The sequence below is a fragment of the Extensimonas perlucida genome (assembly GCF_007655255.1).
Classification (GTDB): domain Bacteria; phylum Pseudomonadota; class Gammaproteobacteria; order Burkholderiales; family Burkholderiaceae_C; genus Extensimonas; species Extensimonas perlucida.
Map to the genome: position 1 here is coordinate 22,082 of NZ_VMYE01000017.1, position 49,169 is coordinate 71,250.

General features: G+C 67.6%; 41 protein-coding genes and 4 pseudogenes. 14 read left to right on the forward strand and 31 right to left on the reverse strand.

Features of this window, described 5'->3' with window-relative positions; translation table 11 throughout:
• The 10 genes and pseudogenes from FK527_RS12960 to FK527_RS13010 form a co-directional block, all read right to left on the reverse strand.
• Positions 1–402, reverse strand: a pseudogene (locus FK527_RS12960) (glycine--tRNA ligase subunit beta); the annotation flags it as partial.
• A gap of 20 nt (positions 403–422) precedes the next feature.
• Positions 423–896: a type II toxin-antitoxin system VapC family toxin gene (locus FK527_RS12965; protein WP_144734626.1), complete on the reverse strand. Its 474-nt coding sequence runs from the start codon at positions 894–896 to the stop codon at positions 423–425.
• 58 nt (positions 897–954) lie between these two features.
• A complete protein-coding gene (locus tag FK527_RS12970; RefSeq protein ID WP_222116154.1) occupies positions 955–1,251 on the reverse strand; it encodes an AbrB/MazE/SpoVT family DNA-binding domain-containing protein in 297 nt (98 codons plus the stop codon).
• A gap of 90 nt (positions 1,252–1,341) precedes the next feature.
• Positions 1,342–2,247: a glycine--tRNA ligase subunit alpha gene (glyQ, locus tag FK527_RS12975; RefSeq protein ID WP_144734628.1), complete on the reverse strand. Its 906-nt coding sequence runs from the start codon at positions 2,245–2,247 to the stop codon at positions 1,342–1,344.
• A 76-nt stretch (positions 2,248–2,323) separates the two neighbouring features.
• The gene (gene fabB, locus FK527_RS12980) at positions 2,324–3,550 is read right to left on the reverse strand and encodes a beta-ketoacyl-ACP synthase I (protein ID WP_144734630.1); all 1,227 of its coding nucleotides are present in this window, start codon (positions 3,548–3,550) and stop codon (positions 2,324–2,326) included.
• 11 nt (positions 3,551–3,561) lie between these two features.
• Positions 3,562–4,092: a 3-hydroxyacyl-[acyl-carrier-protein] dehydratase FabA gene (fabA, locus tag FK527_RS12985; protein ID WP_144734632.1), complete on the reverse strand. Its 531-nt coding sequence runs from the start codon at positions 4,090–4,092 to the stop codon at positions 3,562–3,564.
• 83 nt (positions 4,093–4,175) lie between these two features.
• Complete coding sequence (lnt, locus tag FK527_RS12990; protein ID WP_144734634.1) at positions 4,176–5,822, reverse strand: apolipoprotein N-acyltransferase; 1,647 nt, start codon at positions 5,820–5,822, stop codon at positions 4,176–4,178.
• Positions 5,822–6,856: a CorC family transporter gene (locus FK527_RS17595; RefSeq protein WP_246072801.1), complete on the reverse strand. Its 1,035-nt coding sequence runs from the start codon at positions 6,854–6,856 to the stop codon at positions 5,822–5,824. Before FK527_RS17595 ends, lnt begins: the two co-directional genes overlap by 1 nt.
• Positions 6,857–6,972: 116 nt before the next feature.
• The gene (locus tag FK527_RS13005; protein ID WP_144734636.1) at positions 6,973–7,701 is read right to left on the reverse strand and encodes a GNAT family N-acetyltransferase; all 729 of its coding nucleotides are present in this window, start codon (positions 7,699–7,701) and stop codon (positions 6,973–6,975) included.
• A gap of 164 nt (positions 7,702–7,865) precedes the next feature.
• On the reverse strand, positions 7,866–8,822 hold the full coding sequence (locus tag FK527_RS13010) for an esterase/lipase family protein (RefSeq protein WP_144734638.1): 957 nt from the start codon (positions 8,820–8,822) through the stop codon (positions 7,866–7,868).
• Positions 8,823–9,042: 220 nt separating this feature from the next.
• Here FK527_RS13010 and FK527_RS13015 point away from each other — a divergent pair, with 220 nt between their 5' ends.
• Positions 9,043–9,969 (forward strand): MBL fold metallo-hydrolase, encoded by a 927-nt coding sequence (locus FK527_RS13015; protein ID WP_144734640.1) that lies wholly within the window; start codon positions 9,043–9,045, stop codon positions 9,967–9,969.
• Positions 9,970–10,035: 66 nt separating this feature from the next.
• Here the strand turns inward: FK527_RS13015 and FK527_RS13020 are convergent, their stop codons facing one another.
• On the reverse strand, positions 10,036–12,027 hold the full coding sequence (locus tag FK527_RS13020) for a lytic transglycosylase domain-containing protein (protein ID WP_144734642.1): 1,992 nt from the start codon (positions 12,025–12,027) through the stop codon (positions 10,036–10,038).
• A gap of 16 nt (positions 12,028–12,043) precedes the next feature.
• On the opposite strand from FK527_RS13020, the gene FK527_RS13025 reads away from it, so the two are divergent.
• Complete coding sequence (locus FK527_RS13025) at positions 12,044–12,616, forward strand: 5-formyltetrahydrofolate cyclo-ligase (RefSeq protein ID WP_144734645.1); 573 nt, start codon at positions 12,044–12,046, stop codon at positions 12,614–12,616.
• Here FK527_RS13025 and FK527_RS13030 read toward each other — a convergent pair.
• Complete coding sequence (locus FK527_RS13030) at positions 12,585–13,469, reverse strand: methylated-DNA--[protein]-cysteine S-methyltransferase (protein WP_144734648.1); 885 nt, start codon at positions 13,467–13,469, stop codon at positions 12,585–12,587. The genes FK527_RS13025 and FK527_RS13030 overlap by 32 nt on opposite strands.
• Positions 13,459–14,112 (reverse strand): DMT family transporter, encoded by a 654-nt coding sequence (locus tag FK527_RS13035; protein WP_144734650.1) that lies wholly within the window; start codon positions 14,110–14,112, stop codon positions 13,459–13,461. The genes FK527_RS13030 and FK527_RS13035 overlap by 11 nt, the downstream gene beginning before the upstream one ends.
• Between FK527_RS13035 and FK527_RS13040 the strand changes: the two are divergent.
• The 7 genes and pseudogenes from FK527_RS13040 to FK527_RS13070 all read left to right on the forward strand — a co-directional run.
• Positions 14,111–14,272, forward strand: a pseudogene (locus FK527_RS13040) (thioredoxin domain-containing protein); the annotation flags it as partial. The gene FK527_RS13035 and the pseudogene FK527_RS13040 overlap by 2 nt on opposite strands.
• A 272-nt stretch (positions 14,273–14,544) precedes the next feature.
• A pseudogene (locus FK527_RS13045) lies at positions 14,545–15,063 on the forward strand (glutathione S-transferase C-terminal domain-containing protein); the annotation flags it as partial.
• Positions 15,064–15,111: 48 nt separating this feature from the next.
• Positions 15,112–16,344 carry a multifunctional CCA addition/repair protein gene (locus FK527_RS13050; RefSeq protein ID WP_144734656.1) on the forward strand — a complete coding sequence of 411 codons (1,233 nt, stop codon included), beginning with the start codon at positions 15,112–15,114 and terminating at the stop codon, positions 16,342–16,344.
• A gap of 10 nt (positions 16,345–16,354) precedes the next feature.
• Positions 16,355–17,392, forward strand: coding sequence for a microcin C ABC transporter permease YejB (locus FK527_RS13055; protein ID WP_144734659.1), 1,038 nt, complete (start codon positions 16,355–16,357; stop codon positions 17,390–17,392).
• A 67-nt stretch (positions 17,393–17,459) separates the two neighbouring features.
• The gene (locus tag FK527_RS13060; RefSeq protein WP_144734662.1) at positions 17,460–17,699 is read left to right on the forward strand and encodes a hypothetical protein; all 240 of its coding nucleotides are present in this window, start codon (positions 17,460–17,462) and stop codon (positions 17,697–17,699) included.
• Complete coding sequence (locus FK527_RS13065) at positions 17,692–18,801, forward strand: ABC transporter permease (RefSeq protein WP_144734665.1); 1,110 nt, start codon at positions 17,692–17,694, stop codon at positions 18,799–18,801. Before FK527_RS13060 ends, FK527_RS13065 begins: the two co-directional genes overlap by 8 nt.
• A complete protein-coding gene (locus FK527_RS13070; protein WP_144734668.1) occupies positions 18,798–20,462 on the forward strand; it encodes an ABC transporter ATP-binding protein in 1,665 nt (554 codons plus the stop codon). The genes FK527_RS13065 and FK527_RS13070 overlap by 4 nt, the downstream gene beginning before the upstream one ends.
• A gap of 178 nt (positions 20,463–20,640) precedes the next feature.
• Here the strand turns inward: FK527_RS13070 and FK527_RS13075 are convergent, their stop codons facing one another.
• The 13 genes from FK527_RS13075 to FK527_RS13135 all read right to left on the reverse strand — a co-directional run bounded on the left by FK527_RS13075 (position 20,641) and on the right by FK527_RS13135 (position 37,828).
• On the reverse strand, positions 20,641–21,258 hold the full coding sequence (locus FK527_RS13075; RefSeq protein ID WP_144734672.1) for a copper-binding protein: 618 nt from the start codon (positions 21,256–21,258) through the stop codon (positions 20,641–20,643).
• A 256-nt stretch (positions 21,259–21,514) separates the two neighbouring features.
• Positions 21,515–25,810, reverse strand: a complete 4,296-nt coding sequence (locus FK527_RS13080) for an Eco57I restriction-modification methylase domain-containing protein (RefSeq protein ID WP_144734675.1) — start codon at positions 25,808–25,810, stop codon at positions 21,515–21,517.
• Between the two features lie 228 nt (positions 25,811–26,038).
• Positions 26,039–30,097, reverse strand: a complete 4,059-nt coding sequence (locus FK527_RS13085; protein ID WP_246072803.1) for a DEAD/DEAH box helicase — start codon at positions 30,095–30,097, stop codon at positions 26,039–26,041.
• A gap of 73 nt (positions 30,098–30,170) precedes the next feature.
• On the reverse strand, positions 30,171–30,461 hold the full coding sequence (locus tag FK527_RS13090) for a type II toxin-antitoxin system RelE/ParE family toxin (protein WP_144734678.1): 291 nt from the start codon (positions 30,459–30,461) through the stop codon (positions 30,171–30,173).
• Complete coding sequence (locus tag FK527_RS13095; RefSeq protein WP_246072805.1) at positions 30,449–30,736, reverse strand: CopG family ribbon-helix-helix protein; 288 nt, start codon at positions 30,734–30,736, stop codon at positions 30,449–30,451. Before FK527_RS13095 ends, FK527_RS13090 begins: the two co-directional genes overlap by 13 nt.
• A 168-nt stretch (positions 30,737–30,904) precedes the next feature.
• Positions 30,905–31,279, reverse strand: a complete 375-nt coding sequence (locus FK527_RS13100; protein ID WP_246072807.1) for a thioredoxin family protein — start codon at positions 31,277–31,279, stop codon at positions 30,905–30,907.
• A gap of 82 nt (positions 31,280–31,361) precedes the next feature.
• Complete coding sequence (locus tag FK527_RS13105; RefSeq protein WP_144734684.1) at positions 31,362–32,762, reverse strand: cytochrome c; 1,401 nt, start codon at positions 32,760–32,762, stop codon at positions 31,362–31,364.
• The gene (locus tag FK527_RS13110) at positions 32,759–33,454 is read right to left on the reverse strand and encodes a c-type cytochrome (protein ID WP_246072809.1); all 696 of its coding nucleotides are present in this window, start codon (positions 33,452–33,454) and stop codon (positions 32,759–32,761) included. The genes FK527_RS13105 and FK527_RS13110 overlap by 4 nt, the downstream gene beginning before the upstream one ends.
• 252 nt (positions 33,455–33,706) lie before the next feature.
• A complete protein-coding gene (gene arsH / locus FK527_RS13115; RefSeq protein ID WP_144734746.1) occupies positions 33,707–34,438 on the reverse strand; it encodes an arsenical resistance protein ArsH in 732 nt (243 codons plus the stop codon).
• Positions 34,439–34,484: 46 nt separating this feature from the next.
• A complete protein-coding gene (gene arsB / locus FK527_RS13120) occupies positions 34,485–35,564 on the reverse strand; it encodes an ACR3 family arsenite efflux transporter (RefSeq protein ID WP_144734690.1) in 1,080 nt (359 codons plus the stop codon).
• Entirely contained in the window at positions 35,561–36,079 is a 519-nt protein-coding gene (locus FK527_RS13125) for an arsenate reductase ArsC (RefSeq protein WP_144734693.1), read from the reverse strand. Before FK527_RS13125 ends, arsB begins: the two co-directional genes overlap by 4 nt.
• A 144-nt stretch (positions 36,080–36,223) precedes the next feature.
• A complete protein-coding gene (locus FK527_RS13130) occupies positions 36,224–36,580 on the reverse strand; it encodes an ArsR/SmtB family transcription factor (protein WP_144734696.1) in 357 nt (118 codons plus the stop codon).
• A 171-nt stretch (positions 36,581–36,751) separates the two neighbouring features.
• Positions 36,752–37,828, reverse strand: a complete 1,077-nt coding sequence (locus FK527_RS13135; protein WP_144734699.1) for a glycosyltransferase family 4 protein — start codon at positions 37,826–37,828, stop codon at positions 36,752–36,754.
• Positions 37,829–37,972: 144 nt separating this feature from the next.
• On the opposite strand from FK527_RS13135, the gene FK527_RS13140 reads away from it, so the two are divergent.
• On the forward strand, positions 37,973–39,337 hold the full coding sequence (locus FK527_RS13140; protein ID WP_144734702.1) for a TrpB-like pyridoxal phosphate-dependent enzyme: 1,365 nt from the start codon (positions 37,973–37,975) through the stop codon (positions 39,335–39,337).
• A 444-nt stretch (positions 39,338–39,781) separates the two neighbouring features.
• On the opposite strand, the gene FK527_RS13145 is transcribed toward FK527_RS13140, so the two are convergent.
• The 4 genes from FK527_RS13145 to FK527_RS13160 form a co-directional block, all read right to left on the reverse strand.
• On the reverse strand, positions 39,782–40,519 hold the full coding sequence (locus tag FK527_RS13145; protein ID WP_144734749.1) for a sulfite exporter TauE/SafE family protein: 738 nt from the start codon (positions 40,517–40,519) through the stop codon (positions 39,782–39,784).
• Between the two features lie 177 nt (positions 40,520–40,696).
• Positions 40,697–42,505 carry a ClcB-like voltage-gated chloride channel protein gene (locus FK527_RS13150; protein WP_144734705.1) on the reverse strand — a complete coding sequence of 603 codons (1,809 nt, stop codon included), beginning with the start codon at positions 42,503–42,505 and terminating at the stop codon, positions 40,697–40,699.
• 40 nt (positions 42,506–42,545) lie between these two features.
• A complete protein-coding gene (locus FK527_RS13155; RefSeq protein ID WP_144734708.1) occupies positions 42,546–43,274 on the reverse strand; it encodes a glutamine amidotransferase in 729 nt (242 codons plus the stop codon).
• A 94-nt stretch (positions 43,275–43,368) separates the two neighbouring features.
• Entirely contained in the window at positions 43,369–45,165 is a 1,797-nt protein-coding gene (locus FK527_RS13160; RefSeq protein WP_144734711.1) for an extracellular solute-binding protein, read from the reverse strand.
• 49 nt (positions 45,166–45,214) lie between these two features.
• Here FK527_RS13160 and fabI point away from each other — a divergent pair, with 49 nt between their 5' ends.
• The 3 genes from fabI (at position 45,215) to FK527_RS13175 (ending at position 47,831) form a co-directional block, all read left to right on the forward strand.
• Positions 45,215–46,006, forward strand: coding sequence for an enoyl-ACP reductase FabI (gene fabI, locus FK527_RS13165; protein WP_144734715.1), 792 nt, complete (start codon positions 45,215–45,217; stop codon positions 46,004–46,006).
• Positions 46,007–46,123: 117 nt separating this feature from the next.
• Positions 46,124–46,717 carry an IMPACT family protein gene (locus FK527_RS13170; RefSeq protein WP_144734718.1) on the forward strand — a complete coding sequence of 198 codons (594 nt, stop codon included), beginning with the start codon at positions 46,124–46,126 and terminating at the stop codon, positions 46,715–46,717.
• 106 nt (positions 46,718–46,823) lie between these two features.
• A complete protein-coding gene (locus FK527_RS13175) occupies positions 46,824–47,831 on the forward strand; it encodes a D-2-hydroxyacid dehydrogenase family protein (protein ID WP_144734721.1) in 1,008 nt (335 codons plus the stop codon).
• Between the two features lie 32 nt (positions 47,832–47,863).
• Here FK527_RS13175 and FK527_RS13180 read toward each other — a convergent pair whose 3' ends face one another.
• Entirely contained in the window at positions 47,864–48,079 is a 216-nt protein-coding gene (locus FK527_RS13180) for a type II toxin-antitoxin system HicB family antitoxin (protein ID WP_144734723.1), read from the reverse strand.
• A 409-nt stretch (positions 48,080–48,488) separates the two neighbouring features.
• Between FK527_RS13180 and FK527_RS13185 the strand changes: the two are divergent.
• Positions 48,489–49,169, forward strand: a pseudogene (locus FK527_RS13185) (integrase); the annotation flags it as partial.

Below are 49,169 nucleotides of genomic sequence, written 5' to 3' on the forward strand. Positions count from 1 at the left end.
CCGGGGCCCGAACCCCCGCGGCGGGGCCTGCCGGGCCCCCGCGCGCCCCCCGCGCCCCCCCACGGCCGCGAGCGCCGCGTCGCTGCCTATGTCCACGCCCAAGCCCTGCAACTTTTTGCGCAGTGCGGGCGTGGGCTGGCCTTGCGCGTCCAGCCCCACGGCCACGGGCATGAGCTTTTGGCGCACGGCCTGGTCGGCGGCCTTGGCGGCCACGTCGGTGATGTGCGCAGCCAGGCGGCGCGGCGAGGCGTAGGCCGTAACTTTGGCATCGGCCCCGGCCAGTCCCTGCGCACGCAGCTGCTCGGCAAGCACGCCGGCGAAAGCGTCGCCCAGTTTCTTCAGCGCTTTGGGCGGCAGTTCTTCGACGAACAATTCCACCAGCAGATTCGCGTTGGCGTTCATTCCATTCCTATGACAAAAAATCAACGATTCGAAAGGGTCACGATGCGAAAGCCCAGCCGCTGCGCGCTCGCCCGCATCGCGGTATCCAGCGTGGCCACGGCCTTGCAGCCGTGGCGCTGCGCCACCGCGAGGTGCAGCGCGTCGCCGCCACGCAGGCCGCTCGCCGCATCGGCCACCCAGTCGGCGGCTTGCAGAAAGTCGGCTTCGATCACGTTCAGGCGGTGCACGGCCGCCATCAGGTCGGCAAAGCGTTCCCCCGCATGGCGCGCCTGCCCCTGCGACAAGGCTTTTTTGCGCACCTGGATGCTCAGCGCGCTCGCAAATTCGGTCTCGGCCCACCAGGCTGTGCCCAGGTGTGTCAGGTCTTGCGCCTCCAGCCACGCCACGGCGGGCGCGCTCTCGGCCTGGCGAAAGCCGTAGGCGCACCATACGCTGGTGTCGACATAGGTGGCGTCCCAGCGGCGCGGCGGGTGGTGCAGGGTCGTGACAGGCATGAAAGACTTGAGCAGGCTTGCGGTCGTGGGTTTTCAAAAGCGCGCGTCAATGGCGTTGTCAATAACGCTCATTGGCGCGCACTTCCTCGATCACCGACTCGGTCAGCGGCATGCTGGCCAGATGTTCGCGGATGCGCGCGATCAGCTCCTCTTTGCTGAGCTTGGGCCGCTGGCGCCGAGCCGAAAGCTGCCAGGCGCCGCCCGGCGTGGCTTCGGGCGGCTGCAGGTGCAAGGTGTCACCCTCGCGCACGCCAAGTTCACGCGCAAGCGCTGCGGGCAGGCGCACCGCAAGGCTGTTGCCCCAGCGGCTCACGGTCAGGTCCAGGCCCTCGGTGGGCAGGTCATTCGCTCCCATGGTCGGCTCCTTTCTCAGCGCAAACGTAGATACTCGTATCTACATTGTAGTGGCCGCACGCTTCATCGCCCCGACCCATGGCCCCGACCCTCAGGCGGCCTTGGGCGCGAGCTGCGCCACCCATTCACGCGGCGCCATCGGAAAGCCCAGGCGTTCGCGGCTGTCGTAGTAGCTCTGTGCCACGGCACGCGCAAGGTTGCGGATACGGCCTATGTAGGCCGCGCGCTCGGTCACGCTGATCGCGCCGCGCGCGTCCAGCAAATTGAAAGTGTGCGCGGCCTTGAGCACCTGTTCGTAGGCGGGCAGCGCGAGCTGCTGCGCCATCAGGTATTGGGCCTGCTTTTCGTGCGCATCGAAGGCCGTGAACAAAAAGGCCGCGTCGCTGTGCTCGAAGTTGTAGGCCGACTGCTCTTTCTCGTTTTGCAGGAACACGTCGCCGTAACTCAGCCCTTCGGTCCACTGCAGGTCATACACGTTGTCCACGCCTTGCAGGTACATCGCCAGGCGCTCCAGACCGTAGGTGATTTCGCCCGTGATCGGGCGGCAGTCCAGGCCGCCGACCTGCTGGAAGTAGGTGAATTGCGTGACCTCCATGCCGTTGAGCCACACCTCCCAGCCCAGGCCCCAGGCGCCCAGCGTGGGGTTTTCCCAATCGTCTTCGACGAAGCGGATGTCGTTTTTCTTCAGATCGAACCCCAGTGCCTCGAGCGAGCCGAGGTAGAGCTCGAGGATGTTGCTCGGCGCGGGTTTGAGCACGACCTGGTATTGGTAGTAGTGCTGCAGGCGGTTGGGGTTTTCGCCGTAGCGGCCGTCCTTGGGGCGGCGGCTGGGCTGCACGTAGGCGGCCTTCCATGGTTCGGGGCCGATAGCTCTTAAAAATGTAGCTGTATGCGACGTACCTGCGCCGACTTCCATGTCATAAGGCTGCAAGAGTGCACAGCCCTGGGCATCCCAGTAGCGCTGCAGGGTGAGGATGATTTGCTGAAAGGTGAGCATGGCGTGGAGCGCGCGGCAGGCGCGCCGCGCAGCAAAAAATGAATGGAAGAAGGATGCCCGGGCCTTTTTCGCGTCCTCAAGCGCCGTCCCAGCGGCGTAGCACCAGGCAAGCGTTGGTGCCGCCGAAGCCGAAGCTGTTGGACAAGGCGGTGCGGATAGCCGCGTCGCGCGTTTCGCGCACGAGCGGCATGCCCTCGGCCGCAGGATCGGGCGTCTCGACGTTGATCGAACCCGCGATGAAACCCTGCTGCAGCATCAAGAGACAGTAGATGGCCTCCTGCACGCCGGTTGCACCGAGCGAGTGGCCCGTGAGCGACTTGGTCGAGGAAAACGGCGGGATCGCATCGCCGAACACCGTGCGGATCGCGCGCAGCTCGGGGACGTCGCCCACGGGCGTGGACGTGCCGTGCGTGTTGATGTAATCGATAGGCTCGGTGAGGCCCGCAATCGCCTGGCGCATGCAGGCCACGGCGCCGTCGCCCGATGGCGCAACCATGTCCACGCCGTCCGAGGTGGCACCAAAACCCACCACTTCGCCGAGGATGGTGGCGCCGCGCGCCTGCGCGTGCGCGAGGCTCTCGAGCACCACGGCACCGCCGCCGCCCGCAAGCACAAAACCGTCACGGTGCAGGTCGTAGGGGCGCGAGGCCTTTTCAGGCGTGGCGTTGTAGGCACTGGACATGGCACCCATGGCGTCGAACAGCATGCCCATGCCCCAGCTGAGCTCCTCGCCGCCGCCCGCGAACATCACATCCTGCAGGCCGAAGGCGATCTGCTGCGCGGCCACGCCTATGCAATGCGCCGAGGTGCTACAGGCCGAGGTGATCGAATAGTTGACGCCCTTGATGCCAAAGTTCGTGGACAGGCACGCCGACACGGTGGAGCTCATGCAGCGCGTGACCTGGTACGGCCCCACGCGCCGTATGCCCTTGCTGCGCAAAATGTCGGCCGCCTCGATCTGGTTGGCCGGCGAGCCGCCGCCTGAGCCCATGATGAGCCCCGTGCGCGGGTGCGAGACTTCGGCCGGCGTGAGGCCCGCCTGCGCGATCGCCTGTGCCAGCGCGATATGCGCGTAGGCCGCGGCGTCGCCCATGAAACGCAGCTGCTTGCGCTCGATGTGCGCCTCGAGGTCGATCTGCGGCACGCCCGCGACCTGGCTGCGCAAGCCCATTTCGGCAAACTCGGGCATGGCGCGAATGCCCGAACGCCCCGCGCGCAGCGCCGCCGTGACGCTGGCGCTGTCGTTGCCTATGCAAGAGACGATGCCGGTGCCGGTGATGACTACGCGTTGCTTGCTGCTCATGCGATTCCTCCTTAACTGCCCTGCGCTGTGCCGCTGAGCCCCTTGTTTTGCTGGAACAGCCCCACGCGCAGGTCGTTGGCAACATAAATTTCCTGGCCATCGACGGACATGCGCGCGTCGCCTATGGCCATCACGAGTTTGCGCTTGATCACGCGCTTGATGTCGATGTCGTAGCGCACGAGCTTGGCCTCGGGCCCGACCTCGCCGGTGAACTTGACCTCGCCCGCACCGAGCGCGCGCCCGCGGCCCGGCAGACGCAGCCAGGTCAGATAAAAGCCTATCAGTTGCCACATGGCGTCCAGTCCCAGGCAGCCAGGCATGACCGGGTCGCCCTGAAAATGGCAGGCGAAAAACCACAGGTCGGGGCGCACGTCGAGCTCGGCACGGATCTTTCCCAGCCCATGCGCACCGCCATCGTCGTCGATGTGCGTGATGCGATCGAACATCAGCATGGGCGGCAGCGGCAGACGGCCGCTGTCGGGACCGAACAACCTGCCTTCTGCCGAGGCGATCAGTTGCTCGTAGGAAAAGGAATCTACCATGTCAAACGTGCTCCAAAATGGGGCAAAAAAGGGTTGCGCCCCGGCCGTGCGTACAGCGCGCGGGCTGCGCGTAAAAACCGCGATTATCCGGTCAAGAGACGTCGCTGCTGCCGCCACCACCGCAACCAGGTCAAGAAAACCACCCCAAAAGCCGCGAGCCACAGCGGCGCCAGGCCCCAGCGCGCGGCCCAGCGCGCGTAGGGCGTGCGCTGGTCGCCGCCCTGCGCCGCGTCCGTGCCACGGCCCTGCACCGTGCCGTAGAGCACGCCGCGCGTGAGGCGCGGCAGCTGGTGCGTGACCGTGCCGCGGTAGTCGATGATGGCGGTGGCGCCGGTGTTCGTCGCGCGCACCATGGGGCGCTCGAACTCGAGCGCGCGCATGCGGCTGATCTGCAAATGCTGGTCTATGGCCAGCGTGTCGCCGAACCACGCGATGTTGCTGAGGTTGACGAACACCGTGGGCGCCCGCGTCGCGTCGGCAAAGCGCGCGGCGAGCTCCTCGCCGAACAAATCCTCGTAGCAGATGTTGGGCGCAAAGCGCTGTCCGGCCCAGGCAAACGATGGCTGACCCACGCCACCGCGGCTGAAGTCGCCCAGCGGGATGTTCATCATCTCGGTGAACCAACGAAAAAACGGCGGGATGAATTCGCCAAAGGGCACCAGGTGGTGTTTGTCGTAGCGGTAGGGTTTGGCCTGCCCCGGCGCAAAGCCCAGCGCGGAATTGGTGTAGCCGATGTCGGCATCGCCCAGCGGAATGCCGAGCAAGCCCGCCTGCGCGCCCTGCGTGAAATGCGCCGCGATGGTTTCCAGATAGCCGGGAATGAGCTGCTGCGGCAGCAGCGGAATCGCCGTCTCGGGCGCCACCACGAGCGCCGCTTGGGTCTGCAGCAGCGCCTCGCCATACCAGCGCAGGGCCAGCGCTACGCCCGTGCCCGGTTGGAATTTTTCGTCCTGCGGGATGTTGCCCTGCAGCAGCGCGAGGCTCACGCGCCCGGGCGCTTTTGCGCCATCTTTTGGGATGGCCTGCTCGGCGCGCGTGCAGCCTGGCAGGCCGGTGAGGTCGCCCAATGCGCAAGCGCGCTGCCCATGCGCCGCGGCAAGCAACACCGCCGCCGCAGCCACGAGCAGCCAGGTGCGCGCGCGGCGCAAGTCCTGCAGGCGCAGCTGCGCCAGCCCCATCGCGAGCGCCGCCGCCACCGCGCCTATGCCATAGACGCCGACCCAGCGCGCGAGTGCGGCCAGCGGCCCCTCGACATGCGCGTAGCCGCCCGCGCCCCACGGAAAGCCCGTCCACCAGGTGCCGCGCGCGAGTTCCGCAAGCAGCCAGCACGCAGCAAAAAAAAGAGCGGCCCACGCTTTATGGACGGGCGCAAACGCGCGAAAAAGCCCTGAAACCACGGCATAGTAGGCACCGAGAAACAGCGCGAGCCCCAGCACCGCCGCCACGGCCAGCGGCGCCGCCAGGCCAGCGTAGGTGTGCATGGAGATGAACAGCCACCAGAAAGTCGCCGTGAGCCAGGCCGTCGCAAACACCCAGCCCAGCAGCGCGGCGCGCTGCCACGACACGGGCTGGCACAGCAGGCGCGCGAACACCGCAAGCGACACGATCTGCAGCCACCATTGCGGCGCGCCGCTGCCGGGCCAGGCGAGCGCCATGGCCTGCGCGACGCCAGCCACCGCGGCGATGAAAAGCGGTGCCAGCGCACCGCGCCAGGACAAAACCGCGCCCATCAGCCAGCAGCGCCGGCGCTGCGCGCGACCTTGAACCAGCGCACCGCGCCCCCTTTGGTGTGCAGGACCATGAAGTCCAGGCCCGCGAGCTGCAGTTGCTCGCCGCGCTTGGGCACGTGGCCCATCTCGTGCGCGACCAAGCCGCCAATGGTGGCGAACTGCTCTTCGGCCTCGTCGCCCTGCAGTGGCGCGTCGAAGACCTCACGAATGCGCTCCACGGGCGTGTCGCCGCTCACGCGGTACGTGCCGTCGGCCAGGGCGAAGATGTCGCCCTCTTCTTCAGGGATGTCGAACTCGTCCTCGATCTCGCCGACGATCTGCTCGAGCACGTCCTCGATGGTGATGAGGCCCGCGACGCGGCCAAACTCGTCGATCACCACGGCCATGTGGTTGCGGTTGCCGCGAAACTCACGCAACAGGTCATCGAGCGCCTTGCTCTCGGGCACAAACACCGCCGGCCGCAGCAGCGCGCGCACGCCTAGGAGCCTGTCGGGCTTTGGAATCGTCGGCTGCGAATGTGCCGCAGCGGCCCATTTTTTACCGTTTTCTTGCCCCATAGCACCACTATGGGGCGGCGAATCCGGCAAAAACTGGCCTCGCTGGGGCGCATTCTCGCTTTCGACGCCCAAAGTCCGACAGGCTCCGAGGTCCGGAGTGCGCTGCAGCTTGAGCAGGTCTTTGGCCATCAGCGTGCCGATGATGTTTTCACGCTCGCCCTGGTACACGGGAAAACGCGAATGCCCGGTCTGGATGACGAAGTCCAGCAGTGCGTCGTAGGGCATGTCGATATCGATCACGTCCATGCGCGGCGCCGCCACCATGGCGTCGCCCGCCGTCATGTCGGCCAGGCCGATGATGCGCTCGAGCATCACGCGGGCATCGGCCTTGATGAGATCATTGTCCTCCGCTTCGGCCAGGACTTCGATGAGCTCCTGCGTCGAATCCGGTCCGGGGTGGATGAACTCGGCGACTTTTTGCAGGAAGCTGCGCTTGTCTTCCTTTTCGGGCGGGCGTGTAGGGTGTGGGTCGGACACTGTCTTGGCGTGCAGGACATGCGGTAGTGGTGCTAGCCGAGAGGATAGCGGATCGGCGTGACGCCGCGCCAAATATCCGCCTGCACCCACCCGCGGCACGCGGTAGGGTCTCTGCCCTATTGCGCCGACTTGTGGCGCGCCTCGCGCACGCCCTGGCGGATTTCTTGCAGACCGCCCAGCAAATCCCAGAAATGCTTGGCCTGCCGCTTGAACTGGTAGTCGAGTTCGGCGTACTGCTGCTCCACCAGTTCGGCCATGCGTGTGTCGAAGCTGCCCGGCGGTATCTGCAAAAAGGCCTCGGACTCGGAGCCTTCGTAGCGCACCACGGCCCCGGCCTTGCGCGCGATCTTGAGCATGGGCACGTTCTCGGTGAGGGCGTGGATGAACATCATGTTCACGCCCTCGTTGCGCGCGTGCATCACGGCGCGCTCGAACAGGCGTGCCCCCAGGCCCTTGCCGCGCGCCTGCTTGAGCACGGACACGCCAAACTCGGCGCAGTGCTTGTATTCGGGGTGCTCGCTGAATGCCAGGTGTGCCATGGCGATGAGTTCCAGACGCCGGTTGAAGATGCCGAACACTTCGTCGCGGTCGAAATTGATCGAATCGACATAGCGCCCGATCTGCTCGTCGGTCGCAGCGTAGCCGAAGCGCAGATAACGATCGCGCGGATCGAGTTGCAACAGGTGGGTGCGGATGCGCTCGCGGTGCGAAGGGCCCAGCGCGCGTATGGGCACCATCACGGGCAGGCGATGGGCCTCTTGCCGCGGCGCTGCGCTTTTGGCAGCAAGCGCGCCATTTTCACCGGCGCCCGCCGTGGTTTGATGTGGGTCTTTGGTAGCGATCATGGTTTCAATCCTAGGGTTTACCCTAATGCCCAGCATTATCTGCCCGCGTTTGCTGCACTGCAACAAATTTGTGGTACCGCACCAACTGTAGAAGATGCCCTCCCTCTTGGGAGTAAGTAATAGCCCTTATGGTCGCCACTCGCTATTTCCCCTATCTCCCGTCGTCAGGCGGCAAGTTCCTCGAGTTCCTCCAGACAGGCTTGCACCAGCGGCGCATGAAAGGCCATCTGCAGATGCGCCACCCCCGGCACCAGGCGGTTGTCGGCGCCGGGCAGCGTAGCCGTGCTGGCCGGGAACACGACGCTGTCGCAATTGGAATACCAGCAGGTAAAAAGCGCGGCGCGGCCTGCGGGCTCGTGTTGCCGCAATGCCGCGAGCCAACGATTGCCGATGCGCATCTGTGCCCCGTTGTGTGCACGGGTGAAGAAGGCGCTCCAGGCCCCGCCGTGCGGCGAGCCCAGCGTGATGATGCGGTGCACGCGGCGCTCGGCCGCATCTGCGCCTGCGGCGCCCGTTTTTTCATCCCTTTTGCCGCCATAGGCACGCAGCCACGCGCGCGCCGCAAGGCCACCCATGCTGTGGCCAATGATGACGGGCGGCATTCCCGTGGCCGCCGCCACGCGGCGCACCGCGGCGTCTATGGCCGCCGCATAGTCGTCGATGGAGCCGAATGCGGGCTCGAGTGTCGGCGCCACGTAGGCATGGCCGCGTGCACGCAGCAGGCGCATCCAGGGCAGCCAGAAGCCGCGGTTGCACAAAAAGCCGTGCAGCAGCACCACGCCGCGACGCGTGGCTTGCCCCTGGGGCGGCGGCTCGGGCAGCCAGTCGGGTTCTGCATGTTCGCAAAAGGGTTGGCGCCAGCCAAATACCACGCAGGCGTGCAACGCCTCGGCGCCCCAGGCGTGCAGCAGTTGGGCGAGGCGCGGGCGCGGCACGGGCTCATGGCGATTTGCACGCCACATGAAGACGAAAGGCAAGGCCTGCACGAGCCCGTACACCACCCAGGCCAGGGCCCAGCCCGCGAGCGCATGGGCAGGCGAGCGCGGCCACTGCCAGGCCAGCCAGGCGATGAGTGCCAGCCAGGAACCGAAAACCACCGCGCGCTGCCAGCGTGCATTCATGTCCACTCCTTTGGGTCATTGCCCCTCACGTCTTTGCCACGAAAACAGGCTGTACGCACCTGGCAGAAAATTGGCAAAATCGGGCAACCTTACCAAACAATCGTTCGCTCAGGAAACCTGCGCAGAGTCCGCTGCCCTTATCCCGTCCCTGCGCCGTCCCTGCGCCGTCCCTGCGCCATCCTTGCGCCGCCCCTTTGCTGCACACAGAATCTGTACCACCATGGCATCTGCAACACCCACGCTCCCCCCTGACATGGCCCTGTTCGAGCGCGGCTGGCTTTCTGCCAACAGCATCGTTTTCCAAGGCCACCACGGCACGGCCATCGTCGACACCGGCTACCACAGCCACGGCGCACAGACCGTGGAGCTGGTGCGCGCCGCGCTCGGCGGCCGGCCGCTCGAACGCATCCTCAACACGCACTTGCACAGCGACCACTGCGGCGGCAACGCGGCCCTGCAAAGCGCCTGGCCCGAGGCGCAAACGGCGATCCCGCCGGGCCTCGCGGCCCACGTGCGCGACTGGGACCCTTATGCGCTGAGCTACACGCCCACGGGGCAGGAATGCCCGCGCTTTGAGATCGACGGCGTCTTGCAGCCGGGCAGCGAAATCCCGCTCGGCGACCGGCTCTGGCAGGTGCACGCCGCGCCCGGTCACGATCCGCACGCCGTGCTGCTGTTCGAGCCGCAGGAGCGCCTCTTGATCTCTGCCGACGCACTGTGGGCGAACGGCTTTGGCGTGGTGTTCCCCGAGCTCGAAGGCGAGAGCGCGTTTGCCGAGGTTGGCGCCACCTTCGACGTGATCGAATCGCTGCAGCCGCGCCTGGTGCTGCCGGGCCACGGGCCCATGTTCAGCGACGTGGCGCGCGCGCTCGACGTGGCGCGCCGGCGCCTCGAGGGCTTCGTGCAAGACCCGCGCAAGCACGCGCTCTATGCGGCCAAGGTCTTGCTCAAATACAAGCTGCTCGAATGGCAGCAAACCACGCTCGGCTACGTCTGCAGCTGGGGCGAGGGCACGCCGTACTTCTGCATGCTGCACGAAAACTATTTCGCCGATCAGAGCCGCCACGCCTGGCTCGAAAGCCTGGCCGACGAACTCGTGCGCTCGGGCGCGGCGCGGCGCGAGGGCGAGGTGCTGCTCAACGCCTGAACCTCTGCGCAAGGGTGCACATGTGCAGGGGTACGAACACCGCAGCGCCCTAGCCGCCCCTGCGCCTCACGGCAAGTCGGCATTCGCCGGCACCTGCACATCGCTGCGCGGCCCGACCTGGCCCAGACGGGCCTTGAGCGACTGCGGCTGGCCCGTGAGCACTGCCGCGTAATTGGTGGTGTTGGCGAGCACTTTCTTCACGTAGTCGCGCGTTTCGGTAAATGGCACGTTCTCGGCCCAGATGGCGCCTTCGAGCACAGGGCCGTTGCGCCAGTTGCGCGGGCGGCCCGGGCCGGCGTTGTAGGCGGCTGCGGCGAGCGGCATGGAGCCCTCGAAACCATCGAGCACGAGCTTGAGGTAGGCCGTGCCCAGCGTGACGTTGCTGTCGCGGTCCGCCAGTTGGTCGGGCGTGAAGCCGCTCAGGCCGATTTTGCGCGCCGTCCAGCGCGCCGTCGCGGGCATGATCTGCATCAAGCCCGCGGCGCCCACGCCCGAGCGCGCATCGAGGATGAAGCGGCTCTCCTGCCGGATCAGGCCATAGACGTAGGCCGGATCGAGCCCTATGGCCTGGCTGCGCGCCACCACGAGTGACTGCAGCGGCAGGGGGAAGCGCTGACGGTAGTCCATTACGCTGCGTGTGCGCTCGCTGGTGTTGATGCAGCGGTCCCACACCTCGCGCTCGCAGGCCAAGTCGGCCGCCGCGAGCAGTTCGCGCTCGCCCATGCCACCGCTCGTGTGCAGATTGGTGGCGTAATTCCACTCGCGCACGCCCTCGCTGCGCAGGCCAAGCGCGATCGCGTACAGGCTGCGCTGCAAGGCCGCGTTGGCGCGTGCGGCGGCTTTTTCTTCCTCAGTGAGCGGCGCGGGCGCAGGCGGCACGGTGACGCGCTGGCCCAGCTCCTCGAGCGCGAGCTGCTCGTAAAAGCCTTGCGGGCCGGCGATGCTCTCGAGCAGCTGGCGTGCCTGGGCGCGCTCGGCGTCGCTCACGTGACGCTGCGCGAGCAGCGCGCGCGCCTTCCAATACACCCAGGTGCTGTCGCGGCGTGCGTCCTCGCTCATCGCGTCTATGGCCTGGCGCACGGTTTTCCATTGTCCGGCGCGCAACGCGGCGCGCGCTTGCCAGGCCAGCATGTCGTCGGTCAAATCCCGCTCGCGCGTGACGTTGGCAAAGTAGTCGAGCGCCTCGGGCGCCAGGCGCAGCGCGGCCTGTTTGCCGATCGCACCCCAGACCCAGTTGCGTTCCTCGGGCGAGAGCTGGCCCGCCCACTTGGCGTCGAGCAGGCGCGCGGCGTTGTCCACGTCGCTGGCGGCAAGGCGGATCAGCGCGAGCGATACGAGCTCCCGGCGCAGCCTGCCGCGCGTGGTGGCAAACGACAGCAGGTATTTGCTCGGCGCCTCGAACATGCTGCGCGCCTCGGGCAGGGCCTCGGGCGCGACGATTTCCACGGCGTTGCGCGCCGCGCGCGGCTTGTTCGCCTCCACGGCCAGACGCGCCTTGCGCCAGACGTCGAGCGCGCTGATCTTGCCGTCGGCGTAAAAGCGGCTCGCGGCCTGCGTGCAGCCGTCGTCGGCCTCGCGCAGCGCATACCAGCGGCGGCGCAGCTCGTCGGCGGCGCGCGCGTCGGCGCGGCCTTCAACCTCGTCGATCAGTAGCGCGTAGCAGCGCACCTCATGGTCGTCGCCCATGCGGTAGCCGGGCAGAAGTGCCGCAAACTGCGCCCATTCGCGCCGCTGCCCCAAAAGCAGCAACCAGTCATTGCGCAGGCGGTCTTCCTGGTAGGTGCCGGCGTAGCGCTGTAAAAAGTCCTGCACCTCCTGCGCGCCGGCTTCGTCGAGGCGCGCGCGCAGCGCCCAATACGCGGCCCAGGGTTCGAGCGCGTGGCCGCGCACCGCGGGCAAAAGCTGCTGCAGTTTTTGCTTATCGCCTTTGCGAAAGGCCTGCTGCATCTCGAGGATGGTGTCGTCGCCAGGGTTTGGCACCTGTGGCTGCGCAAACGCCAGTGGTGCGCTCACGGCCAGCACGGCGGCAAGCGATGTCAAAATCTTCGACCATTGCATGGGAGAGGATTATCCGATGGACAAAACAGCCCTGCGGCGCGCCCTGGTAGCGCAGCGCCTGAACCTGCCCGACCGCGCGGAGCGCGTGCGTGCCCTGCAGCAGGTGCTGCGCATCTGGCTGCTCGGCCGCCCCGACACCGTGATCGGCGCGTACTGGCCCATCAAGGGCGAGTTCGACCCGCTGCCCGCGCTGCACCGCTGGAAGGAAGACGGCGAGCTGCAAAGCCAGCCCGTGCGCCGGCGCATCGGCCTGCCCGTGATCGACAAGACGCACAAGACGCTGAGCTTTCACGCCTGGTACCCCGGCTGCCCCATGGAAGAAGACGCCTACGGCATTCCCAAGCCCAAGGACACCGAGCTGATCGTGCCCACGCTGCTGCTCGTGCCGTGCGTGGGCTACGGGCCGGGCGGCTACCGCCTGGGCTACGGCGGCGGCTTTTACGACCGCACGCTGGCTGCGCTGCAGCCGCGCCCCACCACCGTGGGCCTGGGCTTTGCGCCGGGCTTCATCGACGACTTCGAGCCCGAGCCGCACGACCAGCCGCTCGACGCGATCCTCAACGACCATGGGGTGGTGTGGCCGGTGTAGATCGCTCGCCTCCTCTGCCCGCCTCCCACGCCAGCATCGCCAGCTTGCGCTCGGCGCCCCAGCGGTAGTTGCCTGCTGCGCCGTTTGCGCGGATCACGCGGTGGCACGGAATCAAAAAACCGATCTGATTGGCTGCCAGCGCATGGCCCACGGCGCGCTGGGCGTGAGCAAAGCCGGCATGCTGGGCCAGTTGCTGGTACGAAATCACCTGGGCGAATTCGGTGTAAATCAGCGCCTCCCACACCTTGATCTGGAAATTGGTGCCACGCAACACCAGGTGCACGCGCCCTTTGGTGGGCGTGGCAGGGAAGACTTGATGCAGCAGATTCTGTGCGCCCGGATCATCCCGCTCCAAGTTGGCCCTCGGCCAGCAAGTGGCCAGCTCCGCCGCCATGGCTTCGTGGCTTGCGATCGAAAACGCGAAATGGCAAACCCCGCGCCGCGTCCAGCCAACCATGACCTCGCCAAAAGGGGATGCGGCAAAGCCGAAGGCTATGTTCACCCCCGCTCCTGCAGCCTTGACTTCGGCGGGCGTCATGGCTTCACAGCTCACCATCAAGTCATGCAGGCGGCTGACGCTGCTCAACCCCACGTTTTCCGTGACCGACAAGGCGTCGCGCGATGCCAGCAACTGCTGCTTGGCGTATTCCTTGGTCAGATACTGCAGAAAACGCTTGGGCGATATGCCCGCCCACTGCGCAAAAACCCTTTGCAGGTGAAAGGCGCTGACATGCACGGCCGCGGCAATTTCTTCGAGCGAAGGCTGCTGCGTGGCGTGGCCTCTGATGAAGGCGATGGCACGCGCCACGAGTGCATATTGCCGGCTTTGCTCGGCGGATTCATCAAGCGGCATCGGGCTTCCTTTGCGGAAATACGGTGGAAATGGAAAAACCCGTCACCAAAGCCGTTCCCCACAACACCGACACACCGCCCACCAGGGTGTGCCAACCCACATGCTCGCCCAGAAAGGTCACGCCCCAGAGGATGCCGAACACCGGGATGAGAAAAGTCACGGTCAAGGCAGGCGCGGCGCCAAGATCGGCGATCAGGCGAAAGTAAAGCAAATAAGCCACTCCGCTGCACACCACCCCAAGGGCCACGACCGACAGCGTGACGTGCAGCGGCGGCACGCCGGGCAGCGCGGGCGCATGCCAGGCGAACGGCGCCAGCAGCAGGGTGGCCGCCCACATGCTGCCGTGGGCGTTGGCAAAAGGCTCTACCGACCTGGCCATCTTCGTGTACGTGGTGGCGATGCCATACGGCATGAACAGAAACGAAGCGCCCCAAATGGCCGACAGAAGCAGCAGACGGGCGAGGCTGGCGGTGTTCATGGCATTGCTATGGGATAGAAGAAGGCGCCACGATAGCGGACGCATGCCCCTGCATCCATCCGATTCTTGCGCACTTGCAAGCGCGGGCCGCTTTGCCATCGGCTCGCCGCACAATGCAGAATCGGTGTTGGCTTTCGCGACACCCACTTCCAAGGAACCCGCCATGCCCAAGCTCTACATCGGCAACAAAAACTACTCCTCGTGGTCCATGCGCCCCTGGGTGCTGATGCGCCAGGCGGGCATCGCCTTCGAGGAAGTGAAGGTCCGTTTCGACAGTTTTGCATCCGACTCGCAATTCAAGCGCAGCCTGCAGGGCATCAGCCCCAAGAACCTGTTCATGATCTTTTCATGGGGTACGTTGCCCCGCAAAGGCAGTGGATGCAAGGCGCCCACCGCAAACCGCACTGATGTGCGGCGAGGATGGGCAACGCCGCAGACGCTGCCTTTGCGGGGCAACCCGAAGGGCATGGCAGCAAACGGCCACGCTCGTCGTTGCCCGCCTTGCCCAGGCCGCCAGCATGGGCTGCGGCAGGCGCCTAGACCGTGGCCGTTTGCTGCCATGCGTACCCCATGAAAAGATCATGAACAGGTTCTAATGGCAAGGTGCCCGTGCTGGTCGATGGCCCGCTCGTGGTGTGGGACTCTCTGGCCATCGCCGAGACCTTGGCCGAACAGTACCCGGACAAGCAGCTCTGGCCACGAGACCCTGCCGCCCGCGCGCAGGGCCGCAGCGCCTGCGCCGAGATGCACAGCGGCTTTACCGCGCTGCGCAGCCACTGCCCGATGAACATCGAAGCCCGCCTACCAGACATCGGCGCCATCGTCTGGCGCGACCAGGCCACCGTGCGTGCCGACGTGCAACGTCTGGCAGAGCTCTGGAGCGCCTTGCTGCAGGCATCGGGCGGCCCGCTGCTGCTGGGCCGCTTCAGCATCGCAGACGCGTATTTCGCACCCGTGTGCATGCGCCTCATCACCTACGGCCTGCCCGTGCCGCCGCACATTGCCGCCTACGTCGAGCGCGTGCGTGCCCTGCCCGGCGTGCAGGACTGGATTGCCGACGCGCTGGCGGAGCAGGACTTCCGCGCATTCGAGGAACCCTATCGGCTGCAGCGCTGAGAACCGCGCTGCTCCGCCGCCCGGCAGCGCCGCCACTACACTTGCCCCATGCAAATCTACATGGTGGGCGGCGCGGTGCGCGATCAGTTGCTGGGCCGGCCCGTGAACGACCACGATTGGGTGGTGGTGGGCGCCACGCCCGAGCAGATGACGGCGCTGGGCTACCTGCCCGTGGGGCGCGACTTTCCGGTGTTTTTGCACCCACAAACGCGCGAGGAATACGCGCTGGCGCGCACCGAGCGCAAGAGCGGGCGCGGCTACCGTGGCTTCGTGGTGCAGGCTTCGCCCGATGTGACGCTGGAGCAAGACCTGGCGCGGCGCGACTTGACTATCAATTCGATAGCTATAAGCGCTGATCCAGCAAGCGCTGGAGCCATTATTGACCCTTATGGCGGGGTACAAGACTTGCAACGCCGCGTGCTGCGCCACGTGAGCGAGGCCTTTCACGAAGACCCGGTGCGCATCCTGCGCGTGGCGCGCTTTGCGGCGCGCTTTACCGACTTCAGCGTGGCGCCCGAGACCATGCAGCTGATGCGCGAGATGGTCGCGCACGGTGAGGCCGACCACCTCGTGCCAGAGCGCGTGTGGCAGGAGCTCGCGCGCGGGCTCATGGAGGACAAGCCCTCGCGCATGTTCGAGGTGCTGCGCGAATGCGGCGCGCTGCGCGTGCTGCTGCCCGAGGTGGACCGGCTCTGGGGTGTGCCGCAGCCGCCGCAGCACCACCCCGAGGTGGACACCGGCGTGCACCTGCTGCTGGTGCTGGACATGGCCGCGCGCCTGCAAGCGCCGCTCACGGTGCGCTTTGCCTGCCTCACGCACGACCTGGGCAAGGGCAGCACGCCGCCCGACATTCTGCCGCGCCACATCGGCCACGAGCAGCGCAGCGTGCAGCTGCTCAAAGGCCTGTGCGCGCGCTGGCGTGTGCCCAACGACTGCCGTGAACTCGCCGAAGTGGTGGCGCGCGAGCACGGCAACATCCACCGCAGCGGCGACCTGGGCGCGGCGGCGCTCGTGCGCCTGCTCGAGCGCTGCGACGCGATCCGCAAGCCCCAGCGCTTCGAAGAGATATTGCTCGCCTGCGAATGCGACGTGCGCGGCCGCCTGGGCTGCGAAGATGCGCCCTACCCGCAGGCCGCGCGGCTGCGTGCGGCGCTCGCGGCAGTGCAATCGGTGGCTACCAGCGAAATAGCCGCCCACGCCCAGAGCAAGGGCCTTAGCGGCGAAAAAATCGGCGAACTGATCCACGCCGCGCGCGTAGATGCCGTAGCAAAGGCGCTCTGAGAACCTGTTCATGACCACCTACATCCTCAAACGCCTGCTGTTGATGTTGCCCACGCTGCTGGGCGTGCTGCTGCTGACCTTTGTGGTGATCCAGTTCGTGCCCGGCGGGCCGGTGGAGCAGTACCTGGCCGAGGCCAAGGCCGGGCTGGGACACGGTGGCGAGGGCGCGGGGCTCAGCTACCGCGGCGCGCAAGGGGTCGATCCCGAGCGCATCGCGCAGATCAAAGCCTTGTACGGCTTCGACAAGCCCGCGCACTTGCGCTTTTGGCAGATGCTGCAGCAGTTTGCGCGCTTCGACCTGGGGCGCAGCTTTTTCCAGAACAAGGACGTGTGGCAGCTCATCGCCGAAAAGCTGCCCGTCTCGGTGAGCCTGGGGCTGTGGACGTTTTTCATCAGCTACCTCGTGGCCGTGCCGCTGGGCGTAGCCAAGGCGGTGCGCGCGGGCTCGCGCTTCGACCTGCTGACCACGCTGCTCGTGCTCGTGGGCTATGCGATCCCCGGCTTCGTGCTCGGCGTGGCGCTGCTCGTGATCTTTGGCGGCCAGCTGCAGTGGTTTCCGCTGCGCGGGCTGACCTCGCCGAACTGGGACGAGCTCTCGTGGGGCGCGCGCATCGTCGATTACCTCTGGCACATCACGCTGCCCGTCACGGCCATGGTGCTGGGCAGCTTTGCCGTGACGACCATGCTCACGAAAAACGCCTTTCTCGAAGAAATCCGCAAGCAATACGTGCTCACCGCGCGCGCCAAGGGCCTGAGCGAGCGCCAGGTGCTGTGGCGGCATGTGTTTCGCAACGCCTTGATCCCCATCGTCACGGGCTTTCCGGCAGCCTTCATCGGCGCGTTTTTCACCGGCTCGCTGCTCATCGAAACGCTGTTTTCGCTCGACGGGCTGGGCCTGCTCAGCTACGAAAGCGTGATCCGGCGCGACTACCCCGTGGTGCTGGGTACGCTGTACCTTTTCACGCTGATCGGGCTGTTCACCAAGCTCGTGAGCGACTTGTGCTACGTGTGGGTGGACCCGCGCGTGAAGTTCGACGGGGGGCAGTGACGGCAGGATGGGCGTGGGCGACGTGCTGTCACACAATGCAAGCCATTGACGAATCAGGAGCAGGATCATGCGCGTGAATGCAGGTTTCGAGGGCGAAGCCGAACAGCAGCTCAACTTCCTGGCCGAGGCTAAGGGCCTGGGCGTGAGCGAGGTGTTGCGCACCAGCGTGCAGCGCTATGACGAGCAGCTGCGCGCGCAGCGCAACGGCCTCGCGCATTTTTCGGCCTTCATCGGGCGCGGGCACAGTGGACACAGCGACATCGCCTGCAGCTACAAGATCCATCTGGCCGCAGGCAGCCATGGCTGAATTTGCAACGAACGCCGTGGGCGGCCCTGACCCCGTCACCGCCGACGCAGGGCTGCTCCCCGCGATCGACCCCACGCCGGGCTGGTCGCCCGCGTACCGCGCGTGGCGGCGCTTTCGGCGCAACCGTCTCGGCTACGGCAGCCTGATCGTCTTTTGCGCGCTGGTGCTGCTGAGCCTGGCTGCGGAGCTCATCAGCAACGACCGGCCGCTGCTCGTGCGCTATGAAGGCCAGCTCTACTTTCCCATGCTGCGCGACTACCCTGAAAAGGTCTTCGGCGGCGACTTCGAAACCCCCACCGACTACCTCGACCCTTTCATCCGCGAGCGCCTCGCGCAAGGCGGCAACTGGGCGATCTACACGCTCAATCCCTACGGCGCGAACACCATCAACTACTTTGCCAAGTACCCCAACCCCGCGCCGCCCACGCGCGACAACTGGCTGGGCACCGACGACCGCGGGCGCGACCTGCTCGCGCAGCTGATCTACGGCTTTCGCGTGAGCGTGCTGTTCGCGCTCGTGCTCACCTTTACGGGCGTGCTGCTGGGCGTGCTCACGGGGGCCATGCAAGGCTTTTTCGGCGGCAAGGTGGACTTGGCCTTTCAGCGCTTCATCGAAATCTGGAGCTCCATGCCCGAGCTGTATTTGCTCATCATCTTCAGCGCGGTGTTTGCGCCCAGCGTGGCGCTGCTGCTCGTGCTGCTGTCGCTGTTTGGCTGGATGGGGCTGTCGGACTACGTGCGCGCCGAATTCTTGCGCAACCGCCAGCTCGACTACGTGAAAGCCGCGCGCGCGCTCGGCGTGGGCAACTGGCAGATCATCTGGCGCCACATCCTGCCCAACAGCCTCACGCCCGTGGTGACCTTTCTGCCCTTTCGCATGAGTGCGGCGATTCTGTCGCTGACCTCGCTCGACTTCCTCGGCCTGGGCGTGCCGCCGGGCACACCCAGCCTGGGCGAACTGCTGAGCCAGGGCAAGAACAACATCGATGCGTGGTGGATCTCGCTCTTCACCTTTGGCGTGCTCGTGCTCACGCTGCTGCTCCTGACCTTCATGGGCGACGCGCTGCGCGACGCGCTCGACCCGCGCAAGGCCGACCGATGAACAGCGCCACGAGCACCCCGGCCACGCCGACGACCTCCGCGACGCCGCTGCTCGAAGTGCAGGACCTGTGCGTGCGCTTTGGCAGCAAAGAGGTGGTGCGCCACGTGAGTTTTACCGTTGCGCCCGGCGAAAAGCTCGCGCTCGTGGGCGAGTCGGGCTCGGGCAAGACGCTCACTGCGCTGAGCCTGCTGCGCCTCGCGGGCGAGGCCACCATCAGCGGCCAGGCCAGGCTGCGCGGGCGCGACCTGCTCGCGATGAGCGAGCGCGAGCTGTGCGCCGTGCGCGGCGGCGAAGTGGCCATGGTGTTCCAGGAGCCGATGACGGCGCTGAACCCGCTCATGACCGTGGGCCGGCAGATCGCCGAGGTTTTGCAGCTAAAGAAGGCGCTCACGCCCGCACAGTCTGCGCAAGCAGCTATCGAATTATTAGCAAAAACCGGCATCCCCGAGCCCGCACGGCGCGCCGGCGCCTACCCGCACCAGCTCAGCGGCGGCCAGCGCCAGCGCGCCATGATCGCCATGGCGCTCGCGAGCGAGCCCGCGCTGCTGCTCGCCGACGAGCCCACCACGGCGCTCGACGTGACGCTGCGCCGGCAAATCCTCGACCTGCTCGCCGACCTGCAGCGCCAGACCGGCATGGCCGTGCTGCTCATCACGCACGACCTGAACCTCGTGCGCCGCTTTGCCGACCGCGTGGCCGTGCTCGAGCATGGCGTGCTGGTCGAGCAAGGCCCCGTGGCCGAACTCTTTCGCGCGCCGCAGCACCCCTACACGCACCGCCTGCTCGCCAGCCGCCCGCAGCGCGACGTGGTGGAAGCCCCTCCGCCGCCCGGCTCTACTGCCAACATCCTGCCGGTGCTGCAGACGCAAGACCTGGGCGTGAGCTACCCCGTGCCGCTGCCGGGCTGGCGCGGCTGGTTCAGGCAAGGGCGCTTCGAGGCCGTGCGCGGCGCCACGCTGCAGCTGCTGCCGGGGCGCACGCTGGGCGTGGTGGGCGAGTCGGGCTCGGGCAAGTCCACGCTCGCGCAGGCCATCCTCGGCCTGCTGCCGCACACGGGCGACTTGCAGATCGCGGGGAAGCGCTGGCAGCCGCCGGCCACACGCAATGTGCCCGCCAACCAGGCGCTGCGTCGGCGCGTGCAGGTGGTGTTCCAGGACCCGTTCTCGTCGCTTTCGCCGCGCCTCACGGTAGAGGAGATCGTCGGCGAAGGGCTGCGCGTGCACGCCCCCGCGCTCGACGCAGCCGCGCGGCGCCAGCGCGTGCAGACCGCGCTCGCCGAAGTCGGCCTGACGGCGGCGCAATACCCCGGCCTGCTCGCGCGCTACCCGCACGAATTCTCAGGCGGCCAGCGCCAGCGCATCGCAATTGCGCGCGCGCTGATCGTGCAGCCGCACATCCTCGTGCTCGACGAGCCCACGAGCGCGCTCGACGTCACCATCCAGCAGCAGGTGCTGCGCCTGCTGCAGCGCCTGCAGCGCGAAAAGGGCCTGAGCTACCTGCTCATCACGCACGACGTGGAAGTGGTACGCGCCATGGCACACGAGGTGATCGTGATGAAAGACGGCGCCGTGCTCGAATCCGGCCCCGCGCTGCAAGTGCTGCAGGCGCCGCGGCATCCGTACACGCAAAGGCTGGTGGAAGCGGCGGCGCTCGCGGATTGAGCCACGGCGCGGGCGTGCGGATGCACTGGCGATTTGCTCTTTTGCTTCGCTCTTTTTTCTGAAGCAAAAATGAGTGATGAAAAAAAGCGCCTTGTGCTTTTTCAGAAAGCACAAGGCGCTATATTTTTTGAGCAAAAAACCCCGGAATTCCCCTCCGAAGGTAACGTCGCAGCGCGGCTCAGTGCGGCTCGGCACCAGGCTCGACGACGATGGCCACCGAGCGCGTGATGCGGGCCTTGACCTGGTCGCCAACCTTGACTTTTTCGAGGCGCGCCGGATCGCTCACATGCACGTCGTACAGGCGGTCGTTGGCGTCGTGCAGGGTGACGACGCTGTGCTCGCGGTCCACGGCCTCGACGTTGGCGACCACGGTGATGCTCTGGCGTGCGAGGCCGCCGGGCTGGCCTTCTGCCAGGGAACGCTCGCCCACGCGCTCGACGCGCTCACGCACGCCCGAGCCGTTCTGGGCCAGCTCCAGTGCGACGCTGACACGGTAGCGCACGTGCACCATGTCACCGCGCTGGATTTTTTCGAGGTTTTGCACCTCGGGGCCGACCTGGTAGATCGAATACCCGCCGTTGGGCCGCTTGATCACGACCTGGCGCGCATCGGCATCGACATCGACCACCAGACCGGTGCCGCTGACGGTGACGTTGTTCAGGGCGCTGCCCTCGACCTGATGGTGCCGGTACGCCGCATGGGGCTTTTGCGCCAGCGCGGCGGGCGCGGCCAAGCCGAACGCGGCCGCCAGGGCCAGCGCCGGCAAGAGCGGAAAGGTGCGGGTTTGCGTCTTCATCGTTCACTCCTTTGCAGTGGAAAAGAAAGGCCGGGTGCGGCAAGCGGCGTGCAAAGCTGTGCTCGATCTTGGGCCGGCGTATGGGCAGCATCTGTACCCCCGAGCTGAAACAGAGCATACCCTGCAAAAGCTGCAGCACGCAGCCCGCATGCCACCTATGCGACGCGACCTGCTTTGCCTGCGTCCCTGCGCCGAGGAGAAGTTCTCATAACAATAGCATCTTATGCTTATGGGGAAAGCGCAAAAGGCCACTTTCTCAGCTCTGCAGCAGCGGCAAAAGCGCCAGGATGTCCTGCCGCGTGCGGTAGTGGCCGAAGGCTTTTTCGTCCTGCTCGCGCACGATGGGGAAGGTATCCAGGATGTAGGCCGCGTCGTCGGCAGCCAGGCCGTAGAGGTGAAAAAAGAGCACGTCGAGCGCCGCGAGGCGTGCGCGGCGCTGGGCCTCGTCCCAGACGATGGGCGCGAGCGGCTGGCCGGCGGCGTCCACGTAGCCGAGGTCGCGCGCAAACGGGGCCAGGTCGTGCGCGGTGTAGCTGAGGGCCAGCACCTGCGGCACGACGAAGTCGGCCACCGTGGGCTGCGGGTGGTGGCCGTTCATGAGCCCAGCGGCACGCATCGCGGCGGCAAACGCGGCCGGCAGCGGGGCGTCGAAGCGCTCGGGGGCGATGACGGGGAGTTGTTCGAGGATGAACCAGTTGACGCTTGTGCTTTGGACTTTCTGGCGCGTGACGAAGTCAAATGCCAAGGAGTTCATGGTTGCAAGCAAAAGCGCCGCTATGCGGGGATAGTCGGTCTCCGCACTCGACTCTGGAAGAAGCAGTGGTAGCTTGTTGCCAGCTGCCACACCGGGAATGATGGCGGCGATCATCGTGCGCGCATCGGTGGCACGGGCAATGTCACGAAAACCCAGCGCCCATTCGCGGCGCTGGGCCTGCGGAATATCGCTGAAACGCACCCAATACTGCGGCGCCGGGTAGTAATCCGGCTGCTGCTTGGCTTCGGTTTGCGTGCGCGCGGACAGGGTGGCGACCTTGAGGTTGTCTTCGTTCACGTCCACGCTGGCGGCGCGGTGGTCGTAGTGGTAAATCATGCGCCCCACGTACAGCGGCAGCGCCCATTCATCCCCCTTGCGCCAGCGGTTCAGCGGCGCGCTGTGCCAGCCGGCGGCGCGCAGCTCCTCGGGTTTGAGGAACTTGCCGGAGTCGTTGGTCATGTCGAACATGCGCATGTAGCGCACCGGCCAGGCGCGCTGCTCGGGCTGCGCGCCGTGCGCGTGGCGCACCAGCACGGGGTGCTGGGCATAGAGGCGCAGGGTGATGTCGGCGTCGCGCCGGTGGCGAAAGATCGGGGCCGCGCCGGTGTTGGGGTTGACGCGCGCAAAGTCTTGGGCGGTGAGCTGCAGCGTGCGCTCGGGCTCGGTGTCGAGCTCTTGCAGGCTGTGCAGGTAAAACGCGCAGCGCGTGTGCGCAAAGCGCCGCTGCGGCCCGCCGAACAGCAGCACGCAGAATTTGAAGCGCGCGTCCACGTCGGGGAAAAAGACTTTGCGGTTCTCGAAGTCGAACAGCGCACCCAGCCGGCCGCTGCGGCTCAGGCCGCTGAAAAAGGGCGCCGCGCCCTTGTCGGCGGCGATGCCGCTGGGCGTGACCAGCGCCACGATGCCGCCCGGCGCGGCCAGGGTTTGCGCGCGCTCGACGAACAGGCTGTAGAGGTTCAGGTCGCCGCCGCCCAGCAGCGGGTAGTCGCCGCTGCCGAGCTTGCCGTTGCCCAGCACGCGCGCCTGCGTTTCGGCGCGGGCGCTGGCCTCCTGGTACTGCTGCCACAAGTCCACATGCGCGTGCGCGCCGCTCGCGCTCGGCGACTGCGGCGCGTGTTTGAGCGCCTCTATCATGCGGCGGCGGTCGGCCGCACGCGGCTGCGCGGCGATGGCGCGGTCGCGCTCGGCAAACCATTCGACCTCCTGCAGCTTGATGCGGTCCCACGGCGGGTTGCCCAGCACCAGGTCGAAGCCGCCGCGCCCGCCCGGCCCGAACACGGTGGGGAAGCTCGTCCACCAGTGGAAGAAGGTCTCGCGCGCGGCCAGCGCCCGCGCTTCGCGCATGAGGGCGTTGGCGGCCTGGGTGTCGGGGTCGCTGGGGTCGTCGCCGTCCAGCTTGCCGCGCAGCAGGGTTTCGGGCAGGTTGACCTGCGGCGCGAGCAGGCGGCGCAGCGCGGCCAGGCGCTCGGGCTGGTCTTTGAGCAAACGCGCGAGCTGCGCGGGCTGCTCCACCGGCCAGCCGGGGATGAGCCAGCGCAGCGCGCGCCAGAAGTCGAGCACGGCGTGCACGGGCGCAAGCTGCGCCTGCGCCTCTTGCGCCAGGCGCTGCGACTGGTGCACTTCGCTGATGTCGGCGTCGGTCAGGTCGGCCACCTGCGCGAGCGCCTGCGCGGCGAGCTGCAGGCGCTGCAGCTCGCCCTGCTGGAACAGCGTGCCCAGCCGCTGCAGGCCAAGCTCGACGGCGTCGAAGCGTTCGCCGTGCAGGCTGTCGCCGGTTTGCAGGTGGTGGTCGAGGAAAGACAGTGGCGCGCCCACGGTGAAGGTGTGCAGCCACAGCGCGGTCTTGGCCAGCTCCACGGCCATGGGGTTCTTGTCCACGCCGAAGATGCACTTTTTGAGGATCATGCGGCGCACGATGTGCCGGTCGTCGAGCTGCGTTTCATCGAGCGCCCAGCCGTGCGTGGCGGCGTTGGCGCGGATGCTGCGGCGGATGTGCGCCAGGCGCGCGAGCACGGGGCTTTGCCACGGGCGGCCCTGCTCCACCAGGTGCGCCGACCAGGGCTGCGCGGCGATGCGCAGGCTTGCGGCGGCGCTGGCTTCGAGCGCGCGGTCGGCCAGGTCATCGACCAGCGCGACCAGAAAGTGCCCGCTGCCCATGGCCGGGTCACAAATCTTGCACTCGAGCAGCGCGCTGGCCGGGTCGAGCTGGTCGAGCAGCTCCCATTCGGCGGGATTTAGGGCGCTTTTTTTGCTCCACTTTTGCAATTGCTCTTCGAGCGCCTGCATGCGCTCGGCGGCCAAAAGGCCCACGGATTCGCGCAGCACCAGGTGCACCAGCTCGTCGTGCGTGTAGTAGCTGCCCGAGACCTTGCGCGCAAAGCTCGCGGGCAGCGCCACGAGGCGGTCGGGCGCGGGCTTGTCCTTGTCGCTGCCCTGCGCCGGCACCTCGTGCACCAGGGTGTATTCGAGCAGGCGCTCGTAGATGCCGCCCAGGTGCGCCACCGACAGGTCGCGGTAGTTGATCCAGCCCTTGAGCACTTCTTCGGCGCGGCGCGAGAGCGCGTCGATGATGGGCGCCATGACCTTGTCGGGCACCTTGGTGCGCTCGAGCAGCGGCGCACGCGCGCGGTGGAACAGGCCGCCGTTGTACGCGGGCATGCCTATGAGGTCGTCGCCCTGGTCGATGAGCTCGAACACGCCTTTGAGGCGCAGCCATATCTGGCACACGGTGCCCGAGAAGGCCGCGCCCGCGTCCACGCGGTCGCGCACCTCTTCGCGGATGCGGCGCACGCTGTAGTCGTGGTAGCGCGCATCGCGCACGGGCAGCAGGTGGCGGTCTTCGGCGTAGAACAGAAACAGCAGCCGGTACAGCAGCACCAGCGTGGCCTCGCGCACTTCGTCGAGGTAGGCGCGCGTGAACTGGCGCGGCGCAAGCAGGCCACGGCCCACGGGCTGCGTCTGCGCGTGCAGGTCGGCGCGCGTGAGCGCGTCGGCCAGTTGCGCGAAGATGTCGTGGAACACGCGCGCGCCCAGGTCTTGCGCGACTTTTTCTTCGTACAGGCGCGCCTCGTCGAGCGCCAAGGCGTGCAGGCTGCGGCCCGCGTCGTCCCAGGGCTGCGGCAAAAAGGCGCTGCGCTGGAAAAACAGCACGAAGAGCCGCAGTGCGTGCTCGGGCGCGGGGTCGTCGGGGTGCGGCGGCACGCCGGGCACGCCGGGCACACCCAACGCGGCGGCAAGGTTGACCTCGAAAAACTCCTCCGAGCGCGAGCGCGCGTTTTGCCAATACAGCCGCCACACGGCGCCGTTGGTGAGGATGCCCCACTGCACCGCGCGCTCGCTGACCACGTCGGCGCGGCTCAGGTAGCGCAGCATTTGCGACGAGGGAGCGTCGGGCTCCAGCAGCATGTCGCCGCGGTCGAGCGGGCGCAGCCAGCGCTTGGCCTCGAGCACGGCGATGCCGTGGCGGTAACGGCGCTCGTCGCGCGCCTCGGCCAGCGCGGCGGCCTTGTGCGCGGGGTCGGCAAACAGCAGGCTGTCGGGCACGTCCTCGCGCCGCTTGCCAGAGAGGTTGACCTGCGGCAAAAAAGCATCGCCCCAGCCGAGCGCGACCAGCACCTTGTGGATCAGCTCCTGCTCGGTCTGCGCCTCGTTGAGCGTGGTGCCGGCGTCCAGCCCCGCGTAAATGCCTTGCAGCGCCGCGCGCAAGGCTGGCCAGCGATGGTCGTCCAGCGCCTGCCAAGCGGGCGTCTCGGCGCAGCCGCGCAGCAAAAAATCCTGGGTGAACAACTGGCCTTGCATGGGGGTGGGTGGGGTGCGGGTGGATGCTGCGGTACAGGCGGTACAGGCGGTACGGGTAGGCTGGGTTGCAACCCAGCCTACGCCACGGAACGCGGCAAGTGTAATGGTGCGCCCGGCGCGCGGTGGCGGCAACCCATACTATCGTTTGCGAAGCTGCTCATGCAGGTGTGGTGCGGGCAAACGCGGGAAATGAGCATTTACCCTCGCATCGTCTCGCGCACCCGGCGCCTACTCCAGCGGCCGCAGCAGCTCGGCCAGATCGTCCTCGGTGAAGAGCGGCTCCTTGCGCGCGCTGGCGCCGCTGTACATGCTGTTCGCGAGCTCGGCCTTGCGCTCTTGCAGCGCGAGGATGCGCTCTTCGATGGTGCCCTGCGCGACGAGCTTGAGCACCCACACGCTTTGCGTCTGGCCGATGCGGTGCGCGCGGTCGGTGGCCTGGGCTTCGACGGCGGGGTTCCACCACGGGTCGTAGTGGATCACGGTGTCGGCCTGCGGCAGGTTCAGCCCCACGCCGCCGGCCTTGAGGCTGATGAGAAAGAGCGGCACTTCACCGCTCGTAAAGCGTTCAATCACTTCATCGCGCTTGCGCGTCTGCCCCGTGAGCTTGGCCCACTGCAGCTTGTGCTTTTGCAGTTCCTGCTCGATCAGCGTGAGCATGCTGGTGAACTGCGAAAACAGCAGAATGCGCCGTCCTTCGGCGAGCATTTCGGGCAAGAGCTCCATGAGCTGCTCGAGCTTGGCCGAGGTCTTGACCTTTTTCGCGGCGTCGAGCGGCACGAGGCGCGGGTCGCAGCACACCTGGCGCAGCTTGAGCAGCGCGTCGAGGATGGTGATCTGCGACTTGGCCAGGCCCTTGGCCGCGAGCGCATCGCGCACGGTTTTTTCCATGCCCAGGCGGATGGTTTCGTACAGGTTGGCCTGCGCGCCCGAGAGCTGCACGCGCAGCACGGTTTCGACCTTGGGCGGCAGCTCGTGCGCCACCAGCGCCTTGGTGCGGCGCAGCATGAAGGGCGTGATGCGCGCGCGCAGCTGCGCCAGGCGCTCGGCGTCGCCGTGCTTTTCGATGGGTGTGCGGTACAGCTCGGTGAAGCGCTTTTGGCTGCCCAGAAAGCCCGGCATCAGAAAGTGAAACAGGCTCCAGATTTCGCCCAGGTGGTTTTCCATGGGCGTGCCCGTAAGGCACAGGCGGTGGCGCGTGTCGAGCGCGTACACCACCTGCGCGGCGTGCGTGCTGGCGTTTTTGATGTGGTGCGCCTCGTCGAGCACCACGAGGTGCCAGCGGTTTTGCAGCCAGCGCTCGCGGTCGCGCGGCAGGATCGAATACGGCGCGATGACCAGGTCGTATTCAGCGAGCGTCTGCGCCACCTCATGCCGCTCCTTGCCGTGCAGCACCAGGCTGCGCAGCTGCGGGCAAAAGCGCGCGGCCTCGCGCTGCCAGTTGCCCAGCAGGCTCACGGGGGCAATGATGAGCGCGGGGCGGTCGAGCCGGCCCGCGTCTTTTTCGACCTGGAGGTGCGCGAGGGTCTGCAAGGTCTTGCCCAGGCCCATGTCGTCGGCCAGGATGCCCGCGAGCCCATGCGTGCGCAAAAACTGCAGCCAGTTCAAGCCCTGCTGCTGGTAGGGGCGCAGGCTGGCCTGCACGCTGGCGGGCACGGGCACTTCGGGCAAGGCGGCCTGGCCGCGCAGCTGCTGCAGCAACGCGCGCAGCGCCTCGGCGCCCTGCCACTGCGCGCCCTCACCGAGCGCGGCGCTGGCGCGCAGCGCCTCCAGGCGCGACAGGCGCAGTTCGTCGCCCACGAAATCGTGCCCGCGCTCGCCCACGAGTTCGAGCAGCGCGGCCATCCAGGGCTTGAGCGGCTCGGTAGGCAGGCGCACGAAACCGTCGCCGCCCGGCATGGGCAAAAACACATGGGGCGGCAGCGTAGGCTCGCCCGTCACGGGGTTGGGCGGGTGCGCGGCTGCTGCGGCGATGAGGTCTGGCAGCCAGGGCAGGATGTTGTGGCGCTGGCCGTCGATCTCCATGCCCAGCGAGAGCGTGAACCAGGGCGAGGTGCTGTCGTCGCCTTCGAGCAGGCCCTCGCCCTCGGCCCCACCCGCGCCCGCACCTTCAGGGCGCATGCGCACGTCGAGCACGTCGGCATGGCGCACCCAGCCTGCGAGTTCGGGCGCGAGCGTGAGCGCAAAGCCCTCGGCGCGCAGCGGCGCAAAGTCCTGCTCGAACCATTCGAGCCAGGTACTTTGCAGCGCCGGGCCGGGCAGGTAAAAGCGCCCCGCGTCCGTGCCCAGCAGGCCCAGCGCCTGCAAGCGCGCAAAGGCTGCGCGCTCGGCCTCGGGCTGGCGCACGAGCAGGATGCGCTTGGTGCTGGCTGCAGCATCCGTGGAGCCCGCTGCAGAATTGGCCGCAGCTTCCGCCGTGGCCATCGCGACCGCACCGACCGCACCGACCGCACCGACCGCACCGACCGCACCGACCGCACCGACCGCACCGACCGCACCTTGGCCAGCACCTTGGGCCGCGCCTTGGCTTGCATCGCCCGCCGCGGCGGGCGCATCGAGCAGCGCGGGCGCGCCGTCCAGCCCCCACCAGCCGCGGTGGCCCTGGTAGTCGAACTGCAGCTGCGCGGTGATCAAGCCCTGCACGGCGCGCTCGGCGGGCGGCGTGGGCGCAAGCGTGAGCCAGGCTTGCGGTGCGCCGCCGTCGATGCGCTCTATTTCCGGCAGCACCGGCGGCAGCGGCAGCCGGCCCAGGCGCTGCACGAGGTGGCTCTGCTGCTGGCGCAGCGCGCGCTCGTCCAGGGCCGGGGCGTGCAGCAGCAGTTCGAGCTGCGCGGGCGTGAAGCCGCCGGTCTGCAGCAGGCCGGTCTGGCCGAGCTCCAGGTCGAGGTACAGCGGCGGATCGTTGAGGCACAGCCAGACGCGCTGCGGGCCTGCGCCGGTGGCGCCTGCGCTGCCGGCTGGGGCGGGCGCTGCGGCGGAGCTGGGCGCTGCGGCGGGGCTGGGCGTGGAAGCGGCGGCGAGCGCAGGGGCAGAGGCAGCGGCGAGCGCAGGGGTGGAGGCAGCGGGCGCGCTGGATGCGGCGGCCATGTCGGCTGCGGCTTCTGCTGCTGTGGCTTCTGCTGCTGCAGCGGCGCTTGGTGCTTGCGCCAGCTCGGGCGGCGGCGCCTCTTGCACCGAAACATCTTGCACCGGCGCCTCTTGCACCGGCGCCTCTTGCACCGGCGCGGCGAGCCGGGCGCAAAGTTGCCAGAGGCCGGGCGCTGGCGCCTCGGCAGCAGCATCCGCCTTGGCGCCGGGCTTGGCGGCTGCCGCGGGCTCAGCCGCCTTGCCGAGGGCGCGCGCCTTGTCTGGCGCCACCTCCTGCCACGTCCATTCGATCGCGCGCGGCGGCCCCCAGCGCAGCGGCGTGCCGGGCTCGTCGGCATCGTTGGCGGCAAACAGGCGCCCCGTGCCTGCGGCCAGCTCAAGCGCCATCACGCTCAACTGGCCCGAGAGCACGGCGCTCGGCAAGCCGCCGCCGTAGTGGTGGTAGTAGCCATACGAGGACGCTTGCGGCACGCTCGCGAGCAGCTGCAGGACTTGCCGGTCGGCTTCGCTCGCATGGTCGTAGGCCATGTTGCCGGGGCCGGGCGGGGTGCGGATGCTGCGCGGCTTGGTCCAGCCGCCCGCGACTTTGGGCGTGGACACCACGGCCTCCAGCCGCAGCAGGGGCCGGCGCGAAGTGCGGCCCTGCAGCGAAAGCAGGTACAGATATTGGTCGATGCGCGGCGCGCGGCGCTCGGCCTGCATGGCGCTCGGCCTGGGGTGGGACGGTTGCAGCTCGGCGCTGTCGAGCGCTATCAGCCAGTCGAGCAGCCTGGCCTCGGCCTGCAGGCGCTCCTGCTCGGCGCGCTGCGCCTGCAACCGCTCTTGCGCCTCGGGGCTGAGCTCTGGCGCCGCGGCCAGCGCAGCGGGCGCGATGCCGTGCATCTGCAGCCAGCGCTGCCCCTGGTACGCCGCCTTGAGCGAGAGCGCGACCGCGTGCTTGCATTGCACACCCACCGGGCAGGTGCAAAGGCCCTGCCAGGACTGCAGCACGCCCTTGTGCTGAAAGGCCAGCTGCACGACCACCTCGTAAGGCTCACGCTGCGTACCCTGCACCTCGCCGCTGATCTGCCAGCGGTCCGCAAGCGCCTCTATGCGCATGCTGAGCACACGCTGCCCACGGTACAGCGCCGCACCGCGGTCCCAACTGCCATACGCGCACAGCGCACGCAGCGAGTCGGGGTCGAACCAGGTGTTCATGGTCATGAAAATTCAGGGTGAAAAATCGGTTTTGCGCAGATGCAATAAGCGTAAATAGCTATCAATAAATGAGATTTTTTCAAAAACCCACTTCTTTCTGGTGCCGCACCGCCAGAATCGTCACGACATCTTGGCCGATACGGTAGCGCGCCACGTAGCCGCTATCGCCAAAGTCGATGATCCACTCGCGGAACTCTTCGGGCATGTCCTCGACGGGACGGCCAAGGCCTGGCTGCTGCTCCAGCACCTGCACCGCTCGGCGAATGGCCTTTACCGCACGCTTCGCTGCGTCCAGGTTCTTGGGGGCAAGAAAGCGGTAAAGGCGCTGCACGTCGCGCAGCGCCGGCGGCGTCCAGATCAAGCGTGGCATGCAGGCGGTTCGACGTCATTGCCCTGTTCGAGCTGGGCCAGCCAGGCATCGGCCTCGTCTGCGCGCACATGCGCTCCAGTGTTGCGGTATGCCTCCCAGGCCCTGAGCGTGTCTTGGCGAAACGCCTCGCGCTTTTCCTCGCGCTCAAGGTACTGGGTGATCGCCTCGCGCATCAACCAGTGCGGCGTGCGCTGGCGTGCCTCGGCCAGGCGCTTCACGCGGGCCTTGGTGTCTTCGTCGATCTTGATCGCCACGGGGCGAGCGGCTGCAGCCATGGTGGCCTCCATCACGCTTACGGGTATCACTCCATGATACCAACGCCACACAGTGTCCTGCCTTTTGCCGCCCCGATGGACGTCCCTGGCGAAAACGCAAAAATCTCAGACAAATGGGACTTTATGGAGATAGTTCGATCACATGGCGCTATTACTACAAGAGCTATCTCAGCCCACACGCGCAGCGCGCACGCGCTCGAACATGGCCTGCGCCTCGGGGCCGGCGCTGGCGCCTGGCTCGTGTGGCAGGCGCGCGAGCAGCTGCGCGAGCGCCCCGGCCTGCGGCAACAGCGGGCCCAAAAAGCGCGCCGTGCGCCCGTCGGCCAGCAGCAGCGTGGGGAAGGTCTCCACGTCCAGGTCATCGACCAGCTCGGCCTCGTCTTCGATGTCCACCCACTCGAAGCGCACCTGCGGGTGCGCACGCGCGAGCGCATCGAACACGCTGCGGTAGCTGCCGCAGGTGCCGCACCAGGCGGCGCACAGGCAAATGGCCCACCAGCCGCGCGCGGGGTCGGTGGTGGCGGGGGTTTCGGTTGCGGACATGCAAAGGCCCATCGAAGAAAGTGGCGGACAAAGCCCCGCGCAGACGTCGAAACGCAGCGCGGCGGCGCGCGGCGCGAGGGAATCAGCGCCGATCTCTGACGTGATAAACGTCTATGTTATCCACCGCCGCGGCATGGTTGCCCCAGGCATTGCGCACGAAGGTGGCGACCGCGGCCACGTCCTCGTCGCCCAGCAGCTGGTGGTAGGGCGGCATGCCGTAGGGGCGCGGGTTGCCTGCGGTGGCGGGGGCGTAGCCGCCTTGCAGGATCATGCGCACGAGGTTCGTCGGCTCGGCCAGCAGCACGGCGCGGTTGCCCGCGAGCGCGGGAAAGGCGCCGCGCTCGCCCTGTCCTTGCGCGCCATGGCACTGCGCGCAGTGGTCGCGGTAAATCTCTGCGCCGCGCTGCATGAGCCTGCGCGGCGGCGCGGGGGCGTCTGGCGTGGGTGGCACGGCGCGCTCGGGCAGCGCTTGCAGGTAGGTGGCGATGGCGTGCGCGTCGGCGTCGCTCAGGTACTGCGTGCTGCGCAACACCACCTCGGCCATGGGGCCGCTGACGCTGGCCTGCGGCGTGGCCGATGCCGCAGGCGGGGCCGACGCTGCGCGCGTGAGGCCCGTGCGCAGCAGCGCGACCACGTCTTCGCGCGGCCAGTGCGCGACGCCGGCCTCGCTCGCCCGGTCGAGTGCGGGCGCGTACCAGTTCTGCGCGGGGATCAGGCCACCGCCGAGCACCCGATCGGCCTGGCTCGCGCCCAGCAGGTTGCGCGGCGTATGGCAGGCACCGCAGTGCGCCAGGCCGTTCACGAGGTAGGCGCCGCGGTTCCACTGCGCGCCGCGCGCGGGGTCGGCATCGGCACCGTCGCCGCGGCCGGGCGTGAAAAACAGCACACGCCAGGCCGCGAGCGCAAGCTGCGTGTCGTAGGGAAAGCGCAGCGCATGCGCACGGTTTTGCTGCGCCACGGGCGGCAGGCTTTGCAGATAGGCGTAGATCGCGTCGGCGTCGGCGCGCGTGACGTGGGTGTAGTCGGGATACGGAAAGGCCGGGTACAGCAATCGCCCATCACGCGCGCGGCCGTGGTGCAGCGCGCGCCAGAAGTCGTCGGCCGTCCAGCGGCCCAGGCCGGTCTGCGCGTCGGGCGTGAGGTTGGGGCCGTAGAGCGTGCCAAAGGGCGTTTCGATGGCCCGTCCGCCCGCGTAGGGTGCGCCGCCGCGCGCGGTGTGGCAGCCCATGCAATTGCCCACGCGCGCGAGGTAGGCGCCGCGCGCGCGCAAGTCGGCCGTGGCTGCGCCAACTGGGGCAGCAACTGGGGCGGGTGCCGAGGCCGCAGAAGCCGCGGTCGGTGCAGCGTCCGCCGCAGCCTGGGCCACACTCGGCCTATCGCCCGCCCCGCCCCCTTCGCCGCGCAGCTCGCGCAGCAGCAACACGCCCGCCGCGCCGGCGAGCACCAGCAGCGCCAGGGCCAGTGTCCAGAACACGCGTTTCATGTGCGCCCCTTCGCGTCGGCAGCGGGCAGCGCGACGCCGCCGCAGCGCAGCGGCAAGGGCGCGGGCAGTTGCGCCGCGGGTTTGCCGCCCGCAGGCACGGGCTGCGCGGCGAGCCAGGCGGAGATCGCGCTGACCTCGTCGGGCGAGAGTTTGCGCGCCACTTCGGCCATGCAGTCGGGCGCCTGCGCGTGGCGCTGGCCGGTCTGCCAGGCGCCGAGCTGGCTGTTGAGGTAGTCGCGCGGCAGCCCGAGCAGGCCGGGAATCGCGGGCGCCACGCCCGTCATGGCGCTGCCGTGGCATTGCACGCACGCGGGCAGGCGGCGCGCCGCGTCACCCTGCTGCACGAGGCGCTGCCCCTGTGCAAGCTGCGCGGGCGCGGCCTGCGGCGCGGGCGGCGGTGGATAGGGCAACTCCAGCGCCGCAAAGTAGGCCGCGATCTCGTGCAGGTAGGCGTCGTTGAGCGTTTCGAGCAGGTGGCTCATGGGCGCGTAATTGCGCCGCCCGTCGCGAAAGTTGAACAACTGGTTCGCCAGATAGCCCGCCGGCTTGCCCGCAATGCGCGGAAAGTAGCCCTCGGGCGTTGCGCGCCCTTCCTTGCCGTGGCACAGCGTGCAGGCACGCACGCGCGGCGCCATGTCGGCGGCCGCAAGCGCTGCGGGCGCTTCGGCTGCGGCTGCGGCTGAGGGGGCCATCGTGCTCGCAGGTGCTGCGGCAACAGTAGCCGCCTGCGCATGCGGCAGCGCTGGACTTTGCGCCAGCGCGAGCACTGGCACCACGCCAAAGATCGCAGCGCCGGCCAGGCGTTTCAGCAAACGCTGTTTTGGTGGGACGGTCATGGCGCGATTTTCGGCCATCCTAAATCCGGCAGTTGCGCGTGCACCCGGCTTGCGCCCGACGCGGAGCTCTGGGCCCCGCGCCTGCCTCCTGAACGAGGCGCCAAGCCTTCACATCCCGCGCAGCTGCATGCGCGCCTCGAGCGCTTCAGCGGTTTCCTTGCGTTCGCTGTAGCGATCGACGAGGTAAGGCGCTATGCCGCGCGTGAGCAAGGTGAACTTCATCAGTTCTTCCATTACGTCGACCACGCGGTCGTAGTAGGGCGAGGGCTTCATGCGGTCGTCGTCGCCGAACTCCTGATAGGCCTTGGCCACGGAAGACTGGTTGGGGATGGTGAGCATGCGCATCCAGCGCCCGAGCACGCGCATCTGGTTCACCGCGTTGAACGATTGCGAGCCGCCGCACACCTGCATCACGGCCAGGGTTTTGCCCTGCGTAGGCCGCACCGCGCCTTCGGCGAGCGGAATCCAGTCGATCTGCGCCTTCATGATGCCGGTCATGGCGCCGTGGCGCTCGGGCGAGCACCAGACCATGCCTTCGGCCCATTGCACCAGGGCGCGCAGCTCGGTCACTTTGGGGTGGCTCGGGGGCGCGTCGTCGGGCAGCGGCAAGCCGCTCGGGTGGAAGATGCGCACCTCGCCCCCCAGGGCCGTGAGCAGCCGCCCCGCCTCCTGCACCAGCAGCCGGCTGAAAGAGCGCGGCCGCACCGAGCCGTAGAGCAGCAAAAAGCGCGGCGCATGCCCAGGCAGCGCCGCAGGCTGCAGGCGCGCCAGGTCGGGGCGTTGGAACAGGTCGGGGCGCAGGTTGGGCAGCTCGCCCAGGTCCTGCAGCGCTTCGTTCATCGGTTCGTTCATCGGTTCATCCGTGGATATTGATTCGGTCATTGCTTTATCCAGCATGCGGCGCGGTGGCCCTGGCCTCGTACCAGCCGCGGCTGCGGTTCACCACGCGCACCACGAGCAGCATCACCGGCACTTCGATCAGCACGCCCACCACCGTGGCCAGGGCCGCGCCCGAGTCCAAGCCGAACAGGCTGATGGCCGTGGCCACGGCGAGCTCGAAGAAGTTGGACGCGCCGATCAGCGCCGACGGGCACGCGATGCTGTGCTGCTCGCCCACGGCGCGGTTGAGCAGGTAGGCCAGCGCGGAATTGAAGAACACCTGGATCAAAATGGGCACGGCCAGCAGCGCGATCACGAGTGGCTGGCGCAAAATGGCCTGGCCCTGGAAGGCGAACAGCAGCACCAGCGTGAGCAGCAGCGCAGCCATGGACCAAGGCCCCATGCGCGCGAGCGCCGCGTCCAGCAGGCCACGTGCCAGCAGGGCGCGGCGCGCGGCCTGCGCGATGGCGAGCGGCAGCACGATATAGAGCAGCACCGACACTAGCAGCGTGCCCCAGGGCACGGCGATGGCCGACACGCCCAGCAAAAAGGCCACCAGCGGGGCAAAGGCCAGCACCATGATGCCGTCGTTGAGCGCCACCTGCGTGAGCGTGAACAGCGGGTCGCCGCCGCTGAGCCGGCTCCACACGAACACCATGGCCGTGCACGGCGCCGCAGCGAGCAGGATCAGGCCTGCGATGTAGCTGTCGATCTGGTCTGCGGGCAGCATGGGCGCGAACAGGTGGCGCAAAAACAGCCAGCCCAGCAAGGCCATGCTGAAGGGCTTGACCAGCCAGTTGACGAACAGCGTCACGCCTATGCCGCGCAAATGCTGGCGCAACTCGCGCAAAGCGGCAAAGTCCACCTTCATGAGCATGGGCACGATCATCACCCAGATCAGCAGGCCCACGGGCAGGTTGACCTGCGCCACCTCGAGACGCGCGAGCGCCTCGAACGCGCCGGGCTGCCACTGCCCCAGCGCGATGCCCACGGCGATGCACACCAGCACCCAGAGCGTGAGGTAGCGCTCGAACACGCCCATGGCGGCCGGCGGCGTGGCCGCGCGCGTTGCGCAGGGCTGGCTCATGCTGCGGCCTCCTGCCCAGGGCCGGTGTGCCCGATGCGGGCTAGCTCGCGCTGCAGCGAGAGCGCGTCGAGCTTGTCGAGCGGCAGGCTCAAAAACAGGGAGATGCGCCGGTTCAGCAGGAGGAAGGCCTCGGCAAAGGCGCGGCGTTTTTCCTCTGCGCTGCCCTCCACCGCCGCCGGGTCGGGGATGCCCCAGTGCGCCGACACGGGCTGGCCCGGCCAGAGCGGGCAGACCTCGCCCGCGGCGTTGTCGCACACGGTGAAGACGAAGTCCAGCAGCGGGGCGCCGGGCTGCGTGAACTCGTCCCAGCTCTTGCTGCGCAGGCCCTGCACCGGCAGGCGCTGGCGCTCGAGCAGCTCGAGCGCGTAGGGGTTGACCTGCCCCGCAGGGTGGCTGCCCGCGCTGTAGGCCCTAAAGCGCCCCTGGCCCAGGTGGTTCAGGATGGCCTCGGCCATGATGCTGCGCGCCGAATTGCCTGTGCAGAGAAACAGCACGTGATAGACCTTGTCGCTCATTGCAAACTCCTTGGGTGGTGGAAAAAGAAAAAGAACGGAGGAAAGAACGCCACAGGAAAACTTCGAAAACGAGAGCTGTCCACGCTTTCTGGGCAAGCACCAGATGCCGATTTGACGGGTAAAAAAACCCCTTGCGCGGCAGGCTCAGACCGTCGCAGGCGCCGTGGCGCAATCGGCGCAGTCCGCCGCGGCGTCCAACTCCGTGCACTGCGCGGGCTGGCCCATGCAGCATTCGGCCGTGAGGTAATGAATCAGCTCCTGCATCAGCGCCAGATTGGCGCGGTAGCGCTGGTAGCGCCCCTCCTGCGCAACGGTCAGCAGCCCGGCCTGCGTCAGCGCCTTGAGGTGGAACGACAGATTGGTCGCGGGCAATTCGAGCGCAGCCGCGATCTCGCCCGCCACGAGCCCCGCCGGTCCCTGGCGCACGAGCAAGCGAAACACGTCCAGACGCACGCCCGAGGCGAGCGATTCGAACACGGTGATGGCAGTGATTTTTTCCATGCGGCAATTATTCAACAATAATTGAATTATTGCAATGACGTACTCACGAGCGCCGTCACCAAGGCTATTTTTCCGATAATTTGCTATCGTTATAGAAGCTATCAGCGCTCAATTTGAAAGCGCAACATGGTCTTTATCGCACTCTGCTTTTGCCATCAAAAAAAGAGCAGTTCACACCTGCGGCCTGCCTTCCACGCCACGCACCGCCCTGCCCTGCGCCGCGGCCGGCAAGGCGTCCGGCACGGCGTCCGGCGCCGCGGGCACCAGCAAATCGAGCAGTTGCTCGGCAATGCCACGCCAGGTGTGAGATTCGACGGCAGCGCGCACCTTGCGGCGGTCGAGCTGCAGGGCGGCCAGGCAGGCCGCGCGCAGGTCCTCCGACAGCACGCCGGTGACGCCCGGCTGCACAACGTTGACCGGGCCCGTGACCGGAAAGGCCGCCACCGGCGTGCCGCAGGCGTTGGCTTCGAGCAACACCAGGCCGAAGGTGTCGGTGCGGCTCGGGAACACGAACACGTCGGCTGCGTCGTAATACGGCGCGAGCGCCTCGTGCGCAATGCCGCCCAGCCAGACCACGTCGGGAAAGCGCGCGCGCAGCCGCCCCAGCGCCGGGCCATCGCCGGCCACGACCTTGGTGCCCGGCAAGTCCAGATCCAGAAAAGCCGCCAGGTTCTTTTCAGGGGCCACGCGGCCCACGTTGAGCCAGATCGGGCGCGGGTAGTGCAGCGCGTCGCGCCGGCCGGGGTGAAAGCGCTCGCCATCGACGCCGCGCGCCCACACCTGCAGGCGCGCAAACCCCGCCGCGGCGAGTTCGTCTGCCATGGCCTGCGTGGGCACAAGGATGCGCTGCGAGGGTTTGTGAAAGTACCGCAGCACCGCGTAGGTGAGCGCCGCCGGGATGCGCATGCGCTCGGCCAGATACTCGGGAAAGCGCGTGTGGTACGAGGTCGTGAAGCGCCAGCCGCGCGCGAGCGCATGCCGGCGCGCGGCCCAGCCCAGCGGCCCCTCGGTGGCGATGTGCAGCGCGTCGGGCGGCGACTCGCCCAGGGCACGCGCCACGACGGAGCGCGCATTCAGCGCCAGGCGCAACTCCGGCTCGGACGGCGCCGGCACCGTGCGCGCCCCCGCGGGTTCGATCACCCGCACCTGATGGCCGAGCGCGCTCAGCTCGCGCACCATGTAAGTCCAGGTATGCACCACGCCATTGACTTGCGGATGCCAGGCGTCGGTCACGAGCACGATTTGCATGGGAATGGGGGTGGGGAAAGCCGGTCTCAGGGGCGGCACTGTGCGCACGCCGCGTGACAAGGCAAAGTCAGTTTTTTCGGCGGATGGGCGGCGCCCGCAGGCAAAATCCGGGGCTCCTACCTTGACCTTCCAGGAGACACGCGCATGAGTTCCGACACCAAATACCTGCTGCAGGAAAGCCAGATGCCCAAGTTCTGGTACAACATCCAGGCCGACCTGCCAGCGCCGCTGCCGCTGGTGCTGCACCCCGTGACCATGCAACCCATCGCGCCCGATGACCTGGCGCCGATCTTCCCCATGAGCCTGATCGAGCAGGAGGTGACCACCGCGCGCGAGGTCGAAATCCCCGAGCCCGTGCGCGAGGTATTCCGCCTGTGGCGCCCCGCGCCGCTGTACCGCGCGCACCGCCTCGAAAAGGCGCTGGGCACGCCCGCCAAAATTTTCTACAAATACGAGGGCGTGAGCCCCGCCGGCAGCCACAAGCCCAACACCGCGATCCCGCAGGCCTGGTACAACGCGCAGGCCGGCGTGCGCCGCCTCACCACCGAAACCGGCGCCGGCCAGTGGGGCACCTCGCTCGCGTTTGCGGGGCAGCTCTTCGGGCTCGACGTGCAGGTGTTCCAGGTGCGCGTGAGCTATGACCAAAAACCCTACCGCCGCGCCGTCATGGAAACCTACGGCGCGCGCTGCATCGCCTCGCCCAGCGCGGAAACCGAATACGGCCGCCGCATCCTGGCCGAGCGGCCCGACCATCCGGGGAGCCTGGGCATCGCCATCAGCGAGGCCGTGGAAATCGCCGCCCAGCGCGACGACACCAAATACGCACTGGGCTCGGTGCTCAACCACGTGCTGCTGCACCAGACCATCATCGGCCTCGAAGCCATGGAGCAGATGCAAATGGCCGACACCTGGCCCGATGTGGTCGTGGCCTGCACCGGCGGCGGCAGCAACTTTGCCGGCATCGCCTTCCCGTTCATAGGCCACGGCTTGCGCGGCGGCCCCAAGCCGCGCATCGTGGCCGTCGAGCCCGCCGCCTGCCCCAGCCTCACACGTGGCAAATACGCCTACGACTACGGCGACACCGCGCGCCTCACGCCGCTGACCAAGATGCACACGCTGGGCAGCACCTTCACCCCGCCGGGCTTTCACGCCGGCGGTCTGCGCTACCACGGCATGGCGCCGCTCGTGAGCCACGTCAAGGAGTTGGGCCTGATGGAAGCCGTGGCCTACACCCAGGTGGACTGCTTTGCCGCGGGCGTGCAGTTCGCGCGCGCCGAAGGCATAGTGCCCGCGCCTGAGGCCAACCACGCCGTCAAGGGCGCAATCGAAGAGGCGCTGCGCTGCAAGCGCGAGGGCAAGGCCGAAACCATCCTCTTCAACCTCAGCGGCCACGGCCACTTCGACATGGCCGCCTACCAGGCTTACTTCGCCGGCCAGCTCAAGGACGAGTCCTACGACGAGCGCGAACTCGCGCAAGCGTTGTCGGGGCTGCCGGCGGTGGAGGCTTGAGCACCCTTCCACCAGTCATTGCGCGGGCCGCAAGGCCCGTGGCAGTCCATTGGCCTTCGAGTCAACACCTGCGCTTGTTGCGCAAGTCATTTTGGATTGCCGCGCCCGGCGGGAAAAGTGCGCACGATTGTTTGAGCGAAGCGCAGCGAGTTTCGCGCGACCCCGCCGGGCGCGAGCACCGCAGGTTGCCCTGACCGCCGCGAGGCGGGCAGGGACGCAGGCAGCAGGGGCGCCTTCTTTTGCTTTTTTCTTGGCGAAAAAAGAAAACACGACTTACGCAAATCGGGCTGAGGCAAGGCGCCCGCCGCATGGCAAAACACTTTGCTGCATCTTTGTTTGCGTAAGTCCAGGAAAAAAGGTGCGCCGCCGAGCGCAACTCCTGGCCCCCTCTGCCCCGTCACCTGCGCCAATCATTGAAATCTGACGGCAATTACCGCTCGCGCCTCACACCGGCTTCAAAAACAACCCCACCGTCAACGCCAACCCGATGCACACGATGGCCACGCGCAGTGCGCGCTCGTTCACGCGCTGCAGCGCCCACGAGCCGATCAGCCCGCCGCCGATCGCGCCTGCGCTCAGCACCAGCGCCTCGCGCCAGTGCAAGTCCGGCGAGGTGACGAACAGCGCCACGGCCGAGGCGTTCATGACGCCGGCCAGCGCGTTCTTGGTGGCGCCGGCGTTGCGCGTGGGCAGGCCCGCCATGGTGAGCGCGGCGATCATCAAAAAGCCGATGCCGCCACCAAAGTAGCCGCCGTAGATGGCGATCAAAAACTGCGCCATGCCCGCGGCCACGGGGCCGATGTGTGTGGCCTGGTCGCCCGTCTTGCGAAAAAAACTCCCCCACGCAAAAACGAGCGTGGCAAACAGCACCAGCCAGGGCACGAGGCGCGCGAACACCGTGGGCGGCGTGTGCAGCAGCAACAACCCGCCCGCCGCCCCGCCCGCGATGCTGATCACGAACAGCGCCCAGAACGGCAGCCGCCCCGCGCCCGTCACGAGCCGCCGCCCCGCCAGCCCCGAGGTGATCTGCCCCGGAAACAGCGCCACCGTCGAAGTGATGTTGGCCGCAAGCGGCGACATGCCCGCGAGCATCAGCGCCGGCAAGGTGATGAAAGAGCCACCGCCCGCGAGGGCGTTTTGCACGCCGGCCCACAGGCCCGCCAGGAAAATCAGGGTCAACAACACAAAATGCTCCACCACGGCGCAGCGCGCGCCGCATGGCGTGTGCCGCAAAGCGCGCAAAAATACCACGGCAAAGCCTGGCCTGCATGGCAGCCCGCGGGGCTTTGCCAGCGCCGGCGGCCCATGCGCCGATCTTCGACAACGCTTTCGACGCCCAAAGTGTCCGCCGACAAGCGCCTACAAGGACTCGCTCAGGCGCACGTAGGTTGCGAGCAGCGTGCTCTTGTCCGCGGCGCCGAGCAGTACCGGGTCTTGCGCGGAGCGGATCACGGGCAGGCGCTCGCCGTGGTGTTCCATGAAGCGCTGCAGCGCCTGGCCCAATTGCATGTCTTGCGTGAGCGGGCGCAGCTCCTGCGTCATGAGGTCGGCGGCGCGGGGCGGGAGCGCGGGCAGCGCGGGCGATCCGGACGATGCGGGTGACGGCGGCTGGGCGCGCGCGGTGTGCGCGCTCAAGGCGGGCAGCGGCACCACGCCCAGGAAGCGCTGCTGCGCATCGACCACGTAGAGGTATTTGACGCGGTGCTGCAAAAACAAGCGACTCATGGCCTCCAGGTCGGCGTCGGGGGGCACCACGGTTTCGGTGGGCTGCACCAGGTCGCGCATTTGCAGCTGGGCGAGGCGCAGTTTTTCGTCGCCGTGCTCGCGGCGCTTGATGGTGATCTCGTACATCGAGCCGGCACCGATCGAGCGCGCCACGAAGTAGGCGACCACGCTGCAGGCCATCAGCGGCAGCATGACTTCGTAGCGCAAGGTCATCTCGAAGATCATCAGGATGGCCATCAGCGGCGCCTGCGTGGCCGCGGCGAGAAAGGCGCCCATACCCGTGACCGCGTAGGCCACGGGCGCGGCCGAGGCGGCGGGCCACAAGGCGTGCACGCCCAGGCCGAACAGCTCACCCACGAAGCAGCCGCAAAACAGCGCGGGCGTGAACACGCCGCCCACCGCGCCCGAGCCCACGGTGGCAAAAGTCGCCACCATCTTCGCGGCGAGCAGCAAAAGCAGCCAGCTCCAGCCCATACTGTCGCCCTGTTGCAACACCTGGTTGACCACGCTGTAGCCGTTGCCCCAAACCTGCGGCAGCCAGATCGAAATCAGCCCCACCACCAGCCCCCCGAGCGCGAGCCGCAGCGGCAGCGGCGGCGCCAGGCGCGCGAACAGCCGCTTGCTGCGGTTCATGCCCTGCAAGAACAGCGCCGCACCACCGCCCATGAAGAGGCCCAGCAACGCGAACAGCGCCACCTCGGGCCCGGTGACTTCGGCAAATGCGGGCAGGATGTAGGGCGGTGCGCCCAGGCCGAAGCGCTGCATGGTGATGTGCGCGCAGACCGAGGCGATCAAAATCGGCCCCACACTTTCCATGGCGATCGAGCCGAGCACGATTTCGGCGATGAAAAACGCCGCCGCGATGGGCGCGTTGTACGCCGCGGTGACGCCTGCCGCTGCCCCGCAGGCCACGAGCAGGCGCAGCCGTTCGACGGGAAAGCGCAGCCGCTGCCCGAGCATGGACGCACACAGCGCCGCGAGCTGCACCATGGAGCCTTCGCGCCCGATCGAGCCGCCGCTGGCGATCGAGAGCAGCGAAGAGGTACTGCGCACCAGCGTCTGCGCCGCGGGGATGCGCCCGTCGCCCAGCACCACGGCTTCCATGTAGTCGGACGCTTCGTTGTGCGGCCCGCCTTGCCGCGCGTTTCGTTGCGCGAGGCGCCGCGCGAGCACCAGCAGCAGCCCGGCCAGCAGGCCGCCCACCACGGGGCTCAGCAGGCGCGCCCACCAGGGCAGGCTTTGCGCGATAGCCACCAGGCTGCCGCCGCGGCCCAGCACCAGACGGTCGAGCCCGTCGAGCAGCGCGCGGAACGCGAGCGTCGCCAGCGCACCCAGAAAACCGGCCACCATCGCCCACAGCAACGTGCCTTGCCACGCTGAAATGCGCAGCAACCGCTGCCAGAACAGGCGCCGGGCGAGGCGGCGCGTGAAGGAGGTGCTCATGGCAACAAACGCTCTTTGACAGCGGCAGGCCAGCGCCGGCTCACCGCACCGTGCCCGCAGCGCAGGCCTCGAGCCCGTCGAGCCAGCGGCCCATCACCTGCTGCGCCGCCTGCGCCAATGCCGGTGCGCAACGCTCGCCGTCGGCGCGCAGGCTACGCGGGTCTATGCCGGCCTGCGCGAGCTCGCAGCAGTGGCCCACGAGCCAGCGCTCGAAATTGCGCCCGTCCAGCTCGAGGTGAAACTGCAGGCCCAGCACCGCCGGGCCGCGCGCAAAGGCCTGCTGTGCACACTGCCCCGTGCCCGCCAGCAGCTGCGCCCCCGCGGGCAGGTCGAAGCGGTCGCCATGCCAATGCAGCACCGGCACACCCGCCAGTGGGGCCAGCACCGAATCGCGGCCGGCTTCGGTCAGCGTCAGCGCGCCAAAGCCGATCTCCTTGCTGCCCATGGACGCCACCCGCGCGCCCAGCGCACGCGCCATCAGCTGCGCCCCGAGGCAGATGCCCAGCAGCGGCCGGCCTTGCGCCAGGCGCTGCGCAATCAGGCGCTGCTCGGCGGCGAGGAAGGGGTACAGCGCTTCATCGCAGGCGCTCAGCGGGCCACCCAGCACGACGAGCAGGTCCGCCGCACTGGCATCGGCCACCGCATCGGCACCCAGCGCGTCCACGGTGGGGTCGAGGTAGCGCACCTGGTAGCCGCGCGCCTGCAGCAGCGGCTCCAGCGTGCCGAGGTCTTCAAAATGGACGTGGCGCAGGGCCAGGGCGGTTTTCATGGGTGTGCTTTCACGAAGGAGGACATTGATGCGCGGCTGACAGCACCGGTGCCGGCGCGATCCGCCAGCGCAGACCGCATGCGGGGCCAGCAACTCACCGCCCCGCCTCCCTGGCCCACCAGGTGTCCATGACCCAGGTTTCGCCTGGAGAATACGGCGGCACCTGCGCGGGGCGCGCGAGGCGCCAGGCGTTGTAGGCCATGCGGTGCGTGCTCGCGCTCCACTGCGGGATCAGATAGTGGCTGTGCATGACGATGCGGTCGAGCGCGTGGCAGGCGGGCAGCAGCTCGGCCTGCGTTTTGGCGGCGGTCATGGCGTGGATCATGGCATCGACGGCGGGGTTTTTGACGCCGGCAAAATTGCCCGAATCTTCGGTGTCGGCGGCCTTGCTGCCAAACAGGTCGGCAAACTCCTGACCCGGGTTGTGCGTGCCCTGGAAGGCGAGCGAGGTGATGTCGAAGTCGAACTTTTGCAGCCGCTGCTGGTACAGCGCAAAGTCCACCGCGCGAAAGCGCAACGTGATGCCGAGCTTTTCGAGGTTGCGTATCCAGGGCGCCACTACGCGCATGCTGCCCTCGCCGCTGTCGAGGTATTCGAGCTCCATGGCCTGCCCCGCGGCGTTGCGCAGCACGCCGCCCTGCACCACCCAGCCAGCCTCTTGCAGCAGCGCCTGCGCCCGGCGCAGGTTGGCGCGCAGCGAGTGGCCGTCGTCGGTGCGCGGCGGCTCATACATGGGGCCGAAAGCCGCCGGTGGAATGGCGCTGCGCCAGGGCTCCATGAGCGCGAGCTCTGGCGCGCTGGGCAGGCCGTGCGTCTCGCACGCGGTGTTGCCGAACAGGCCGCGCACGCGCTGGTAGGCGCCGTAAAAGAGCTGGCGGTTCATCCACTCGAAGTCGAGCGCCAGCCCCAGCGCCGCGCGCACACGCCGGTCCTGCAGCAGCGGGCGGCGCGTGTTGAGCACGTAACTCTGAAAGCCCGAGGGCAGCTTGTGCGCGAATTCGCCCTTGACCAGCTCGCCCGTCGCAAAGCGCTTGCCGTTCACGCGCCGCGCCCAGTCGCCCGCGCTGAAAAAGCGCATCAAATCGAACTCGCCCGCCTTGAGCGCCTCGAGCCGCGCGGTGTTGTCCTTGTAGATCTTGACCTGGATGCGGTCGAAATTGGCCGTGCCGCGGCGCACGTTGAGGTCGCGCGCCCAATAGTTCGGGTCACGCACGTAGCTGATGTCCTTGCCGAAGCGCACCGGGCCGATGCGGTACGGGCCGCTGCCTATGGGCGTGTCCATCACCACCTGGTCGAAGGGCTTGCCCGCGCCCCAGTCGCGGCTGAATACGGGCAGGCCGCCGACGATGAGCGGCAGCTCGCGGTTGGGTTTTTTGAAGTGGTAGCGCAGCGTGCGTTCATCGAGCACCTCGACGCCGGCCACATCGATCAGCAAGGTTTTGTAGGCGGGCGAGGTGTAGGGGCCGACGAGCGTGTCGAAGCTGTATTTGACGTCCTGCGCAAGCACGGGCTTGCCGTTGTGAAAGCGCGCCTCGGGCCGCAGGCGGAAGGTGGCCGAGAGCCCGTCGGGCGCCACATCCACATCCTGCGCGAGCAGCCCGTAGCCCGTGGCGGTTTCGTCGAGCGCGCCCACGAGCAGCGTGTCGAACATGAGCTCGGAAAGATACGCGGGCGCGCTGCCCTTGATGGTGAACGGGTTGTATTTGTCGAACGTGGAAGCGCGCGAATTGCTCACCAGGCGCAGCTCGCCGCCCTTGGGCGCGGCGGGGTTCACATAGTCGAAATGCGCAAAGCCCGCGGGGTAGCGCGGCTGCCCCCAAAGCGCGTAGGCGTGCGCTGCCCACGCCGGCACGGCGCACGCCCAGAGCAAAAAGACCAACCAAGACCGCATGCGACAATTCTGCACGACTTGAATACCGTCCCCACAAAGGAGAACAAACATGGGTTTTCTGACCGGCAAGAAGCTGCTCATCACGGGCGTGCTGTCCAACCGCTCCATCGCCTACGGCATTGCCCGCGCCTGCCATGCGCAGGGGGCCGAACTCGCGTTCAGCTACGTCGGCGAGCGCTTCAAAGACCGCATCACCGAATTTGCCGCGGAGTTCGGCTCCACGCTGGTGTTCGATTGCGACGTGGCGAGCGACGAGCAGATCGAGCGCCTGTTTCGTGACCTCTCGCAGGTCTGGCCAAAGTTCGACGGCTTCGTGCACAGCATTGGCTTTGCGCCGCGCGAAGCGATCGCGGGCGACTTTCTCGAGGGCCTCTCGCGCGAGGCCTTCCATACTGCGCACGACATCAGCGCCTACAGCTTCCCGGCCATGGCCAAGGCCGCGCTGCCCTACCTGAACGACAAGGCCGCGCTGCTCACGCTGTCGTACCTGGGCGCGCTGCGCACCATCCCTAACTACAACACCATGGGCCTGGCCAAGGCCAGCCTCGAGGCCAGCGTGCGCTACCTGGCCGAATCGCTGGGGCCGCGCGGCATGCGCGTGAACGCCATCAGCGCCGGCCCCATCAAGACGCTGGCCGCAAGCGGCATCAAGGACTTCGGCAAGCTGCTGGCCGTGGTCGCCAACGCCGCGCCGCTGCGGCGCAACGTCACCATAGACGACGTGGGCAAGGTCGCGGCCTTTTTGCTCTCGGACCTCGCGAGTGGCGTCACGGCCGAGGTCACATACGTCGATGGCGGCTTCAGCCAGACTGCGGGCCTGAGCCGCGACATGGTCGAATGAGGCTTTGTCCATCCGGAACCTGAAGCCAAATCGGCCCCCAGCGCTTTATGAACAAGCGCTAGCAGCTATCTTTTAAGAAGTAAAGCGCTTTGGCTTGGCGCTATTACGGTAGGGAACATGCCCCAAACCCTGGCCGCCCCGGCGCACAGCGAGCTGCTCATCAAAAAAAGCCGCTTCATCGGCTGCGTGCAGCCCATGAGCGACCGCGCCAGCGCGCAGGCCGTGGTCGATGCGCTGTGGCGTGAGCATCCGGGCGCCGCGCATGTCTGCTGGGCGCTGCTGGCCGGCGGCCACTCAGCCGCGGTCGATGACGGCGAGCCCGGCGGCACTGCGGGCCGGCCCATGCTCGAAGTGCTGCGTCACCAGGACCTCGACGGCGTGCTCGCCACCGTGGTGCGCTACTTCGGCGGCGTCAAGCTCGGCGCGGGCGGCCTCGTGCGCGCCTACACCGACACCGTGGCGCAGGCGCTGCGCACGGCCACCAAGGTGCCGCTGCAGCGCCTGCAGACTTTGCAATGCGAGCTGCCCTACGCGCTCGAAGGTCTGACGCGCCGCGAGGCCGCTCAGGTCGGTGCCGAGCTGCTGGCCGTGCAGCACGGCACGCTGGTCACACTGCGGCTGCGCCTGCCCGAGGCACAAGCCACGGCCTTCGTGCAGCACCTGAGCGAGCTCGGCCAGGGCCGCATCGGCTGGCAGGAAGTGCGCGATTGAACGGCAATCAATTCGGGATTCGGGACGACCGCGCGGCGGCTGCGCGCGCCACGGCCTGACACGTTTCGACGCCGGTCACACCAGCCCGCCAAGGCACAATGGCGGCATGAACATCGTGATCCTCGACGATTACCAGGACGCCGTGCGCAAGCTGCGCTGCGCGAGCATGCTCGACCCGTACACCGCCAAGGTCTATACCAACAACGTCAAGGGCATAGGGCAGCTGGCCGTGCGTCTGCGCGACGCTGACATCATCGTGCTGATCCACGAACGCACGCAGATCACGCGCCAGCTCGTCGAAAAGCTGCCGCGCCTCAAGCTCATCGCACAGGCTGGCCGTGTGGGCGAGCACATCGACGTGGCCGCCTGCACCGAGCGCGGCATCGCCGTGGCCGACGGCGTGAGCTCCCCCGTGGCGCCGGCCGAGCTCACCTGGGCACTCATCATGGCCGCGATGCGCCGGCTGCCGCAATACATCGCCAACCTCAAGCACGGCGCATGGCAGCAATCGGGCCTCAAGACGACCTCGATGCCGCCCAATTTCGGCTTGGGGCTGGTGCTGCGCGGCAAGATGCTGGGCATCTGGGGCTACGGCCAGGTCGGCCGGCTCGTCGCGGGCTACGGCCGCGCCTTCGGCATGAACGTGAGCATCTGGGGGCCTGAGGCCGAGCGCGCGCAGGCCCTGGCCGACGGCTACCAAGCCGCGAGCAGCCGCGCCGAATTTCTCGCGCAGTGCGACGTGCTCTCGCTGCACCTGCGCCTGGCCGACGCCACACGCGGCCTGCTCGCGCTCGAAGACCTCTCGTGCATGAAGCCCACGGCACTGCTCGTGAACACCGCGCACGCGGCACTGATCGAGCCTGACGCGCTGCTCGCCGCGCTCAACCGCGGCCGCCCCGGCATGGCCGCGATAGACGTGTTCGAAAGCGAACCCATCCTGCAGGGCCACGCGCTGCTGCGCCTGGAAAACTGCATCTGCACGCCGCATATCGGCTACGTGGAGCAAGACAGCTACGAGCTCTGCTTCAGCGCCGCCTTCGACAACGTGGTGAACTTCATCCAGGGCAAGCCCAGCAACATCATCAACCCCGAGGCGCTGCAGGTGCGGCGCTGAAGGGCCGCGGGGTTTGGGTACCTGAAACCATCTCAGGCTGCCGTAACCTCCAGATATTCGACGATGCTCGCTGGCGATGGGACGGGCAAACCATCCTCGATGAGTCCTCGAATATGAAACGCAATGGCTGCGCGAATTTCATTTTCTGCTTCTTCGAGGGTATGTCCCGTAGCCACACAGCCCGGCAAGTCGGGCACGTAAGCGGAATAGTTGTTTTCCGTTTTTTCGACAACGATGGCGTAACGCATGGGCTACTCCTTCAGTCCTGCTTGTTTGATGATGCTGTTCAACCCAGGTTGTCCATTAGGCGGTGCTGCGCACCTACGCGGGCGCTGGCGGACGTCTGCCGGTCATTTTGGCCGCGGCTTCGGCGTCCATGGCACCGGCCATGGACTTCTCACCCGCGACCAAACTGCCTCGCCAGCCGCCTCGCCATCATCCCACGTCCTAATGGACAATCTGGGTTCAAAGTGCCCGGCGCGAGATCGTCGCTCGGTTTCCCTGCCACAGTCTTATCCAACGAGGTATGAGCCTGAAGCCCGCCCCGTGATTCCAAGGAAGAATGAGCCTGAAGGCAGGCCAGGGAGAAGCGACACAAGCGGCTGATAGGCAGCAGCTTAGGTGCAACGGGTCGATCATCAAGCAATGGTGATCGACATGAACGAAACACAAGTGCGCAGCCTCGAGCAAGTGCGCCAAGTACTCCAAGGCACGCAAGCGCTGCAGCTGAGCTTCGCGCAACCCGAGGAACGCTACGCCTGGATCGCGCAAGTGCTGCAGCGCCTTGGCTACCGGCGCCTGGGACGCAGCGACCGCGGCACAGTGCTGGCGTACCTGCAGCGCCTGAGCGGCTACAGCCGCGCCCAGGTCACCCGAGTGGTTGCGCGCTGGAAGTCCGGCCAGCCCCTGGTAAAAAACTACCGCGCACCCGAGCACGCCTTTGCGCGCCGCTACAGCAGCGCCGACATTGCACTGCTGGCGCAAGTAGACCAAGCCATGGGCACCCTCTCGGGGCCGGCCACCGCATGCGTGCTGCGTCGCCAGCGCGACCTCTTCAACGACAACCGCTTCGAGCGCCTGGGCTCCCTATCGGTGTCTCACCTGTATAACCTGCGCGCCAGCGCCGGCTACCGCGCGCAGCGCGTCACCGTCACCAAAACCCGTGGGGGCAAAGCCCCCACCATAGGCGTGCGCCGCGCACCTGCGCCCCAGGGGCGTGCGGGCTTCATCCGCATCGACAGCGTGCACCAGGGCGACCAGGACGGCACCAAGGGGCTGTACCACATCAACGCGGTGGACTGCGTCACGCAGTGGCAGGTGGTGGCCAGCGTGCAGACC

What these genes read in the sequence shown, in the direction of transcription:
- arsH (WP_144734746.1), bottom strand. Translation starts at nt 34,438, where the DNA reads ATGAACGAAGCGCTGCAGGACCTGGGCGAGCTGCCCAACCTGCGCCCC.
- FK527_RS13025 (WP_144734645.1), top strand. Translation starts at nt 12,044, where the DNA reads ATGGACAAAACAGCCCTGCGGCGCGCCCTGGTAGCGCAGCGCCTGAAC.
- FK527_RS13105 (WP_144734684.1), bottom strand. Translation starts at nt 32,762, where the DNA reads ATGAAACGCGTGTTCTGGACACTGGCCCTGGCGCTGCTGGTGCTCGCC.
- FK527_RS13160 (WP_144734711.1), bottom strand. Translation starts at nt 45,165, where the DNA reads ATGCGGTCTTGGTTGGTCTTTTTGCTCTGGGCGTGCGCCGTGCCGGCG.
- glyQ (WP_144734628.1), bottom strand. Translation starts at nt 2,247, where the DNA reads ATGCTCACCTTTCAGCAAATCATCCTCACCCTGCAGCGCTACTGGGAT.
- FK527_RS13085 (WP_246072803.1), bottom strand. Translation starts at nt 30,097, where the DNA reads ATGACCATGAACACCTGGTTCGACCCCGACTCGCTGCGTGCGCTGTGC.
- FK527_RS13155 (WP_144734708.1), bottom strand. Translation starts at nt 43,274, where the DNA reads ATGAAAACCGCCCTGGCCCTGCGCCACGTCCATTTTGAAGACCTCGGC.
- FK527_RS13030 (WP_144734648.1), bottom strand. Translation starts at nt 13,469, where the DNA reads ATGCCGCTTGATGAATCCGCCGAGCAAAGCCGGCAATATGCACTCGTG.
- FK527_RS13090 (WP_144734678.1), bottom strand. Translation starts at nt 30,461, where the DNA reads ATGCCACGCTTGATCTGGACGCCGCCGGCGCTGCGCGACGTGCAGCGC.
- FK527_RS13175 (WP_144734721.1), top strand. Translation starts at nt 46,824, where the DNA reads ATGAACATCGTGATCCTCGACGATTACCAGGACGCCGTGCGCAAGCTG.
- FK527_RS13010 (WP_144734638.1), bottom strand. Translation starts at nt 8,822, where the DNA reads ATGAATGCACGCTGGCAGCGCGCGGTGGTTTTCGGTTCCTGGCTGGCA.
- FK527_RS13055 (WP_144734659.1), top strand. Translation starts at nt 16,355, where the DNA reads ATGACCACCTACATCCTCAAACGCCTGCTGTTGATGTTGCCCACGCTG.
- FK527_RS13125 (WP_144734693.1), bottom strand. Translation starts at nt 36,079, where the DNA reads ATGAGCGACAAGGTCTATCACGTGCTGTTTCTCTGCACAGGCAATTCG.
- fabI (WP_144734715.1), top strand. Translation starts at nt 45,215, where the DNA reads ATGGGTTTTCTGACCGGCAAGAAGCTGCTCATCACGGGCGTGCTGTCC.
- FK527_RS13135 (WP_144734699.1), bottom strand. Translation starts at nt 37,828, where the DNA reads ATGCAAATCGTGCTCGTGACCGACGCCTGGCATCCGCAAGTCAATGGC.
- FK527_RS13060 (WP_144734662.1), top strand. Translation starts at nt 17,460, where the DNA reads ATGCGCGTGAATGCAGGTTTCGAGGGCGAAGCCGAACAGCAGCTCAAC.
- FK527_RS13065 (WP_144734665.1), top strand. Translation starts at nt 17,692, where the DNA reads ATGGCTGAATTTGCAACGAACGCCGTGGGCGGCCCTGACCCCGTCACC.
- FK527_RS13140 (WP_144734702.1), top strand. Translation starts at nt 37,973, where the DNA reads ATGAGTTCCGACACCAAATACCTGCTGCAGGAAAGCCAGATGCCCAAG.
- FK527_RS13080 (WP_144734675.1), bottom strand. Translation starts at nt 25,810, where the DNA reads ATGCAAGGCCAGTTGTTCACCCAGGATTTTTTGCTGCGCGGCTGCGCC.
- fabB (WP_144734630.1), bottom strand. Translation starts at nt 3,550, where the DNA reads ATGAGCAGCAAGCAACGCGTAGTCATCACCGGCACCGGCATCGTCTCT.
- FK527_RS13070 (WP_144734668.1), top strand. Translation starts at nt 18,798, where the DNA reads ATGAACAGCGCCACGAGCACCCCGGCCACGCCGACGACCTCCGCGACG.
- FK527_RS13150 (WP_144734705.1), bottom strand. Translation starts at nt 42,505, where the DNA reads ATGAGCACCTCCTTCACGCGCCGCCTCGCCCGGCGCCTGTTCTGGCAG.
- FK527_RS13180 (WP_144734723.1), bottom strand. Translation starts at nt 48,079, where the DNA reads ATGCGTTACGCCATCGTTGTCGAAAAAACGGAAAACAACTATTCCGCT.
- FK527_RS13050 (WP_144734656.1), top strand. Translation starts at nt 15,112, where the DNA reads ATGCAAATCTACATGGTGGGCGGCGCGGTGCGCGATCAGTTGCTGGGC.
- FK527_RS13110 (WP_246072809.1), bottom strand. Translation starts at nt 33,454, where the DNA reads ATGGCCCCCTCAGCCGCAGCCGCAGCCGAAGCGCCCGCAGCGCTTGCG.
- fabA (WP_144734632.1), bottom strand. Translation starts at nt 4,092, where the DNA reads ATGGTAGATTCCTTTTCCTACGAGCAACTGATCGCCTCGGCAGAAGGC.
- FK527_RS13020 (WP_144734642.1), bottom strand. Translation starts at nt 12,027, where the DNA reads ATGCAATGGTCGAAGATTTTGACATCGCTTGCCGCCGTGCTGGCCGTG.
- arsB (WP_144734690.1), bottom strand. Translation starts at nt 35,564, where the DNA reads ATGAGCCAGCCCTGCGCAACGCGCGCGGCCACGCCGCCGGCCGCCATG.
- FK527_RS13130 (WP_144734696.1), bottom strand. Translation starts at nt 36,580, where the DNA reads ATGGAAAAAATCACTGCCATCACCGTGTTCGAATCGCTCGCCTCGGGC.
- FK527_RS13015 (WP_144734640.1), top strand. Translation starts at nt 9,043, where the DNA reads ATGGCATCTGCAACACCCACGCTCCCCCCTGACATGGCCCTGTTCGAG.
- FK527_RS13035 (WP_144734650.1), bottom strand. Translation starts at nt 14,112, where the DNA reads ATGGCGGGTTCCTTGGAAGTGGGTGTCGCGAAAGCCAACACCGATTCT.
- FK527_RS13100 (WP_246072807.1), bottom strand. Translation starts at nt 31,279, where the DNA reads ATGTCCGCAACCGAAACCCCCGCCACCACCGACCCCGCGCGCGGCTGG.
- FK527_RS12970 (WP_222116154.1), bottom strand. Translation starts at nt 1,251, where the DNA reads ATGGGAGCGAATGACCTGCCCACCGAGGGCCTGGACCTGACCGTGAGC.
- FK527_RS13095 (WP_246072805.1), bottom strand. Translation starts at nt 30,736, where the DNA reads ATGGCTGCAGCCGCTCGCCCCGTGGCGATCAAGATCGACGAAGACACC.
- FK527_RS12965 (WP_144734626.1), bottom strand. Translation starts at nt 896, where the DNA reads ATGCCTGTCACGACCCTGCACCACCCGCCGCGCCGCTGGGACGCCACC.
- lnt (WP_144734634.1), bottom strand. Translation starts at nt 5,822, where the DNA reads ATGGGCGCGGTTTTGTCCTGGCGCGGTGCGCTGGCACCGCTTTTCATC.
- FK527_RS13005 (WP_144734636.1), bottom strand. Translation starts at nt 7,701, where the DNA reads ATGATCGCTACCAAAGACCCACATCAAACCACGGCGGGCGCCGGTGAA.
- FK527_RS13170 (WP_144734718.1), top strand. Translation starts at nt 46,124, where the DNA reads ATGCCCCAAACCCTGGCCGCCCCGGCGCACAGCGAGCTGCTCATCAAA.
- FK527_RS13075 (WP_144734672.1), bottom strand. Translation starts at nt 21,258, where the DNA reads ATGAAGACGCAAACCCGCACCTTTCCGCTCTTGCCGGCGCTGGCCCTG.